This window comes from Flavobacterium sp. R1_16 (genome assembly GCF_057652095.1).
In genome coordinates, this window is sequence record NZ_JBYFCG010000006.1 from 57,672 (window position 1) to 115,342 (window position 57,671).

Genomic DNA, 57,671 nt, shown 5'->3' on the forward strand with positions numbered 1-57,671 from the left:
CACTTGAGAATTTCCTGTTAAAGCATGATTTACTAAAACAATTGGAGCAGTATTTAAGGCTAAACCAAAAACTTGATAACTCAGATTGATATGCGCATAAAAAGCACCGTTATCGGTAGTAAAATTATGTACTAAAATAGAGTTTAATTTATTTTCCAATTTCAAATCTGTTATTATTTTTTTGATTTGTATTTGAAAATGGTATAAAGGAAAGCTAGAAATACTAGGAGAACTTGGTGTTATCTTTTCCGCAGTGGCGGATAGAATGTAGCACCTTTTCCGCATGGCGAAGAGGTTGCTAAGCTTTCACAGGGTCTATTCCCTCGGGCTTTCTTTATAACATTTCAATACGTTTCTGAACTTTGAAGGCACAAATTAACTACTATTTTTTTTAACAAACAAATTTTTGCCTTATTTGATTTTTACTATTTCATTCAAAAAAACACAAGCATGTCGCAAATTAAACTTTTATCATACAGTTCACTATCTTAAAAATCAAAAAAAAGTAAAGATTAATTTGCAATTCAAATTCGTTTCATACATTTGCAGTCGAATAATTTTAGAGGAAAAATTTGACCTGATTGCAACCTCGTTAAAAAAATGCTAAAGCAGCAATTCTACTTTAGTTATTTTTAGCAATTACATTTTTTACTCACTTAATTTTAAAACTATATTATTACTATGGCTTATTTATTTACGTCAGAATCTGTAAGTGAAGGACATCCAGACAAAGTTGCAGATCAGATTTCGGATGCTCTAATTGATAACTTTTTAGCATTTGATTCAGAATCTAAAGTAGCTTGTGAAACATTGGTAACAACGGGTCAAGTTATTTTGGCTGGTGAAGTAAAATCAGACACCTATTTAGATGTTCAACAAATTGCAAGAGATGTTATAAAAAAAATAGGATATACCAAAAGCGAATACATGTTTGAAGCTCATTCCTGTGGTGTGCTTTCAGCTATTCATGAGCAATCAGCAGATATCAATCAAGGGGTAGATAGAGCTAGTAAAGAGGAACAAGGTGCAGGCGACCAAGGGATGATGTTTGGTTATGCTACAAATGAAACCGAAAATTATATGCCTCTTGCCTTAGATTTGTCACATAAATTACTTCAAGAGTTGGCTGCTTTGCGACGTGAGAACAAAGAAATTACCTATCTACGTCCTGATGCAAAATCGCAAGTAACATTAGAATATAGCGATGACAATAAACCTGTTCGCATTGATGCCATAGTAATTTCTACTCAACACGATGATTTTGACGAAGAATCAGTAATGTTAGCAAAAATAAAATCAGATTTAATTGGTATTTTAATTCCAAGAATTATCAAACAAAATCCACAATACGCTCACTTATTTAACGACAAAATCACATACCATATCAATCCAACAGGAAAATTCGTAATTGGAGGACCTCATGGCGATACAGGATTAACAGGAAGAAAAATTATTGTTGACACTTATGGTGGAAAAGGAGCGCACGGTGGTGGAGCATTTTCAGGAAAAGATCCAAGTAAAGTAGATCGAAGTGCTGCTTATGCTACACGCCATATTGCAAAAAATCTCGTGGCTGCTGGAGTAGCAGACGAAATTTTAGTTCAAGTTTCCTACGCAATTGGAGTAGCAAAACCTATGGGGATTTTCATTGAAACCTATGGAACTTCAAAAGTAAATCTAACCAATGGTGAAATTGCTAAAAAAGTAGAAGCTCTTTTTGATATGCGACCTTATTTTATTGAGCAGCGTTTAAAATTAAGAAATCCTATTTATAGTGAGACAGCGGCATACGGTCACATGGGGCGTAAACCTGAAACTGTAACCAAAACTTTTTATGGTCCTGGAGGAAATAACAAAACCGTTACTGTTGAATTGTTTACTTGGGAAAAATTAGATTATGTGGATGCTATTAAAAAAGCATTCGGATTGTAATCTGTAAATACTATTTTTTTAAAAGCCTGATTAAATAATTTAGTCAGGCTTTTTTGTTAATTTGCATTACTAGAAAATTAAAATGAGTCTACTATTCAATTGTACAGTAAAAAGGATTGGAAATTTTACAATTCGTAATGAAGCTGCTTTATTGCTTTTAACGCTATTCAACTGTGCTCTTTTGATGAATTTTCATGATATGTTTTGGAATAGACCAATCATGGTTGGGTTGTTACTTGTATCAGTTATTGTAAATTTAATATCTTTTAGAATTTGGATTGCTGCAGTTGGAAGTATATGTATTAGTCTTATTTTTTTTGCAATACGATTTCCAAGATTAGCTAACCATGCTACTATTGAATTCTCTGTTGAAATAGCTATTCTTTTACTTTTGCTTTTCAGATTTTTTAATTCGAAAGTAAAAATCCCACCTCAGTTTATTGGATATTTGTTTAGGGTAGCCGTTGTAACAATTTATTTCTATACTGGCTTTCATAAATTAAACACCGATTTTTTTAATCCTTGTGTGAGTTGTGTTAATGAAATCAACGACTATATATTGGGAAACTTTATTGGAACTAAAATAACTATTTCTGATAACTTATCATTGCTATTTCAATATGCCACTATAGTAATTGAGATGATACTGCCCTTTGGTTTATTTTTTCATCAAACGAGAAAGATAACTGCCATTTTACTCCTGATTTTTCATTTATACTTGAATTTCGCTGTTTATGCCGATTTTAGTGCTCTTGCTTTGTTTTTAATCCTTGGAAGCATTTTGGATTATGAATCAAAAACAATGAATCAAAAAATTATCCAATCACTTACCTATTATATACTTTTTACTTTGTTGGCTTTTGCAAGTAGACAGTTAATGATAAAATATAATTTTAACCCTTATTACTTCGGATTTATTGAAGGTAGTATTTTCAATATTGGTTGGATTATTTTTCTGTACTTGTTCTTCAAGAATTATGAAAATACAATTTATTCGTATCAAAAGAATTTTACTTTACCCCTATCAGTTTGCTTTATTCTGATTAGTTTTTGGACGTTGCGCTCTTACATTGGTCTAGGGAATTCAGGAAATCTTACCATGTTTAGCAACTTGAGTACTGAAAAAGGGAGTAGTAATCATTTACTAATTAACACCAAGTATACTAAAATAGTTGATTTTGAAGAAGATAATGTTCTCATATTACAACTTCATGATACTTTGAACAGACACAAGTTGGAAAACTTTAGAATCCCAATTTCAGAATTCCGATTTCTAAGTAATGATTGGAGTAAGAGATATAAGATAAAATTAAATTGTGTCTTGGTGTATAAAAAAGACACATTGCATATTGATGACTTAAAAAATTCTTCGTTTTCCGAGACCAAATGGTGGTATAAATATCTTTATTTCAGGAAAATTCAAACTGAAGGTCCAATCAAATGCCAATGGTAAAATTAACTTGTTGGAAACTCAATAAATGAACTAGATAATGTAATTTAGTGTTTATGAAAAAAGCCCTCTTACTCATAGTATTTTTCCAATCAATAATAATGTTTAGTCAAGAAACTAAATTAAAAATCTTCCTTATTGATTCTGTAAAAATTGATGCTGATTCTTATATCGGCAATGATTCATTTGGAGCGTATTATTTTATAAAAAATAACATTCTCATAAAAAAAACCAAATCCAAAATTTATCAATATAAAAACCTTTCCTTAAGCACTATTTCAAAAGTTGATATTCAGAATCCTCTGAACTTAGTTTTATTTTACGAAGCTTTCAACACGGTCATTCTTCTTGACAACCAACTCAATGAAATCCGAAAAATCAATTTTTCCGAGTACAGCTCGCCTATTCTGACTACTGCTAGTGGATTAGCCTTTGGAAACAGACTGTGGATGTATAACAGCCTATCACAGCAAATAGGTTTATTTGACTTTACAAAGTCAGAATTCGCACCCATAACAACTTCTTTTGAAGGAAACATTGCCTTTTACACTACTAATTATAACTATTTTCATTGGATTGATGGGAAACAAAACTGGAATACCTGCAATATTTATGGTAAAATAACTAATCGAGGTAAAATTCCAGATTTTGATCAACTTCAACTTATCTCTGACACAGAAGTAATTGCAAAAAAAGGGGAAACACTATATTATTTCTCATTGAATGAAAACAAAATGAATGTAATCACAACAGTTAAAAAAACCTTTAAAAATTTCTATTATAAAGACCATATTTTGTCTATTTTTACAAACGAAGGAATTACAAACTATAAAATTACCATACCATAATGCACATAGCTATAGCTGGGAATATTGGCGCAGGAAAAACAACATTGACTCGTTTGTTGGCAAAACATTTCAAATGGGAACCTCATTTTGAGGATGTAGTTGACAATCCTTATTTGGATGATTTTTATCACCAAATGGAGCGTTGGTCATTTAATTTACAGATTTATTTTCTCAACAGCCGATTCAGACAGATTCTACAAATTAGAGAAAGTGGAAAAAAGATTATTCAAGACAGAACCATTTATGAAGATGCACATATTTTTGCTCCTAATCTTCATGCGATGGGATTAATGACCAATCGTGATTTTCAAAACTATTCCTTATTATTTGAACTAATGGAAGGTTTAGTTGGTGCCCCAGATTTATTGATTTATTTAAGAAGTTCTATTCCAAATCTTGTTGGACAAATTCATAAACGCGGTCGCGAATATGAAAATACCATATCTATTGATTACTTAAGTCGGTTAAACGAACGTTATGAAGCATGGATTCATACTTATAATAAAGGTAAGTTACTAATTATAGATGTTGACCAATTGAATTTTGTAGATAACCCTGAAGATTTAGGAATCATCATCAACAAAATCAATGCAGAGATAAACGGTTTGTTCTAAAATCATTTTACAATATAAAAAAAATGCCTCACTAGTGTGAGGCATTTTATATTAAATATAAATCATCTTATTTCAACGCATCCACTTTAGCTTTTACTTCAGCCTCAGTGCCCTCAAAAGTTTGAGTAGTTGACTTATCATCAACAGTAGTTGTTATAGTAGCTTTAGATTTTCCGTTCGTGTTGGTTATTTCAACTCTAACATCTTTACTGGAACTAGTAGCAGCAACTTCTTTTTTTGCACAACATGATTTTCCTTTAGAAGGAGCAATAAATTTTCCATCAGCATCATAATGAGACATACAAGCTTCTTTTTGAGCAGCGTTACATCCTAAAGAATCGCACATGGCTGCACATTCTTCTTTAGTCATGGTAGCACATTTACTCATGTCGCATTTACCCATCATTTCACCTTCTTTACACTCCATTTTCATTTCCATAGTGCATTCCATTTCTTTAGTTCCGCCTTCGTGACCTGCACCTAAAATTGGAGCAATTACTAATCCAATTAAACATGTTAATTTGATTAAAATATTCATAGATGGTCCAGAAGTATCTTTAAATGGATCTCCAACAGTATCTCCAGTTACAGCCGCTTTGTGCGCATCAGAACCTTTGTATGTCATTTCACCATTAATCATTACTCCAGCTTCAAAAGATTTTTTAGCATTGTCCCAAGCACCACCAGCGTTGTTTTGGAATACCGCCCAAAGTACACCAGAAACAGTAACACCTGCCATATAACCACCTAACATTTCAGCAATTAACTGGTTGTTATCTCCATAAACTAATTTACCTAACAATACAATTGCTATTGGGAAACCAATAGTTAAGATTCCTGGTAACATCATTTCGCGTAAAGCTGCTTTAGTAGAAATTTCAACACATTTACCGTATTCTGGTTTACCAGTTCCTTCCATGATACCTGAAATTTCTTTGAACTGACGACGCACTTCATATACCATATCCATAGCAGCTTTTCCAACAGAATTCATGGCTAAAGCAGAGAAAACGACAGGAATCATACCTCCAACAAACAACATCGCTAACACTGGAGCTTTAAAAATATTGATACCATCAATTCCAGTAAAGGTTACATAAGCAGCAAATAATGCTAATGACGTTAATGCCGCTGAAGCAATAGCAAATCCTTTTCCTGTTGCAGCAGTTGTGTTACCTACCGAATCTAAAATGTCAGTACGCGTACGAACTTCTTTTGGTAATTCGCTCATTTCAGCGATACCACCAGCGTTATCAGAAATTGGTCCAAAAGCGTCGATTGCCAACTGCATTGCTGTAGTTGCCATCATCGCAGAAGCTGCCAAAGCTACTCCATAGAAACCAGCTAATGCATAAGTAGCCCAAATAGCACCTCCAAATAACAATACTGTTGGGAATGTAGAAATCATACCTGTTGCCAAACCTGCAATAACGTTAGTTCCTGCACCAGTAGAAGATTTTTGTACGATGGCCAATACTGGTTTTGTACCTAAACCTGTGTAATATTCTGTTACAGATGAAATAGCTCCTCCAACAAACAATCCAATTAATGTTGCATAGAAAACACGCATTGAAGAAATGTCTTGTAAACCTTCACCAAAGTATTCCATTTTCATGGTTGCAGGCAACATATACTGAACTAAGAAAAAACAAGCAATTGCAGTTAATACGATAGAAACCCAGTTTCCAATATTTAATGCTTTTTGAACTTGTGCTTCTTTAGCATCGTCACTTGAAATTTTCACCAACATTGTTCCTATAATAGAAAACAAAATTCCAAAACCAGCAATTGCCATTGGTAGTAAAATTGGACCAATACCGTTGAAAGCATCTTCTATTTTACCTCCCATATCTTTGATAACATAGTTTCCTAAAACCATAGCAGCTAGAACCGTTGCAACATACGAACCAAATAAGTCCGCTCCCATACCAGCAACGTCACCCACGTTATCTCCAACATTATCTGCAATAGTAGCAGGATTTCTTGGGTCATCTTCTGGAATTCCAGCTTCTACTTTACCCACTAAGTCGGCACCAACATCAGCAGCTTTGGTGTAGATACCACCACCCACACGTGCAAACAAAGCGATAGATTCAGCCCCTAGAGAGAAACCTGCTAATGTTTCCAAAACAACGGTCATGTCTTCAGTGTTTGTCCAAACACCGCCCATGAATTTTTGGAATAATATAATAAAGAACCCTGTCAAACCTAGAACTGCTAAACCAGCAACTCCTAATCCCATTACTGTTCCTCCACCGAAAGAAACCTTCAGTGCTTGCGGCAAACTACTACGAGCGGCTTGTGTAGTTCTTACGTTAGTTTTGGTAGCGATTTTCATTCCCATATTTCCAGCTAGAGCAGAGAAGAATGCACCAAAAACAAATGCAATTACAATTAACAAATGTGTTTTAACTCCTGGTAAAAAAGTAATTCCAGCCAAAGCCAAACTCGCAACTACTACGAAGATTGCTAATAATCTGTATTCTGCTTTGAGGAAAGCCAAAGCGCCTTCATAGATATAATCTGAAATTTCTTTCATCTTTCCATCTCCAGCGTCTTGTTTTAAAACCCAAGATCTTTTGATTGCCATAAAAGCCAATCCTAATAATGCCATAACGATAGGCACATAAATCATCATTGATTCCATATTGAATTTATTGGTTGTTAAATTAGTTGGTTGCAAATGTAACGAAACAGAAATAAATAAAAAAGCAATATTCTAATCTGAATATTGCTTTATATATAATAATTTATATTAAAAATTTATTTTATGCTAAATAAGCCCTCTGATTTATTCTCAATTTGATTGAATCGTTCAGTACATTCTTTGATAATTGCGTAGGCTTCATTCACATCACCCCAACCTTCTACATCAACTTGCTTGTGCTCCAAATCCTTATATACCTGAAAAAAATGTTCTATCTCCTTCAACAAGTGTGGATTGATATCTGATAAATTCTCTAATTTATTCCAAATTGGGTCTGAAACAGGTACACAGATTACTTTTTCATCAGGTCCTTTATCATCGGCCATGTGAAAAACACCTATTGGTTTTACTTCCATTACGCAACCTGGGAACGTAGGCTCGTTTATTAAAACAAGTACATCTAGTGGATCTCCATCTAGTGCTAATGTTTCTGGGATAAAGCCATAATCTGCAGGGTACATCATAGATGAGAATAGCATCCTGTCGAAACGCATTCTCTTAATTTCAAAATCATACTCGTATTTGTTTCTGCTACCCCTTGGTATTTCAATTAATACGTCAAAAGTTTTTAATTTGTCTGCCGTCATTTTCTAATATACTTTTCTGTGTTTTTTTAAAGTCGCAAAAATAAGCAAACTATAGCTTTTCACCATAAAAAAGTAACTTTATCGTCTATTACGATTTCGATGAAAGCATAAAAAGCAGTTTTTCCTTTTTAAACTGACTAAAAATAAAACCCAAAAGAGCCTTTTACAGTAAATTGATTGGTTTCAGGAATGTTTAGGTAGCTTCCTCTCCATGCAAAGTCAATTCGAAACACTTTAAAAATATTTCCAATCCCGGCGCTGTACTCCCAGTAAATATCTTCTGGTGCTTTATATTGTAGTCCTGATGCATTAATTCCTCGATTTGCATCTGATAAAGTACCATAAACACCTCGAGCTCCAATAATTTCTCTCCAATTGAGTTTTCTCATAAATGGAATTCTTGAAAACAACCTACCATTAAAATTGTGTTCCCATTGCAAAGTGGCATATTGATCGGAGACGAACTCGTAGAAATTTAAATTGCTAAACGTGTTTTCGATATTAAAGTATGTCTGATTTCCCGGAATTACACTTAACAAACCTAATGGAACTGTTCCAAAAGTTTTTCCTAACTCTACAATAATATTAGTACGACCTAAAGGACCTATAATAATAGGTTGCTTATAATACAATTGAAGCTTTTCATATTTAAAATCACTATTTAAAACTCCTTTGAAACCGTGACTGTAATTGACAAATAATCGACTGTACGGACTATCGACAACGTTGCGTTCTACACCAAAACCAATTGTTTTTCTGTTAGGTGTATATTCAATTTGAATATTCGCCTCCGACTGTTTCACATCGCTTTTTACTGTTCCAAGTGGATTTGTACTATTTGGCATAGTAGTGTAGTAATCCAAACTAAAAGTTGGCGAAGCAGATTCTAATGTTCTGTACGAAAGCCCTGCGAGGAAAGTTAAATTTTTTACTGGCTCAATTTCGACAGCTACATTGCTTAAGTTGATATTGGTTAATTTCCCATTACTTCCCGTTGTAAACAGTGCTGAAGAAGCAAAACTTCTACCTAAAACATCATTTGTTGTTGTAAGGCTTGCGCCAATTTGTTCAATATCTCGTCTATTTCCTCCCGAGACAATGATACGGTTTCTTTTATTCAACATCCATTTACCTGAAATCCCGTATTTGAATTTATTATCATCAAACCCATAGGCCGTAAACCCTTGTAAACGCCAAGTATCATTTGGACCAAAATAGGTTCTTCCTCCTACTCGCATTCGAATTCCTTCCACTTCATTGAATCCAAAAGTGGAGAAAATAGGACCATAATCAAAATGTCCAAATTGGATGTAGCCGCTTCCAAGAATAGAGACTAGGTTGTAAATTTGCTTGAATTTCTTGACTGTCTGCAAAGTATCGAGCATTTTGTATACTCCTAATTCATCTTTACTCAATTCCTCAAATCGATTGGTTTTCCAATATTCATCAGATTTGTTGTATACCTCATTATCGATAAAGTTCACTTCATCTTTATAAAAAGCAACAGGCTTTTCTTCATTAAATTGATGATTCCGATATAGAGTAGTTCGTTTTCCGTAAACACCTTTAGATTCTTCTTTTTTGTTCAAGGCAAAATCAGACATCATGTAATCTCTGGTTAGTAAAAAAACCGAATCGTTCATGACATCAAATTCTTGCTCAATGTAAATGTCCTTAACCCAGTTAATATTGGCACTCTTGGATACTGCCATATTTATTTTCTTGATAGCAAATGTAGTATCGTTAACCCAAAAATCTCCCTTGAATGTTAACTCATTTTTTCTTCTAGGGTAAAACACAATATTGTAACACCATTTCTCATTGATATATGCACTATCTTTTAAAACATAGTTATAGGTATCAATTCCTGTTCTTGATAATGGGCTTGTAAAACTCTTGTCAAAAAAAGTAAGGTGATTGTTGTAAATATCAAAATCTGAATATAAGTCTTTGACAAAAGCTAAAATTTGCTGGTTGCCATTGAAACCTGAAGTTTTATTAGCTTTTAGTTTTTCTTTTACTCTATCGAGTTTATTGTCTCCATTAACATCATAAATGGATTCATTGATAAAAATTGGTAAATACGTCTTTCCTGTAACTTTGGAAGTATCCATTTGATTGAAAATAAACTCCATTCCTTTGAAAAGTTTATTCTTCATAAAAGCACTATCGATAGAGTTCATATCAAACTCGACCTTTTCATACTTCTCCATTTGGTATTGATTAAAGATACGCAAACCATTTCTGCGCTTTCTTTCCCAGATTTTCCTCAAAATATCCAATGCAGGATTATTCTTTTTTGATGTTTTTCCGGTATAAATCACCACTTCATTTAGTTGTTGTCCATCACTCAATTGAATTTTAAAATTATAATTAACTGATTTTGTTAGAGGAACAACTTTAGTTTCAAATCCAACAAATGAAACTACAAGAGCCGCATAGGTATTTGATGATTCGATGTAAAAACGACCGTCTTCATTAGTTACTGTACCTATTGTTGAATTTTTGAAAACCACATTAGCATAAGGCACAGGCTGATTGGTATTGTCTACCACTACCCCACTAACTTTAGTTTGTGAGACAACTAAATTTACTACTGCTAAAAATGCTATAAGGAATATATTTTTTTTCATAAGCAAAAAACTTCATCCAATCGACTCAGATGAAGTTTCAAATATAGTTATTTTGCATTTGAGATTGCGAGTCTTTTTAATTTCTAAAGCATGAATTTTAGTTATCAATTCAACTCGCAAGTGCATCATTTATTTGTATAATACTTTTTTTACTGCTTTTACCACATCTTTTGCATTTGGCAACCATTCTTTCAACAAGGTTGGAGAATAAGGTGCTGGAGTATCAGCAGTTGTAATTCGTTGAATTGGAGCATCTAAAAAATCAAAAGCGCGTTCTTGAACGATATATGTAATTTCAGAGGAAACACTAGCAAATGGCCAAGCTTCTTCTAGAATAACCAATCGGTTTGTCTTTTTTACAGAAGTCAAAATTGTTTCATGATCCATTGGACGTACCGTTCTCAAGTCAATTATTTCACAAGAGATTCCCTCTTTAGCCAATTCATCTGCGGCTATGAAAGCTTCTTTGATAATTTTACCAAAAGAAACTATGGTTACATCAATACCTTCTCTTTTCACATCGGCTACACCAATTGGAATAGTATATTCCCCTTCTGGAACTTCACCTTTATCTCCATACATTTGCTCTGACTCCATAAAAATTACAGGATCATTGTCACGAATTGCAGATTTCAATAATCCTTTGGCATCATAAACTGTAGATGGAACAATTACTTTTAATCCTGGAGTATTGGCATACCAATTTTCAAATGCCTGAGAGTGTGTCGCTCCCAATTGTCCCGCAGAGGCAGTAGGGCCACGAAAAACCATTGGCATAGGAAACTGTCCAGCTGTCATCTGACGCATTTTTGCAGCATTATTTATAATTTGATCGATACCTACTAATGCGAAATTAAAAGTCATGTATTCTACAATTGGTCGACAACCGTTCATTGCAGAACCTACAGCAATACCAGCAAAACCTAATTCAGCGATTGGTGTATCAATAACTCTTTTTGGACCAAACTCTGCCAACATCCCTTTTGATGCCTTGTAAGCTCCATTGTATTCCGCTACTTCTTCACCCATCAAATAAACCGTTTCATCACGGCGCATTTCTTCACTCATCGCTTCACAAATGGCTTCTCTAAATTGTATCGTTCTCATATATTTATTGTATGTCTTTACTTTTTCGAAAAGCAAAAATAAATATTTTAAATTACTTAAAAGCATAAATTGTTTTAAAATAATATCCTAAATCCACAACTGAATTTTGAAGACTATTTTAATAGCAATGCTAATGGTTTTATATTAAATCAGTTCTTAGGAAAAATCTTTAGATGAGAAATTTGAATAAATTAAAATGTTTGCAAAATATTATGCGCGCATAGTATGTTATTCCAAATTATTATTCTAATTTTGTAGTTCATTTAGTAAAAACGAATCTAAAAAAACATGAAAATATTAGTTTGCATCAGTCATGTTCCTGATACTACTTCAAAAATTAATTTTACGGCAAATGACTCTGAATTTGACACTAACGGTGTACAATTTGTCATCAATCCTAATGATGAATTTGGCTTAACAAGAGCTATTTGGTTTCAAGAACAGCAGGGAGCTTCTGTGACAGTAATTAACGTAGGTGGCCCTGAAACAGAACCCACTTTGAGAAAGGCACTAGCAATTGGCGCTAACGAGGCTATTAGAATTAATGCAATTCCAACAGATGGTTTTTATGTAGCACAACAACTAGCAGAAGTGATTAAAACGGGAGAATACGATTTAATCATAGCTGGTAAGGAATCTTTAGATTACAATGGAGGTATGGTTCCCGGAATGATTGCAAGTCTTTTAGGTTACAATTTTTTAAACTCTTGTGTAGAATTGTCTGTTGATGGTAATTCTGTAAAAGCAGCACGAGAGATTGATGGAGGAAAAGAAATTGTTTCTACTTCGTTACCTCTAATCATTGGTGGACAAAAAGGATTGGTTGAGGAAAAAGACTTACGCATTCCTAACATGAGAGGTATCATGACAGCAAGAACTAAGGCTTTGACGGTACTTGAACCTATTTCATCTATTACTGAGACTAAGACAGTACAATTTGAAAAACCTGCACCAAAATCGGCAGTGAAATTAGTAAGTGCTGATAATTTAGACGAATTAATTAGTCTTTTACATAATGAAGCAAAAGTGATTTAAGATTTTAGATTGCAGTGTATAATCTAAAAATCATCTTACGTTAAAATCAAAGCACATAAATTTGAAATACAATCAATATAAATCAAGTTTTTAGTTTCCAGATTCTGAAATCTGAAATCTAAAATCTAAAATCTAAAATAATCATGTCTATACTTATATATGCAGAATCTGCTGAAGGAAAATTTAAAAAAGTAGCCTTAGAACTGGCTTCTTATGCAAAAAAAGTAGCAGATACCTTAGGTACTTCAGTAACAGCCTTAACTGTGAATACCACTGAGGTTTCCGAATTATCAAAATATGGAGTTACCAAAGTCATTAAAGTAAATGATGCTCAACTGTCTGGATTTTCTGCAAAGGCGTATTCGAAAGTACTTCAACAAGTCGCTCAAAAAGAAGGTGCAAAATTGGTAGTGTTATCTTCATCTACCGATAGCTTGTATCTTGCTCCTTTGTTAGCCGTATCGCTTCAAGCTGGCTTTGCATCGAATGTAATTGGGTTGCCTGTGAGCATGACTCCATTTCAAGTAAAAAGAACTGCTTTTTCAAACAAAGCCTTCAACATTACTGAAATTAGCACTGATATAAAGGTAATAAGCCTATCTAAAAATTCTTATGGTGTTTTTGAAAATGCTTCTACTTTAACAGAAGAAAATTTCAGTCCGTCCTTGGACAATTCCGATTTTGGAATAAAAATAGAATCAGTAGAAAAATCATCTGGAAAAGTTACTATTGCCGATGCTGATATTGTTGTTTCTGCGGGTCGTGGACTAAAAGGCCCTGAAAACTGGGGTATGATTGAAGAGTTGGCCTCTGTACTTGGAGCGGCAACTGCATGCTCTAAACCTGTATCTGATTTGGGCTGGAGACCTCACGGAGAACACGTTGGACAAACTGGAAAGCCAGTAGCTACAAATTTGTATATTGCTATTGGAATTTCGGGAGCTATTCAACATATTGCTGGAATTAATTCTTCAAAAGTAAAGTTGGTGATTAACACCGATGCTGAAGCTCCTTTCTTTAAAGTAGCCGATTATGGGGTTGTAGGTGATGCTTTTGAGGTGGTTCCTAAACTAATTGAAAAATTAAAGGCTTTCAAAGCACAAGGTTAATTTAGGACGATTAAAATAATTTCTACAAAATAAGGCTTTCTAAAGGTATAAATTTAGAAAGCCTTTCTAATTATTATTATGTTAGAAAATATTTTGTAATTTTATTTATTAGATTGTATTTTTGCAATTATGAGCTTAGTAAAATTAACTATAAAAGGAATTTCATACAGTCAGACTCAAAACGGTGCTTATGCCTTGATTCTGAATGAAGTGGATGGAGAGCGAAAATTACCAATTGTTATAGGAGCTTTCGAAGCTCAATCTATTGCTATAGCTTTAGAAAAAGAAATTAAACCTCCTCGTCCATTAACGCATGATTTGTTTAAGAATTTTGCCGATCGATTTGATATTTTAGTCAAACAAGTCATTATTCACAAATTGGTAGACGGTGTTTTTTATTCAAGTATCATTTGCGAAAGGGATAAAATTGAAGAAATTATTGATGCACGAACTTCAGATGCAATTGCCTTGGCTCTGCGTTTCAATGCTCCTATTTTTACTTATAAAAACATACTTGAGAAAGCCGGTATTTATTTGAAAACCAACCCTCTTGAAGCCAATACAACCTCACAGGATGCAGACAATGTTTTAAGCTCGCCAGAAGTGTTTGGGTCAGAGGAAAGTAATCAATCTGGTGACACTTATGCTAAACAAAGTCTTTCAGAACTTATTGAACTTTTGGAAGGAGCTGTTCAGGATGAAGACTATGAAAAGGCGGCTAAGATTAGAGATGAAATTTCTAGGAGAGAATCGTAAACTCGTGTTCGTTATTTAATTATTTTGTAAACAACTCGTTATAAATTTATCATCTAAAAACGAAGAAATTGCTTCGTTGCAGTTAGTACCATGAAACAATACCACGATTTAGTACGTCACGTTTTAGAAAACGGAACCCAAAAAGGCGATAGAACAGGAACTGGAACCAAAAGTGTTTTTGGGTATCAAATGCGTTTTGATTTGAGTGAAGGTTTCCCAATGGTTACTACCAAGAAATTGCATTTGAAATCCATCATTTATGAATTGCTTTGGTTTTTGAAGGGAGAAACTAACATCGCTTATTTAAAAGAAAACGGAGTTAAAATTTGGGATGAATGGGCCAATGAAGATGGCGAATTAGGACCTGTTTATGGTCATCAATGGCGCAATTGGAACAGTGAAGAAATCGATCAAATTACAGAGTTAATTGAAACACTGAAAAGCAATCCCAACAGCAGACGTATGTTAGTTTCTGCTTGGAACCCTTCCGTTTTACCAGACACTACAAAATCATTTGCTGAAAATGTAGCTAACGGGAAAGTGGCTTTACCTCCTTGTCATGCTTTTTTCCAATTTTATGTTGCCGATGGAAAACTGTCTTGTCAATTGTATCAACGCAGTGCCGATATCTTTTTGGGCGTACCATTTAATATTGCCTCTTATGCTTTACTCACAATGATGATTGCTCAGGTTTGCGATTTAGAAGCTGGAGAGTTCATCCATACCTTTGGCGATGCGCATATTTACAACAATCATTTTGAGCAATTGGAATTGCAATTGTCTCGCGAGCCCAAACCCTTACCAAAAATGATTTTAAACCCTGCTGTGAAAAACATTCTGGATTTTACTTTTGAAGATTTCACCCTTGAGGGTTATGAACCCCATCCTCATATTAAAGGTGCCGTAGCGGTGTAAGTTTTTTGACTATTTTTTTTGGTTTTGACTTTAGATTGTCTGAAATTGAAGTAGTCTTTTTTGGAGATAGTAATCTTTTGGTTTACGTACGCTCTATGTACATTATATTTTTTCATTTACTTCTTTTAAGTAACAACAAAAACAGGTAAACTAATATCCTTTTCTGGGTCTTTATTACATTAAATTACTGTCTCAGTATTATTTTAAATTTATTTTACAACAATCTCACATTAAACAAAATATTATTATTACTTTTGTTTAACAAATTTGAAATAAAGATGAACAATGTAAAAAATATATTTAGTATCAAGGATTTAGAAAACCTATCTGGCATCAAAGCGCACACGATTCGCATTTGGGAAAAAAGGTACAACATACTAGAGCCCATGCGAACAGATACTAACATTCGTTATTACGACCTCGCTAGTTTGCAAAAACTACTTAATATTACTTTGCTTCACAACCACGGTTATAAAATTTCTAAAATTTCTAAATATCCTGAACATTCTATTCCCTCTCTTGTAAAGGAAATTATTTCTGAAAAAAGTGCCAAACATCATGCTATCAATGCTTTTAAAATGGCAATGATGAATTTTGATCAGGCTTTATTTTTTAATACCTACAATAACCTATTATCGGAGAAATCATTTCGGGAAATTTTTTACGACGTTTTCCTTCCGTTAATGAATGAAATTGGACTTTTATGGCAGACGGATACACTCACACCCGCTCACGAACACTTTATCAGTTACCTCATAAAACAAAAAATTCTAATCAATACCGAAAAACTTCAAACTACGACACCTGTAAAAACAGACAAAGTGTTTGTATTGTATCTTCCTTACGGAGAAATTCATGAGCTGGGCTTGATGTATTTGAATTATGAGATTACCTACCATGGTTACAAATCGATTTACCTTGGCGAAAGTGTTCCAATTGATAGTTTGAGAGACATGAAAAAATACTTTGATTCTATTGTTTATGTATCCTACATGACAGTAGAACCAACCAAAGATGTTATTAATGATTACATTATGCAATTGCATCAAGAGGTACTTACAGAAGACTCTGAATTATGGCTTTTGGGAAGAATGGTTGAACACATTAAACCTGAAACACTATCGCCCAAAACAGTGACGTATCAATCTATTTCAGAATTAGTTAACAACCTCTAAAAATTAATTCAAGTATTGCATTTGCAGTCAAAACGAACCATGAAGAAAAATATAAAAATAATAGGATCTGGATTTTCTGCCCTATCAGCGTCTTGTTATTTGGCAAAAAAAGGTCATAAAGTGACCGTATACGAAAAAAACGCCACAATTGGAGGAAGAGCCCGACAATTAAAAAAAGAAGGATTTACCTTTGATATGGGTCCCAGTTGGTATTGGATGCCAGACGTTTTCGAACGATTTTTTGCTGATTTTGGTAAAAAACCATCCGATTATTATGAGCTGATCAAACTTTCACCTGCCTACAGAGTGTATTATGGCATCAATGATTTTATTACTATAGCTGATAATTTACCTGAAATAGTAGAAACCTTTGAAAAAATTGAAAAAGGAAGTGGTGCTATTCTTCAGGAATTTATGGATGAAGCCAAAAGTAACTATGATATCGCCATCAAAAATTTAGTATACCGACCAGGAGTTTCTCCATTAGAAATAATAACTCCCCAAACTGCATTGAAAGTAGGGCAATTTTTTAGTACCATTAGCAAAGACATTCGTAAAAAATTTAAAAATGAGCGTCTCATTCAAATCTTAGAATTTCCTGTACTGTTTCTTGGAGCAAAAGCGTCAGCAACACCTTCTTTTTACAGTTTCATGAATTTTGCCGATTTTGGTTTGGGTACTTGGCACCCAAAAACGGGAATGCATGATGTTGTAGCAGCGATGGAAAAACTGTCCTTAGAATTGGGTGTGAATTATCAGTTCAATGCTAACGTTGAAAAAATTATTGTAGAAAATAAAAAAACGACTGGCCTGGTCGTGAATGGAAAAACCATTAAGGCTGATATTATTGTGAGTGGTGCTGATTATCACTATACTGAAAGTTTACTCGATGAAAAATATCGTATGTATTCAGATAAATATTGGGAAGGCAGGGTTTTCGCTCCTTCTTCTCTATTATTTTACGTTGGATTCAATAAAAAAATTGAAAACATCTCTCATCATGCATTGTTTTTTGATGTGGATTTCGAACAGCATGCGGCGGCTATTTATGATAGACCTCGATGGCCAAGAGAACCTCTTTTTTATGCTAATTTCCCATCAATAACTGATGAAACAGCAGCCCCAAAAGGTATGGAATCAGGTTTCTTTTTAATTCCTCTTGCTCCTGGAATTATAGATACCGAAGAATTGCGTTCTGTATATTTTGATAAAATAATTGATCGATTTGAAAAACTTACCCAACAAAAAGTAAAAAATAATATTATCTTTAAAGAATCTTTTTGTAAAAATGATTTTGTTAAAGAATACAATTCCTATAAGGGTAATGCCTATGGAATGGCAAACACCTTGCTTCAAACCGCATTTTTAAGACCTAAATTAAAAAGCAAAAAGGTAACTAATTTATATTTTACAGGTCAATTAACGGTTCCAGGTCCTGGAGTACCGCCAGCTTTGATTTCTGGTAAGTTAGTATCCGAATTAATTGAAAAAAATAGTTAAGTTTATGAAATCCATTTTTGACAAAATTTCATTTGAATGTAGTAAGAATGTTACTCAAAACTACAGTACTTCTTTTTCTTCGGCTGTCAAGATGCTGGCTCCTAGCATCCGCCAAGATATCTATAATATATATGGATTTGTTCGCTTTGCTGATGAAATTGTTGATACCTTTCACGAGTACAACAAAGAAGAATTATTTCATCTCTTTGAGAATGATTTAAAATTAGCGTTGCAAAATAAAATTAGCTTGAATCCAATACTTAATTCTTTTCAAGATACCGTTACAAAATATTCTATCCCTAATGAATTGATAGATGCTTTTATGAAAAGTATGAAACTTGATTTAATTAAAACCGAATACAATAGCGTTGAAGAATACAATGACTATATCTATGGTTCGGCTGATGTAGTGGGACTTATGTGTCTAAAAGTCTTTGTAAAAGGCGATACTGTTCTCTATGAAAAATTAAAACATTCAGCTATGCGCTTGGGTTCTGCTTTTCAAAAAGTAAATTTTCTTCGGGATTTAAAAGCTGATTTTGAAGGCTTAAACCGTACATATTTCCCCAACACAGATTTAAACCAATTGGACGAAATCTCAAAAATGAAAATTATTGAAGAGATTGAAACTGATTTTAAAGCAAGCTATGAAGGTATCATACATTTACCCTTTGAAGCTAAGTTTGGTGTTTATACCGCTTATGTTTACTATAAAAAATTACTATCAAAATTAAAGAAAACTCCTTCATCCGAAATAAAAAATACTCGAATTCGAGTACCCGATTATGAAAAGTACGGACTTTTTGCGAAATGCTATTTTTCTTATAAACTAAATATAATTTAAATCTAAAGAATATGTGGTTGCATATCATTGTTTTTATTGTCACTTTCTTTTTTATGGAATTCATGGCTTGGTTCAGCCATAAATACATCATGCACGGTTTTTTATGGTATTTGCATGCAGATCATCACAAGAAAGACCATGACTCTTGGTTTGAACGAAATGATGCTTTTTTTATTTTTTATGCTGTAGTAAGTATTGGATGTTTTCTGTTGTGGCAGAATAATATTTTAGAAATTGGATTAGCGCTGGGATTAGGAATTTTTGCCTATGGACTGGCTTATTTTATGGTTCACGATATTTTTATCCACCAACGTTTTAAGTTATTTAGAAATGCAAATAACGTATACGCTAGAGCAGTACGAAGAGCGCACAAAATGCATCACAAACACGTTGGTAAAGAAGACGGAGAATGTTTTGGGATGCTCTTTGTTCCCTTTAAATATTTTAAGAAGTAATTTTAGCAAAACGGTTCTCGATACATCCTGATGAAAAATCGGGACACTCCAACTGACGGTTGTCAAAATTACTTCATAAAAAAAGCGTCCTAATTGTTAAATTGGGACGCTTTTTTATTTAATTAACCTTATATCTCTATTGTTTCAGTATTTCTTGTAAAGGCTTTAACTGCTCCAGGTCGATGTTAGATTTCTGTAAAATTCCCACCATATTCATGATATTTGTCGGATTCATATCCTTTCCTAAAACGCGAACTACCGCAAAACCGTTTTCTTTTCTGTTGGCAAAAAAAACAAATTCATCAATATGTTCATCTGAACCAATATAACTCACTGAAGCACCTTCTTTACCCGAACCGAACTTTATCAACTGTTGGTACTTTTGGTCTTGTAAAATCGTATTCACTTTTGCACGCTCGATTTCAAATTGAGACTTGTTCGTATCGTTCAATTTGAAGGCTAGAATATTCATTTTGTCAAAAGACTGTAAGGCTTGTTGCTGTTCTACTGACAATTTGGTTTTATCGATATTTAAAATACTCGAAGAAACGTCCAACGCTATGAAGTTCTTATCCTCCATGTGTTCTACAAAATATTTTTGCAAACTAGGCTCTGAATTACAGCTTATAATAAGCAAACTCAACACTAGAAAACCATATACTCGTTTCATCTTATTTTTTGCCTTTGGTTGCCTTCTTCAAATCGTCTCCACCAGGAATTCTCATTTTATCGGTAAGCACTGAAATCTCATTCAAATCGAAATCTCCTGTCAAAGACATTAAAACGGTGTCACCGTTCTTGTCTCCTTCAATAAACATGAGCAATTCTCTCACTTGAGAGTCGCTTGCTCCCGATTTTACTAGAATTTTTATGTTTCTTCCATTTTCATTTACACGCATTAATTCCTCTAAACCTGCCGTTTTACTGTATTTTTCAGTGGTAGCCTTCATTTCGTTTTCTACTCTGGTACTCTTAGTCGTGAACACTTTTAGGTTATCTAATTTTTTTATCAAATTAAGATATTGCTGTGCTTGCTTGTCCGTAGCGTCCATTTTTACCTTGCTCATCAACTCAAACATCTTTTTGTTGACAATAATTGAGGTTACATCATCCTGACCATCAAATTTATCGAAAGCGGACTGTCCAAAAAAAGTATTAGATACTAATACAACTACCCATGTTATGATTATTTTTTTCATTTTGATTGATTTATTATGGTTTAAAAATTAAATTTTTTGAATTTTGATATTCCTCAATATAGTGAACACTTTCTATACCCGTATTGACGTGATTTGATAATAAAGCTAGTGCTTTTTGTGTTTCTCTAAAAGCGATTTCAGGATCGTCATAGGTTCCTAAATCCTTATTTTGATGTGACTCGTTTAAAAACAGATACGACCCAACCCCAAGTACAAGTACAACTGAGGCTGCAATTGATATCCATCTAAACTTAGGATTTTTATGTTGCTTTGGAAATTCTTTTAGGTATTCTTGTTTTTTAGCCTGAGAAAAATAATTGAATAACGGTTTGTACTGCTCTAAATGTGGTGCAACATTAGATGATGAAAAATAATATTGCAACTCTTTTTCTTCGGCACTAGTGGTTTCTCCTTCTAAATATAGCTCTAAAAGTTGTTCTATTTTATTTGATTCCATAACTGTGTGTTTTTACCATTTGTTCTCGTATCGTTTTTCTTGCTCTTGAGAGTGCTACTCGTATCGCTGTTTCATTTATTTCTAATATTTGAGCCATTTCATCAAATTCATATTGCTCTATGTCTCGCATTTGAATAATTAATCGTTGTTGTTCTGGCAATTGATTCATTATTTTCTCTACCCAATTTAAACTGTCTGTATGCTCTACTTTTTTATCTAGACCCGCTTCTCTGTCTGTAAAATTGGTATGCGCTATTTTCAGATTTCCTGCTCGCTTTGATTTTAATTGGTCCAAACAATAATTTTTAGTTATTGTCATTGCCAATGCTTCAATGCTAGTGTAATGGTCTAAATTTTCTTTTTTATTCCACAATTTAACCAAAACTTCTTGTGTGGCATCTTCTGCCTCTTCAGTGCTGATGAGCAATCGTTTTGATAGACGAAAGACTTTATCCTTAAAAGGAGAAATTAACAACACAAAATCATTTTGATTCATAAAAGCAGTTATTAAATTGAGCTTTACGTCTAGACGAGTCAGATTTATATTTGTTACAAAGAATAAAAAATAAAACTAAAGTTAGTATTTTTACGTTAATTATCTATCGAAAAAAAAGTATATGAAAGCTCCTTGTCGATTACTACTCTCATTGTTACTTCTTGTTTTTGGTTTTCAAAGTTGTGAAGATTATGATGATACTGCGGTACCAAGTAACTTAGAAGTCAATGATTTTATTTGGAAAGGACTAAATCTTTATTATTTATGGCAAGGAGATGTTCCAAACTTGTCTGATAAACGATTTGATACTCAAAAAGACTTAAACTCCTTTCTATATGGTTATCCAAGTCCAGAAAAACTATTTCAGGATTTATTAAACAAACCCGTAAGTAAATTTCCAAATGAAGAAGAAGCCATAGACCGTTTTAGTTTTATGTATTCTGATTACACCCAATTAGAAGGGGTTCTTTCTGGAACCACAAAAAACAATGGTGTAGAGTACAAATTGTATTATAAAAATAAGACAGATAATGACGTTATTGGGGTTGTAAAGTATATTTTGCCCAATTCAGATGCTTCAGAAAAAGATATTCAGCGTGGTGCTATTTTTTATGCTATTGATGGTGTCAAATTGTATAGAGATAGGTCAACCGGAAACAACAATTTGAATTCACTATTAAACAGTTCCGATTCGTACACTCTAAATTTTGCCGATTATGACAACGGTAACTTTACTCCCAACGGTCGTTCAGTCAATTTAACGAAAACAGTAGTCTCAGAAAATCCCGTTTATATTAGTAAAGTCATTGAAAGCGGTAGTCATAAAATTGGTTATTTGATGTACAATGGTTTTTATACCTCATACGAAACGCAACTCAATAATGCCTTTAGAGCTTTGAAAGCTGAGGGAATAACTGATTTTGTATTGGATTTGCGCTATAATTCAGGCGGTTCAATTGCAACAGCTACACGTTTAGCAAGCATGATTACGGGTCAATTTACAGGTCAGGTATTTGCAAAACAACAATGGAATAATAAAGTTGAATCCTATTATGCATCCAATAATCCGTCTAGTTTATTGAATCTTTACACTGATAAAATTAATACCAATGCCAGCATTAATAGTTTGAATCTCTCTAAAATTTATATTCTCACTTCAAAAAGTACAGCTTCGGCTAGTGAGTTAGTTATCAATGGGCTCAAGCCTTACATTAGTGTAGTACAAATTGGAGAGACTACCATAGGGAAAAATGTTGGTTCCATTACCTTATATGATTCTCCAAACTTCACAAAGAAAAATGTGAATCCTAATCATCGGTATGCTATGCAACCTTTGGTATTAAAAATTGTCAATAAAACTGGTTTTGGAGACTACATTAATGGTTTGGTTCCTGATTTTAAACTTGAAGAAGATATTTCTAATTTTGGAATATTAGGAGATTCTAATGAACCATTGCTCAATATGGCGATTAACAAAATAACCGGTGGCGGTAGAAGACTACCTAGAACACCAACAATTATACTAGAAAATGTCGCAGAAGTGAACTATATTAATAACCTAAAGAAGGAAATGTATATTGACAAATTTCCTGACGGTTTATAAAATTTAAAAATGAAAGCCACACCCTAAAGTGTGGCTTTCATTTTTTTTAAAGATTAATATTCAATCCCAATTTGAAATTTCGTCCTCGAGTGTTGTAACCAATATTTTCAACAAAATTTTCATTGAAAATATTAGTAGCTGAGGCAAAAATGGTTAATCGGTTTTTTATCAATTCATATTTAGAATTTAGGTGGAATAATTGATATGAATCTAAAACACTAACCACCGGTGGATAGCCAACAAAACTGTCTCTTTTCTCTAAATACTGGTAATTCAATCCTATATATAGAGCTTTTAAAAACTGAAAATCGATTCCTAAATTAACCTTATGTTTAGGATTATTTAAATTAGCCTTGATATCAGGAAAAGTATTATTCACCATTTTATCTTCGGTTTGAGTGAAGGTATAATTTGAATTGATTTTGACCTTATCATTAATGGTATAAAATATACTTGTTTCAATTCCTTTGGCATTATATTTCCCATCAGCATTAAAATAAGAAGCCTCAAAAGTTATCGGATTTGAATAATATTCGATGGCATTATTTTCTTCTCTATAAAAAGCTACTATATTAAAATCTATCTTGTTTTTAAGTAATTTCATTTCAAATCCAGCTTCGAAGGTTGAATTTTCTTCAGCTTTTAATTCTAAATTTCCTGCATAGCCATCGTACAACTGGTACAAACTAGGGGTAATAAAAGCAGTACTGTATGAAGACAAAATCTTCAATGGAATACTTTTAAAATTGTATGATGGATTTAAACTATAAACCAAATTACTCCCATAAGTGCTATGAATATCTAATCGAGTTCCTGCATTTATATTGAGTCCAAAATCGGAATTATAAATAGCATTTAGATAGGTATCTATTGTATTCATCTTTGCTAATGAACTACTTATCGCACCATATAGTGACTCTGTATTGGCATCGAAAAACTGAAATTGACTTCCCAACACAAAAAATAATTTTGAAGAAATAGTATACCTGTTAAAAGCATCAATATTTGTGTTTCTGTACTTATATTTCGTTAAACTTGAATAATTGAAATAATCTCTTTGTATCAGACTACCAGAAGATGTAATAACAAATTCACCATTTTGATATTTATAATTAGAATTAACTCCAGCTCTATATTGCTTTGTTAAACCATAATTCTCAAGATTATCTGAATTAGAACCCGAATCGAAATCATTTTTCATTCTGTCAAAACTTGTAAAAGCCCCAAATGATAATTTAGTATTTACTTCATACCCAAACTTTGCCAGTGCATTGACTCTAGAAAATTTATCTTCTTCAAAATTGTCTCCTTTTGCTTCAGAAATACCTTTTGTTTCTGTACTGTTTAATGAAGTATAATAACTAAACCGTTTTTGTTTGCCTTTGACATCAAAACCTTGATTAAAATCTTGCGGATTGTATTTTACTCTATCGGCAGTGGTTTGAGTTCCTAAACTCATATAAGCATTTCCTATCAAAGCATCTTTTACTGCCTTTTTTAGTGTAATATTTATTACCCCTGTGGCCGCTCCAGTTCCGTATAAAGTACTTGAAGCTCCTTTCATAATCTCAATACTCTCTACTTGCTCAACAGGAATTAAACGTAAATCATAATCCAAATTAATCCCTGATGCATCAGTTACTGGAACACCGTCAATCATAATTAATGCCTGACGATTTCTTCCTCCTCGAATATAATAACCGAGATTTTTACCTGCACTACTTTGATTTCCGTTGATTTCAAGTCCAACTACAGAACTTAAAATTGTGGCAATAGACTGACCTGATCTTTTGGTTAAATCCTCTGCTGTGATTTTTGTGATTATTTTTCCAGACTTTTCTTTTGGCAATGCAAATTTGGAGTCCAAAACTACTACCTCATCCAATTCATTTTTGGACAATTCGGTTTCCTTTTGTTGTGCCAAAGCACAGGTTGTCATAAGCACGCATAACGCACTAATACGAACGATTTTTTTGTTCATCTTAATAAAACATTTTTACTACTAAAAATGGGAGAAAAGCATGAAATTTACCCATACCCAAACCTTTTTTCCCGAAAGTTTGTTACTCAGTTGAAAAAAGGCAGGTCTCCTGGCTTGCGTCTTGTTGTTGACCTTCCCATTCAAAGTTAGAGGTTAGAGGTTTGAATTCGGAAATTTTAAAACTTCTTCGTTCTAATTTCTAACTTCCCACTTTCAAACAGTGGTTTTGTAGATAACAAAAAGCTTTGTAGCTTACAGTTGCGGGTACAGCTTAGGTTTTAAACCTAATTCCCTTTTAATGTGATTTTCAAATTCAAGAAAAACACAACCTTAATTCAAGTGCAAATATAGGTTTATCCTTTGAATAAAAAATAATATTTGATTTTTAAATAGGATTACACATACCTTTGCGTTTTGAAACCAATCCAATGAAACGTTATTTTATTACATTTTCACTTTTGCTGTTTGTGTTTTCATTTTTTGGTTGCAAAAAAAATAATGAAAATCTTTCCTCAGGAAAAAGGGTAACTACTAAAAATGTAATTCACTTTGCCAAAGGATTTTCAATACACAAGTATCAAGGTTATTCTGTTGTAAAAGTCTATAATCCCTGGCCCAAAGCCAATAAAGAGTACACCTATATTCTGAAAGAAAAAAACGGAAGTATTCCTGATAGTTTGAAGCAATTTACCATAATTCAAGTTCCTTTACAATCTATCGTGGTAACGTCGACCACGCATATTCCTTCTCTAGAAATGTTGGGCGTAGAAAATTCACTAATTGGTTTTCCTAACTTGAACTATATCTCTTCCGAAAAAGTAAGAAACAGAATTGGACAAGGAAAAATCAAAGAACTCGGAAATAACCAATCGTTAAATACTGAAATTTTAATTGATCTTCAACCCGATATCATTGTAGGATATGGTTTAGATAATAACAATCCAACATTAGACAATCTTGAAAAAAGCGGTTTGAAAGTAGTACTAAATGGAGATTGGAATGAACCCACTCCTTTGGGCAAAGCAGAATGGATTAAATTATTTGGAGCTCTCTACGACAAGCAACAAGAAGCCGATGCTATCTTTTCTAAAATCGAAAAAGAATATCTAAAAACGGTAGAAATTGCTAAAATGGCTACATCAAAGCCAACTATTTTAGCAGGAGATATTTTTGAAGGAAAATGGTATTTACCAAGTGGAACAAGCTGGGGTAGCTTACTTTTAAAAGAAGCACAATCAAACTATTTATGGAAAGAAACTACTGGAACTGGGAGTTTATCCCTGTCATTTGAAACCGTTTTTGAAAAGGCCAAAGAGGCTGATTTTTGGATTACTTCAGGTCAATTTTCTACTTTACAATCGATGGTTGACTCCAATCCGCATTACAATCAATTTAAGGCATTTCAAAATAAAAAAGTATATTCGTTTAGTGGGAAAAAAGGAAAAACGGGTGGCATTTTGTACTATGAACTAGGTCCCAATCGACCTGATATTGTTTTAAAAGATTTGGTTAAAATTTTGCATCCTGAATTATTAATAGGCTACGAGCCCTTCTTTTTTAAAAAATTAAACTGATTTGAACTCCAAAAACAGAAATACATTTCTATTCTCTGCCTTGCTATTGCTATTGCTATTGACATTGGTATTGAATATTTCTCTCGGGCAAGTGCGCATTCCTTTGAAAGAAGTTTTTAAAAGTCTTACAGGAGAAACAGCAAGCAAAGATACCTGGGAATATATCATTGTCAATTTTAGATTACCTAAAGCCATTACTGCCATTTTGGTTGGAATTGGTTTATCTGTAAGCGGCTTGTTAATGCAAACTTTATTCAGAAATCCGTTAGCGGGACCTTATGTTTTAGGATTAAGCTCGGGTTCTAGTATGGGTGTTGCCCTTATTATTTTGGGAGCAGCATTTTTACCTTCATTTTTCGCAACACTTTTACTTTCAACCTATGGAATTATTTTGGCTTCATGCTTGGGAAGTTTTTTGGTTTTGCTTTTGGTTTTAATAGTTTCTAGCCGATTAAGAGATACCGCAACTATATTAATTGTTGGTTTAATGTTTAGTAGTTTTACAAGTGCTGTTGTTTCGGTTTTAACCTACTTCAGCTCTGCAGAACAGTTGCAGAAATTCACTTTTTGGAGTATGGGAAATTTAGGGAATTTATCTTGGCAAAATATTCTCATATTGTCAATAGTAATAACCATCGGATTGGTATTAAGTTTACTTTCAATAAAACCACTAGATGCATTGTTACTGGGTGAAAACTATGCCCGAAGTATGGGATTAAACATCAGAAAATCAAGATACAGTATCATTATTGCGACTAGTTTATTAGCAGGAAGTATTACCGCTTTTGCAGGACCTATCGCCTTTATTGGTTTAGCAGTGCCGCATTTAGCCAAATTGCTATTTCAAACTAGCAATCACAAAATTTTATTTGGAAGTACCATTTTAATTGGAGCCATCTTGATGCTTTTTTGCGATATGGTTTCTCAAATGCCGGGCATGGAATTTACTTTGCCGATTAATGCTATTACGTCCATAATTGGAGCACCGATTGTGATTTGGTTATTGGTGCGAAAAAGAAGTTTGATTTAATTATTAAGAGAATAGTATGAATACAACGAATATACTTTCTACTTCAAATCTCAGCATTGGATACCCTTCCAAAAGTGGAACTATAGCTATAGCTGAAAACGTTAGCCTTTCTTTACAAAAAGCAAAATTGATTACACTCGTTGGAGCTAATGGTATTGGAAAATCGACTTTATTGCGCACCCTTTGTGGAATACAAAAACCGCTGAAAGGTCAGGTTTTTTTGAATGAAAAAGAAATCAACACCTACACCCCTTCTGAATTAGCCCAAGAATTAAGCCTCGTTCTAACAGAAAAATTACCGCCAAGCAATCTTACTGTTTTTGAACTCATAGCACTAGGACGGCAACCCTACACCAACTGGATTGGGAAACAAAATGAAAAAGACTTATCTAAAATTGACGAAGCAATAGAACTGACACAAACCGTGCATTTAGCCCAAAAAAAGCATTATGAAATAAGCGACGGACAATTGCAAAAAGTATTAATTGCAAGAGCTTTAGCACAAGATACGCCTTTAATTATTTTGGATGAGCCCACAACTCATTTGGATTTATTGCACAAAGTCGCTGTATTTAAACTTTTGAAAAAACTGGCTCACGAAACGGGGAAATGTATTTTATTTTCTACCCACGATATTGACATGGCAATACAACTGAGTGACGAAATGATTATTATGACTGCAGAACATGTCTTGCAAGACCAGCCTTGTAATTTTATTGCTAAAGGAAGCTTTACTACTTTATTTAAGGACGACCATATCACTTTTGATGGTGAAAAAGGAAAGTTTGTGATTTCGTAAAAACTGCTAACTGCGACTGCTAACTGCCAACTGTCTCCTAGCTTCTCCAACTACAAAAGCCACTGAATTGGCGATATTAAAACTTCGAATCAAATTGGACATCGGTATTTTTAAATGATGCTCAAATTGCGCTAAAACTTCTTGGCTCAAACCTACACTTTCCTTTCCAAAAACCAACCAATCACCGTCTTGATACTCGACATCATAAATCGATTGTGTAGCATGAGAACTCATTAGGAAAACTCTTGAAGTATCCTGAATTTGAGCAGTCCATTCGGCTACATTTTGATATTCAGTCACATCGAGATGTACCCAATAATCCAAACCAGAACGCTTCAGATTTTTATCATTAATAACAAAACCAAACGGATGTATTAAATGCAAACGACTTTCAGTTCCTACACACAATCGACCAATATTACCAGTATTATTGGGAATTTCAGGTTCTACTAAAACGACATTTAACATATTTATTTGGGGTTTAATTCTTATTCTATACCAAAATTTTCGACTTCGATAACTTTACCTGCTTGCAACTGATTCAAATGTACATTGCCAACTCGGATACGAACCAATCGCAAAGTAGGAAAACCAACTGCCGATGTCATTTTTCTAACTTGACGAAATTTGCCTTCATTGACTGTAATCGAAATCCATGAAGTAGGACCATGTCGTTCGTCTCTAATTTTTTTTCCTCTTTCGCCAAAGTTAGGAATTTCATTTACAATAAAAGCTGTACAGGGTTTTGTAACATATTTGGTGCCTTTGAAACCTATTTCTACTCCGTTTTTCAACTGATCAACAGCCTCTTGTGTAATGAGTCCGTCAACCTGAACATAATATTCTTTGTCCACCTTTTTACTACATATCCTTTCGCTCACTTTACCATCAGTTGTCAATAACAATAACCCTTCCGAATCCTCGTCTAGCCTACCAATTGCCATGGTTCCTTTTGGGAAATCATACAATTCTCCCAAGAGTTTCTTTTTCCGTTTTAATTCGTAAATAAACTGGCTCAAATAACCGTAAGGCTTGTGAAGAATAAAATGACGATGCATATTCCGTTTAAAATTTGCACAAAAATACATCTTTAAATTATCCTATTTTAAATTCTTGAATTGATATTATTCCTTACTTTTACTTTTTAAACAAATCTAGTTTATGGCAAATATGTTTCCCCTTTTATTGCTTTTTAGTATAGCCCTCGGAATTGGTGTTTTTATTGGAAAACTGATTTTTTCTGCTCGATTTCAAGCGGAGAAAATTAGCTTAGAAGAAAAATTAGTAGCACTTAATTCCCAATTCGATACTACCAAAGAGCAATTTCAAAATGATAAAGCTTCTTTTGAAAAACAATTGGAACTCGAAAAATCTGAGAAAGAGGTGATTCGAAACGAAAAAGACAGTCTCGCCATTCAACTTTCGAAAAAAGAAGTCGATTTTGAAAATCTTTGGGAACGCAACAAAGAAAAAAAAGAAGAAGTCGAAAAATTACAAGAAAAATTTACTAAAGAATTTGAAAATTTAGCCAATAAAATCCTCGAAGAAAAATCGAATAAATTCACCGAACAGAATAAGGAAAACCTAAAAAACATCTTAACTCCGCTACAAGATAAAATTCAGTTATTTGAGAAAAAAGTTGAAGATACTCATAAAGAAAGCATCGACTATCATGCGGCTTTGCGTCAGCAAATTCTAGGCTTGAAAGAAATGAATGAGCAAATGAGTAAGGAGACTATCAATCTTACTAAGGCACTCAAAGGTGACAGCAAGATGCAAGGAAATTGGGGAGAATTGGTTTTGGAACGCGTTTTAGAAAAATCAGGATTGGAAAAAGGACGAGAATATGAAGTGCAACAATCGCATACTAATACTGATGGACAAAGAGTATTTCCTGATGTGGTAATTAATTTGCCCGATGGCAAAAAGATGATTGTCGACTCCAAAGTTTCCTTGACCGCTTATGAAAAATATGTAAATGAAGAAGACGATACTACAAAAAATAGCTATTTAAAAGAACATGTCAAATCCATAAAACATCATGTAGAAGAATTGGGTGAAAAAAATTACCAAGATTTATATCAAATCGAAAGTCCTGATTTTGTATTGCTTTTTATTCCTATCGAACCCGCATTTGCCACCGCTCTAAACGAGGATGCAAGTTTGTACAACAAGGCCTTTGAAAAGAATATTGTTATCGTAACACCTTCTACGCTATTGGCTACTTTACGAACTATTGACAGTATGTGGACCAACCAAAAACAACAGGAAAACGCTTATGAAATTGCTCGACAAGCAGGTGCTTTATATGATAAGTTTGAGGGTTTTGTTGCTGATTTAATTAAAATTGGTAAAAAAATAGACGAAAGTAAATTAGAATACAGCGGAGCCATGAACAAGTTGGTCGAAGGCAAAGGAAACCTCATCACAAGTGTCGAAAAATTGAAAAAAATGGGAGCCAAAGCTAAAAAATCATTACCTGAAAATATCCTGAAACGCTCTGAAACAGAAGAACATGAACTTTTAAATTAAGAAAAATGAGAAAAATTCTTATTTATTTTTTACTGACCACCATTCTAGGAATTAGTGTCTATTTCACATTTGTTTATTATGCCTCATACAGTGAAGGTGTTCGCGCAGGAGAATTAATAAAATTGAGCCACAAAGGAATTCTCTTTAAAACTTGGGAAGGAGAAATAAGTCGTGGAATTACAGGCTCGCACATCTTTACTTTTTCCGTATTGGATAGCGATGAAAAAGTCATTCACGATTTAAACGAGTTACAAGGACAATATGTAAAAGTTACTTATAAAGAACGATACAAAACCTTTCCATGGTGGGGAGAAAGCCACTATTTTGTGGTAAAAGTAGAAAAAGAAAAATCACCTTTTAATTTTAAATAATGAGTTTGGATTTCAAAACTGTAAACGAATCAAAAATTACGATTTCGCAACTGATGTTGCCCTCCCACTCCAACTTTAACGGCAAAATTCACGGTGGTTATATTTTATCACTAATGGATCAAATAGCATTTGCCTGCGCTTCAAAATATTCTGGTTCCTATTGTGTTACTGCCTCTGTAGATACGGTAGACTTCTTGAATCCTATTGAAATTGGGGAATTGGTTACCTTGAAAGCCTCTGTAAATTATGTAGGAAAAACATCTATGGTGGTTGGCATTCGCGTAGATTCTGAAAACATTCAAAATGGTAAAGTAAAGCATTGCAATTCGTCCTACTTCACAATGGTTGCTAAGGATAAATTTGGAAATTCAGTAGCTGTTCCTGGTTTAATTATCTCTGGAGAAGATGAAACCCGACGATTTTATAAAAGCTTAAAAAGAATTGCGGTGAGAAAAGAAAGAGATAAACACGAGGAAACCCTAGATTATTCTTCTGTTGAACTACTGGAAGAAATTAAAAAATACAACGTCAAAATCACTTTTTAACGGTCATTCAACTAAAAAATTATTTCTTTATCGATATTCTTAATCGTAATGAATATCCGTGTTGTTTTTTGACTAACTTTAATGTAAATCTAAGGCAAATTGTAATGTAAATCTAAGGCAAATTGTGATGAAAAGGTATGTTCTATTTGGTCTTTTGCTTATGACAACATTTGTGTTGGCTCAGAACAAAATGAATACTCGAAAGGGCAAAATTGTTTTCGAGGCATCGGTTCCGTCATTTGAAGAAATTCGAGCCACAAACGAAAATGTTTCCTGCGTAGTACTCACTCAAACTGGGGTGATAAATTGTGTCGCCCTCATAAAAAATTTTCAATTCAAACTTCCGCTAATGGAAGAGCATTTCAATACCAATTACATAGAAAGCAATGACTATCCAAAAGCAAACTTTAGAGGATACATTCAAGGATTCAACATCAATATTATAGGAAGTGCTCCAAAAAAATTTGAACTCAATGGCGAATTAACAATTCGTGGAAAAACCAAGGCAATTCATACGGAGGCTTTTTTAAGAAAAATTGAAGACCGTCTAGAAATCATCGCTGAGTTTACTATCAACACAGACGATTTTGATATTACAATTCCTGAAATTATTACTTCAAAAATATCCAAAACAGTAACAATTAAAACAGAGTTTTTGGTTAAATAGATTGATCTAAATCTACCAATTGAAATGAATTTAATTTATCTAAATGCAAAATTGTTTTAGTCTTATCTTCATTTTCAGAATACATTAAATCAAATTTAGCTCCATAAATAAGTTCCTTAAAAGTATAGGATGTAGAGGTCGCAACTATGGTACTAAACATATCATCAAACGTTTTGACAAACACTAAAATTTCACCTTCAGTATTCTCAAAATCCTCTTTTGTAAAATTAAACAACGGACTTTTTTCTGTAATAGGATGAACCAATGTCCAGCTTAGAGAAAGTAAATTTATTTTATGAAACTCTAAATCCAAGTTGTAAAATTTATTGACTTCTTTTCCATTCTCTTCAATACTCATTCCTAGGGTAATTTTAGCCTCGGCATCTGTAAAATTAGTGTTCTTATAGGGTGTCATTCTCAACATTAGAGCAGTACCTTCCTTGTAAGGTGCAATAAGAGCATTGTGAGAAAATTTTAAAAAAGCTGTGGGCTTACTGAATCTTCCAAAAAACAACCCTGTTGCAATAGCAAAACTCAGCAAACCAATCAAAGCTTCGGCAGCCGACAGAGCACTAGTTAAAAAACCGTTAGGACTGATATGTCCGTATCCTACCGTTGTGAAGGTTTGAGCGCTGAAAAAATAAGCTTTTCCAAACTTCGCCCATTCAGAGCCATTTTGGTCAATTCCGTTAAGGTATTCAATTCCTATTCCGTAATAAATAGTGGCAAAAACAAAATTAATGACAATATAAAACAGTAGCAAAACAACCATGAATTTCCATCGAGGCAAACCAATCATGGTATGATACCAACTAATTCTATTGATTAATCCTATTCCTCGTTTTTCAATATTTGCTGTGCCGTCTTTATTGATAAAACGTCCACCATAATTACTGGCACTGGTTCCGAAACCAGTGTTAATCTCTGCTTTGGCTTTAGCATTTATTTTTTTTAGCAAGGACATAATAGATTATTGCTTTATAAACTTTTTGGTTGTAGCGCCCAAAGCATCATCAACTGAAATCATATAAACTCCACTAGTATACGATTCTATGTCAACGGTAACTTTATTCGATTTTGGCTGAGACTTATAAATCACAGCTCCCAAAACATTCAAAATTTTAATCGATTTAATCATGGTATCGGAGTCAATAGTTATACTATTGCTCGCTGGATTTGGATAAATAGACAATCTTGTAGCATTAGAAAAAGAAGTAGTTGACAAGGACTCACCTGATGAAGCAATCCAACTTGAAGCTACGTTATTATCTAATGCCGTACTGATTAACTGCAAATAATTGCCGCTTCCATCAGCATCTGGCCATGGTGATTTATCAAAATATTCCACAGTATCAATAACATTTCCAAAACCATCAGCCAAAACTAATTTCTCTGAACTATTAGATAAATTTCGTGTGAACTGCCCGAAAGGTGCAAACCCATACTTGGAGGTAAAAACGGTTGAATTACTCGCCAAATAGATACTTTTGTTAGCCATCAAAGTAGAATTTGCAGGAAAATTGTAGGTGACACCTAGCTCTCTAAAATAGATTCCTGTTAAATTTACAGTAGTGGTTCCAGTATTTTTAATTTCAATAAATTCTAAATCATTACTTTCAGGAAAATTAGATGAAGTCGCTGGATTGTAATTAATTTTTGTAATAACAAGTGAAGGAACAGCAACCGAATTACAAGCTGAAAATGAACCTAAATTACTCGTTATCCATGAAATTCTGGTAGATAAAAATGATTTCAATTTGGTTAATTCCATCGAAAATTCTGATAGTGTGCCCCATTTTTGATTCTCTCTGTTGGCAGCTTCACTGATTGTATTCACAGTTTGGTCTATAAATGTAGCTATTCTGGAGTAATTCAAAGGTTGTCCATTTTGTATAAGTGCATTCCATCTTTTAGACATATAACATTTGTACGTTGTATTATTGAACAAATCTGTCCAAAATTTTGCTCCATCATTTTCTCCATCCGAAAACTGCCAGATATCTGGTTTACTTCTAACATTCCATCCTGGCAAGTCATTATTATAGGTTAAATTAAAATCCCAAATTGGGCCTGCTCTTAATTTCCCATTCCTATCTTTGTGAAAAAAAGTGCTAAACTGATATCCATCTGCGTTTGAAGCCAACTCATTTGAAATCATAAAATCAATAAAAGTTGGCACATCTATAACTGAAGGGAAACCATTAATATAGCTGATATTACCACTGTTTGCGGTTGTAGCCAAACTAAAAAACTGCCCCTTTATATACGTATTTTGCTGAGAAGTAACCTCCTCAGGTTTGGGCAAATCATGAATAAATTCTGGTGACCAAGCATAAGAAGGCATTGTCCAAGCCACGGGATCTCCACCAGTAGTTTTATCTGCCTTGGTGATATAACCACCCGTAACATTAGGAAGAGTGTTGTCGGAGGTTTCCATTTTGACGATATCGACCCTGTTAGAATCTGCCTTTATCTTTTCTTGCAACAAATACAATCCTCTATACTCGTTGTTTACTACAACTTCACAGAAAACCGTTCTAGGTGCATAATTACCCATTTGTCTCGATAAATTATAGGATAAATAATCACGAAGAAGTGATGGGTCAAAAGCCAATGAATTCAGAATCCAATCATTCTCCTTGGGCATTCCCAGCAAGCTTACATTATTGTTACTCGCATTATCTGATTCTAAAGTAGTTAATCCATAAGGCTTCTTAGACAAACCTTGTGAAGAAGAGCCACGAATCTCGATACTAATTCTCCCATCATAATTTAGAAATTCTGCAGTAGTACGGTCATTGTAAAAATTCCTGCTTCCATCGGGTCGCTTAATAATTTTCATCGAAGCCAAAACTCGAGAATTATCTACTATTTCAAAAGGTTGATTCGTATTCGGATTTTTATCGGTAGAAATAATCACGATAGGTAAATTACTACTTGTGAGCGTTTGCGCCTCAATGGAAAAAACGGAAATCAAAAGTGCTACTAAAGCAATTTTAGAATTTATTATCCACTTACTAGCAGAGGCTCTACCCATTACAGATTTATTTTTTTCAAATATAAGTATAAGAGACTGATAAAAAAATGGCTTTTACTATAACTTTGTTATATTGTATCTTTGAGGCAAAATAATTTCTTCACAGTCAAGAAATAGCTCATCCGAATGTCAGAACTAGTATTGAAGAAAAATTACACGTACTAAAAAAACACCAATGCAAACACCCAAAAAGAAAAGTGTATTAGACCGCAGCATAACCACTCGTGAACTCATCTTCCTTTTGGCTTTTGTATTGTGTCTATCTCCTTTTATTACACCTCCTATTGGCTTGTTAATGGGGTTAGTCATTGCGCAATTCATTGGGCATCCTTATTTGCATCTCAACCACAAAGCCACGCATCTTTTACTTCAAATTTCTGTTGTTGGATTAGGATTTGGAATGAATGTTAGCAGTGCCATGAAAGCAGGGAAAGAAGGCGTTTTTTTCACCATTGCCTCCATCATAGGCACACTCATCATAGGATATTTCATGGGCAAGTTGATAAAAATTGATAAACGCACCTCCTACCTCATCTCAATAGGAACAGCCATTTGTGGAGGAAGTGCCATTGCTGCTATTTCTCCCGTAATCAAGGCTGAAGAAAAACAAATTTCGGTAGCACTTGGCACCATTTTTATACTCAATTCCATAGCACTTTTTCTTTTTCCGATTATTGGTCATGCTTTGAAGTTGTCACAAACTCAATTTGGACTCTGGTCGGCTATAGCCATTCATGATACTAGTTCAGTTGTTGGGGCTGCCAATAAATTTGGCACACAAGCTTTGGAGGTTGCTACAACTGTCAAACTTGCAAGAGCTCTTTGGATTATCCCAGTAGCATTATTCTCAACTGTACTTTTTAAGAACAAAAGCAGTAAAATCAAAATTCCCTATTTTATTGGACTTTTCATAATAGCTATGATAGCCAATACCTACAGCCCTTTGGTACAACAGTACAGTCATTACCTTACAGCAATGGCAAAATCTGGTTTAACCCTAACTCTTTTTCTCATTGGTTGCGGTTTATCACAAAAAGTATTACGCTCTGTGGGTTACAAACCTCTTTTGCAAGGCATTGCGCTATGGGTGATTATTTCACTCGCTTCGCTGTGGGCTGTGACTACATTTTCGACCTAGATTAAGATTCTATACAAGAAATCTAAAATCAATTACATGCATTTAATACGAAATCTTTAGAATTTAAAGGGAATCATTATCAAACTTAAAAGAAAATTACATAATAATTGGCAATTATAAATTGTTTGAATACTTTTGGTCTATTAAGACAAATACCTCAATCCGTTAACTATGTCTTTTTAGAAATTGTATCATTCGTAGAGCGGAAAAAAAACACATTAAAATGAAGAAAATTAGTATTGCATTATTGTTATCCGTTTATTTTACAGGATTCACACAAAACGGAGCACCCGCAACATATTATAATGGCTTTAATTGGACATTAAATGGAAATGCTCTAAAAACTGCTTTAGCCACAAAAATTACAACCACACACACCAAATTATTAGAATATTTTCAAACCGAAAATGCCATTCAAGTTGTTGATAGAGACCCTACCGATGCAATCAATGTTTTCTTGATTTATGGATTTAGCAGTGGCATTTGCACATACACCAGCGAGACAGATTATGGTGTTTTCCCAAATTGGAGCGAACACAGAAAGAGACACAGAGAAGCAGACCAACCTGCCTCTCCACCACTAACAGAATGTGTTTGGAACAGAGAACACATATACGCTTTAAGTTTAGGTACACCCGATTTAGTAACCACAACACCGGGTCCTGGTACTGATGCCCATCATGTAAGAGCCGCCGATGTAGACCGAAACGCAATGCGTGGCAGTAGAAAATATGCATCTGGTTCAGGCAACTCTGCCACTGTTGGTGCAAATTGGTATCCCGGCGATGAATGGAAAGGAGATATAGCTAGAATGATAATGTACATGTATCTACGCTACCCTACACAGTGTTTACCTATAAACGTTGGAACAGGTCCAGTAGTGGCTACCGATACCAATATGATACAGTTATTCTTGCAATGGAATGCAGACGATCCTGTTTCGCAGTATGAAGACAACAGAAATACCTATTTAGGCAATGCCTCCAACTTTTACGGACAAGGCAACAGAAACCCATTTATTGACAACCCTTATTTAGCCACACGCATTTGGGGTGGACCTGCAGCACAAAATAGATGGCCTGCGGTCTTAGGCAACAAGGGTTTTGAATATGAAAGTTCCATCTCTATTTTCCCAAATCCTACCATTGACAATGTTGTAACAATTAATTCAAGCATACCTTGGAATGAAATCGTTATTACCAATCTCAACGGGCAAGTAACCAACAGAATTCACAAACCCCAGTTTATAAATGACCAATTGCAAGTTAATGGTTTGAGTAAAGGATTTTATTTTATTACCCTAAACAATGATAAGGCAACAGTTACTAAAAAGCTAATTGTAAACTAAAAATCAACTGACTAATCCCTAAAGAGAATTTGTAATCTGACGCCACAAACAAAAAGTCCCGATACCTCGGGACTTTTTATATAACATAATGCCAATATTATTTACTCAAATACATTTTACGTCTCGAATACAACTCATAAAACTGGTCGTCTTTTAAATCATCAATAAACAAAATACTTTCGCCCGTCGATTTCATTTCAGGCCCAAGAGCCTTGTTCACATTATGAAATTTACTAAAAGAAAAAACAGGTTGTTTGATGGCAAACCCTTTCAATTGGGGATTAAACTTAAAATCGGTAACCTTATTATGACCTAACATCACTTTTGTTGCATAATTTACATACGGCTCTCCATAAGCTTTCGCAATGAAGGGTACCGTTCTTGAAGCTCTTGGATTAGCTTCAATAATGTACACAATATCGTCTTTTATTGCAAACTGAATGTTGATTAAACCAACCGTTCTCAATGCCAAAGCAATTTTCTTAGTATGGTCTTTAATTTGTTGCATTACAAAAGGCCCCAAATTAAATGGTGGTAAGGTCGCATTACTATCCCCAGAATGAATTCCGCATGGTTCAATGTGTTCCATGATACCTATGATGTAGACATTTTCGCCATCGCAAATCGCATCGGCTTCTGCCTCAATAGCACCATCCAAATAATGGTCTAAAAGCAACTTATTACCAGGAATCGATTTTAGCAAGCTAATAACATGCTCCTCTAATTCTTGTTTGTTAATTACAATTTTCATTCCTTGTCCTCCCAATACATACGAAGGGCGAATCAACAAAGGGAAATCTAAAGTATCTGCCAAGATGGACGCCTCATCAGCTGTTTCGGCAATTCCAAATTTTGGAAAAGGAATTTTCAGTTCAGTCAACAACTCTGAGAATCGGCCTCTATCTTCTGCCAAATCCAAAGCTTCAAAACTAGTTCCTATGATTTTTATGCCATATTTAGACAATTTTTCTGCAATTTTCAATGCCGTTTGACCACCTAGTTGTACAATAACTCCTATTGGTTTTTCGTGGCGAATAATATCATAAATATGTTCCCAGAAAACAGGTTCAAAATACAATTTGTCGGCTGTATCAAAATCAGTGGAAACAGTTTCAGGATTACAGTTAATCATAATGGTTTCGTAACCACACTCTTTGGCAGCTAATACCCCATGAACACAAGAATAATCGAACTCAATTCCCTGCCCTATACGGTTGGGTCCTGAGCCTAAAACAATTACTTTTTCTTTGTTGGTCACAACACTTTCATTATGTACATAACGCTCTCCCGTTGCGGTTTCAATTTCAGCTTCAAAAGTAGAATAGTAATAAGGTGTTAGCGCCTTAAATTCTGCCGCACAGGTATCTACTAATTTATATACTCTATTGATGTTTTTGTCTTCACGAAGCTTGTGTACCTGACTTTCAAGACAATTCATCATATGAGCTATTTGTCTGTCGGCAAAACCTTTCTGCTTGGCTTCTAATAACAAATCTTTAGGCAAAGTCTCCACTGTATAATTGGAAATTTCACGTTCTAAAGTATACAATTCTTCATATTGTTTCAAGAACCACATGTCGATTTTAGTAATTTCGTGAATGCTGCTTAAGGGAATTCCCATTGCAATTGCATCATAAATCACAAAAACACGATCCCAACTGGCATGAGTGAGTTTGTCAATAATCTGTTCGTAATTTCTGTAACCCTTACCGTCTGCCCCTAGCCCATTTCGTTTGATTTCTAGCGATTGAGTGGCTTTGTGTAAGGCTTCTTGAAACGAGCGTCCAATTCCCATTACTTCGCCTACCGATTTCATTTGAAGTCCTAATGTTCTGTCGGCTCCTTCAAACTTATCGAAGTTCCAACGTGGTATTTTTACAATCACATAATCTAAAGTCGGTTCGAATAGTGCCGAAGTTGATTTGGTAATTTGATTCTGTAACTCATCTAGATTATACCCTAATGCCAATTTTGAAGCAATCTTTGCAATAGGATAACCAGTAGCTTTTGAAGCTAGTGCCGAAGAACGAGACACACGAGGATTGATTTCTATCGCAACGATATCTTCTTTTTCATCAGGCGAAACGGCAAACTGTACGTTACATCCACCAGCAAAATTCCCAATAGAACGCATCATCAAGATAGCCATATCACGCATTTTTTGGAATGTAGTATCGGATAAAGTCATTGCTGGAGCCACTGTTATAGAATCACCAGTATGTATTCCCATTGGGTCCATATTTTCGATAGAGCAGATAATGACCACATTGTCATTTTTATCTCTCAACAATTCTAATTCGTACTCTTTCCAACCCAATAGTGCTTTATCAATTAGCACCTCATGAATAGGCGAAGCCTCTAAACCTCTGGTGAGTAAATCGTCGAAATCTTCTTTTTTGTGTACAAAAGCAGCACCTGTACCGCCGAGAGTAAACGAAGGACGAATAACTAAGGGAAAACCAAACTCTTGGGCAATCTCCTTTCCTTTTAAAAATGAAGTAGCCGTTTTAGCGGGAGCTGTAGGCACCTGAATTTTTTCAAGTAGTTGTTTGAATTGTTCTCTATCTTCGGTGATGTTTATTGCATTAATATCTACACCTATTAATTTCACTCCAAAATCAGCCCAAATTCCTTTTTCATCGGCTTCCAAACACAAGTTCAATGCGGTTTGCCCTCCCATTGTGGGTAAAACAGCATCAATTTGTGGATGCGCTTTTAGAATTTCAATAATCGATTTTGTAGTGAGCGGTTTTAAATAGACATGATCCGCCATAGATGGGTCGGTCATGATGGTTGCAGGATTAGAGTTGATTAAAATCACTTCAATTCCTTCCTCACGAATGGAGCGTGCAGCTTGTGAACCAGCATAATCAAATTCGCAAGCCTGTCCTATGACGATTGGCCCAGATCCTATTATTAAAACCGATTTAATGGAGTTGTCTTTTGGCATTGTAGTGTAGTTATTGTGTTGAGTAGTTGTTGTATTTTAGTTTGTGTGTTAGATTTAAAGTTAGTTCTGTAACATAACCTTATGAACCTAGATTTTTTTTAACAATCGAGAATAAAAAAAGGCGATACTAGTAAAAGTAACGCCTTTATGTATATACTAGATAGACATTATTTTTTGTGTCTAGGTTCGCTAGAAACAGTTAATTTATGTCTCCCTTTAGCTCTTCTACGAGCAAGCACTTTTCTTCCATTTGCAGAAGCCATTCTGTCCATAAATCCGTGCTTATTTCTTCTTTTTCTTTTCGATGGTTGAAACGTTCTTTTGCTCATTGCTTTGTATCTTTAAAATCTGTGTTTAATTCCCATAAATAGTTTCAGAGGATGAGTTTCTAAAACCGAGTGCAAATATACAAAGTCTTTTTTTTCTAGCAAGTAGTTTTATAAAAATATTTTAAATTCCTTTTACTATCTTTGCGCTCTCATTAAAACACATACTATGTTTCCTAAAATTATTAAACTACTATTGGCCGGACTTATTATAGTTACTGGCATTTGGCAGATAACAGAAAGCAATATTGGCAATGGAATTTTCCTAATTTTATTGTCTGCTATTCCTATTTTTCTGTACTATAAAAACGAATTTATACTATTAGCTTTCCTTAAACTAAGAAAACAAGATTTTGCTGGTGCTCAAAAATGGTTGGCTTACATCAAAAATCCAGAGAGTGCTTTGGTAAGAAAACAACAAGGTTACTTGAACTATTTACACGGAATCATGCTTTCACAAACTAATTTGATTCAGGCTGAAAAATATTTTAAGAAAGCTGTTGAATTGGGTTTATCAATGGACATGGACATGGCTGTTTGCAAACTGAATTTGGCTGGAGTTGCTTTAACAAGAAGACGAAAACTAGAGGCTACTAACCTGCTAAACGAAGCTAAAAAGCTTGACAAACAAGGTATGTTGAAGGAACAAATCGCAATGATGAAAGAGCAGATGAAGAAAATGTAGTATTCAGATACAGTTCCCATACAATTAAAAAAAGTGCTTTTTGTTTTGAGTTAAAGTCTTGAATAAATTATCTGAACCAACCTAGTTGCTACTTTAATATCCGCTTAACGGTATTTCAATTTGATATTTTTTTCTAGAAAGGTTTACTAACTTTTTATCTCTCAACCAAGGATTGTGAATTTTTAGAATCTTATAATTAATTCCTTGTGATTTTGCAAAAGAAGCTAAATCATTTATAGAACTATCAATTTCTATTTTTTTGCTAGGCAAATTAACGTACAATTCGTCTGTATTTACTGAAAATCCATATTTATCAGGGCTTTTCATGATTTCTTTTAACGCCAATATTCTGAAAACATAGCGTGAGGTTTCATCGTTGAGCAACAAATCATAATAATTAGTTACTTTTTGCATTTCAATTTGTTTGTTAACACCAGTCATTCCTCCATTGTAGGAAGCCGCGGCTAAAGTCCAAGAACCAAACTTAGCTTTGGCGTCTAATAAATACTTACAAGCAGCTTCGGTCGATTTTTCTAAATGGTAGCGCTCGTCAACTATCTCATTGACCTCCATACCATTTTCTTTGGCCGTTTGCGGCATAAATTGCCAAACACCTCTCGCCCCTGCAGGAGAAACTGCATTTACCAGTCCACTTTCTATTACGGCAAGATATTTAAAATCATCTGGAACGTTATATTTGGCTAAAATTGGCTCAATAATAGGAAAAGCACGATTGGCTCTTTTAATAATTAACAAAGTAGTAGCATCAAGATTGGCATTAATCAATAATTCTCTGTCTAGACGTTCTCTAACATCTGTGATTTGTAATGGGGCTTTCTCGCCAGCAAAATCAATACTCGTTGGAAAATATCGCGCAGTACCCTCTCGGGTGATTTTATTTTTTGACTCTGTTGAAGTAGCGTAAATTAGTAATCCGCTGACTAAAACTATCGAAACTATTAGTGCTGTTTTTTTTATCCAGTTCATTTTCTTTTTCTTTTTAGTTGTACTGTAAACCTACAAAAATCAAACCATTTTAATGGTACTCATTAAGAATTATTTTGGGTAAATTTTCATTCAACCATCTAAATTTATTTAAAATCATAATGTGTGTTCCTCCTTTTAGAACAATACACTTTTTGATGTATTTTATTGGGAAAACCTCATCTGCGTCGCCATGTATATGAATTACTTTTTCATATACAACGGTTCTATCCCATAAAATCACTTGCTCAATTGCCCAATCCAAATAGCGTTTGTCTCTAACTGACAAAAACTTTTCATACAATTTAAGTCTTTGAGTAATCTTGTCTCCAAACGAAAACTTAGCTAAGCTTTCAATATTTATTAGTAAATCCATTGGAATCAACTTATAAGCTTTTGTGGTTTTTGCAATTTTCATTCTTCTAGGAAATTCTATATTGCTTTTCACACTCGAAATGATAATTACTTTTCTCGTCTCGATCCATTGTGCCATTTCTTGAACCAAAATACCACCAAAAGAAACCCCTATTAAAACTGGATTTTTATGTTTTATTTTTGCTGAAATTCGCTTGGCATATTCAGGTAAAGATTCATTACCTATGGGGATTTCCCATTCTAAGAGCACCATTTCAAATTCAGTTGAAGAAAGTGAAATTCTTTCGAATATAGCAGGGCTTGCCGCTAAACCTGGCATAAAATAAACTGGAATTTTAGACATTTTATGACTCTAAACTCGTTAAATAATAGTAACTTTGCGTAAAAATAATCCTTTTTATTTTACTTGATTATGGAAGAGACCGTATTTTTAGAGAAAATTGAAATAAAAGACAACACCTTTGCTCGACAATTTGAAACTTTGGTAGATGGTAAACTAATTTCTGTGGAATATTCCTTTCAGGAAAAGAAAATATTTTTGACTCGAATTACTGCTTTTGAAGGTTTTGATGATGATGTTTTTATTACCAATTTATTGAAGAATATCATGGAGATTGCCTACGAACGCAAACTAAAAGTAGTACCAATTTTACCTAGAATTGCTTTATTTTTTAGAAAAAATCCAATCTATAAAGATTTGTTACCTCCAGGAATTAAAATTTAATCCTCCAAAAAAACTAACACTAATTCCACAAATTTAATTTGAACAAATTTGTGGAATTTTTGTTTTTATTCTACGCCCACATTCAAGAACTCCATTCGAACACTGCCGTCTTCATCAATTTTTGTTAACTGAATTTCGTGTAATGTATTGACTAGTTCAGGATTCCAAGGTGTTTTTACTTTAACATAATTTTCGGTAAACCCGTGAATGTAGCCTTCTTTATTTTCGCTTTCAAACAAGACCGTTCTCTTGGTTCCTATTTGAGATTCGTAGAAAGCTCGGCGTTTCTTTACAGATAAACCGCGAAGCATTTTACTTCTTTTATTTCTAACATTCATAGGAACAACACCCTCCATTTGGGCTGCCTCAGTATTATCGCGTTCAGAATAGGTAAAAACGTGTAGGTAAGAAATATCCATTTCGTTCAAAAAATGGTAGGTTTCTAAAAAATGCTCATCCGTTTCCCCAGGAAATCCTACGATAACATCAACTCCAATACAGGCATGAGGCATCACTTCGCGAATTTTATTCACTCGATCGGTATACACTTCACGCTGATAGCGGCGCTTCATTTTTCCTAAAATTTCATTACTTCCAGACTGCAAAGGAATATGGAAATGCGGTACAAAAGTTCGGCTTTTAGAAACAAATTCTATAGTTTCATTTTTCAGTAAGTTGGGTTCAATGGAAGAAATTCTCAATCTTTCAATTCCTTCTACTTCATCCAATGCCTGAACTAATTCTAAGAAAGTATGTTCATGTTTTTTGTTGCCAAACTCTCCTTTTCCGTAATCTCCAATATTGACACCTGTGAGCACAATTTCTTTTATATTTTGCTTCGAAATTTCATAAGCATTTTTTAAAACGTTTTCTAAAGCATCACTTCGAGAAATTCCACGCGCCAGAGGAATGGTACAATAGGTACATTTGTAATCGCAACCGTCTTGCACTTTTAAAAAAGCACGAGTTCTATCGCCAATAGAATAGCTCCCTACATAAAAATCGGCTTCAGCAATCTCGCAGGAATGCACTTCGCCCATATCATTTTTGGACAAATCATTGATGTAATCGGTAATCTTGAATTTCTCGGTAGCTCCAAGAACTAAATCAACACCGTCTACAGCCGCTAATTCTTCGGGTTTCAATTGTGCATAACAGCCTACAGCAGCAACAAAAGCCTTGTCATTGAGTTTCATGGCTTTTTTTACAATTTGCTTGAATTGTTTGTCGGCATTTTCAGTTACCGAACAAGTATTAATAACATACATGTCGGCAACTTCTTCAAAATCGACTCTTTCAAAACCTTCATCTTGAAAATTTCGAGCAATAGTAGAGGTCTCTGAAAAATTCAGTTTACAACCTAAGGTATAAAAAGCTACTTTCTTCACTTCGCGGGTTTGCATTTGCTCTAAACTATTAAATAGGAGTTTGCAAATTTACATACAATTATCCGAAGGAAAAAATTACCTCAGTATACTTGAAATTAAGAAGGACAATCTCAATTTGATTGTCCTTGCTTACTTATTTTCTTTTTTCTCTTGCCAGAAGTGTATTTTTCAATAACATTGCTATAGTCATTGGTCCAACTCCACCTGGAACGGGAGTAATGTAGGAGGCTTTTTTACTAACATTTTCGAAATCTACATCACCAGTGATAACATATCCTTTGGGATTTGTATCGTCAGCCATCCTTGTTATTCCTACATCTATTACCACTACACCTTCTTTAACCATATCGGCTTTCAAGTAATTAGGAACTCCAAGGGCTGTAATAATTATATCTGCCTCCTTGGTGTAGCTTTCTATGTTTTTCGTGTGACTGTGTGTCAAGGTAACTGTAGCATTTCCTGGATACCCTTTTCTCCCCATTAGTATACTCATAGGTCGACCAACGATATGACTTCTACCTATTATTACAGTATGTTTTCCTTGGGTTTCAATTTTGTAACGTTCTAATAGTTGCAGGATTCCAAAAGGTGTTGCTGGAATAAAGCTTTCCATATCCAAAGCCATTTTTCCGAAATTAGTCGGATGAAAGCCGTCTACATCCTTATCCGAATTAATAGCTAATAAAATCTTTTGCTCATCTATGTGTTTAGGCAAAGGCAATTGAACGATAAATCCATCGATGTCTTCATTTTCATTCAATTCTTTAATCTTATCCAATAATTCTATCTCTGTAGTATCTTCAGGCAAAACGACCAAGGTAGATTCAAACCCTATTTGTTGGCACGATCTTACTTTACTACCAACATAGGTTAGGCTAGCTCCATCATTCCCAACGATTACAGCTGCCAAATGAGGTACTTTCTCCCCATTGTTTTTCATTTTTTGTACTTCAGCTGCTATTTCACTTTTGATGTCTTCCGCTGTTTTTTTTCCGTCTAGTAGTTGCATGGTTTTATTTAAAAAAGTTGTTGTTGTCGTAAAATAAAAGGTTCAGAATTTCATTTACTTTTGAAACTTTGAACCTTTTCCGATTTATCTCATTCCTGGCAATCCACCTTTCATTCCTGCCATCATTTTCATCATATTCTTACCACCAGGGCCTTGCATCATTTTCATCATTTTGCTCATTTGGTCAAATTGCTTCATCAATTGATTGACTTCTTCAATCTTTCTGCCCGAGCCTTTGGCAATTCTGGTTTTTCTTTTTACATCGATTATTGAAGGTTTGCTTCTTTCCTTGGGTGTCATCGAATATATTATGGCTTCGATATGTTTGAAAGCATCATCTTCTATCTCGACATCTTTCATTGCTTTGGAAGCGCCGGGAATCATTCCTACCAAATCTTTCATATTACCCATTTTCTTTACTTGTTGAATTTGGGTTAGGAAATCATCAAAACCAAATTCGTTTTTGGCAATTTTCTTCTGAATTTTTCTAGCTTCTTCTTCGTTAAATTGCTCTTGAGCTCTTTCTACTAATGAGATAACATCACCCATGCCCAAGATACGCTCTGCCATACGAGAAGGATAGAACACATCTATAGCTTCCATTTTTTCTCCCGTTCCAACAAACTTAATTGGCTTGTCAACAACAGATTTAATGGATAGTGCTGCACCACCACGAGTATCACCGTCTAATTTTGTTAGGATAACACCATCAAAATTTAATCGGTCATTAAACGCTTTAGCAGTATTTACAGCATCTTGTCCCGTCATGGAATCTACCACAAATAAAGTCTCTTGAGGTTGAATCGCTTTATGAACATTGGCTATTTCCGTCATCATTTCCTCGTCAACTGCCAAACGACCTGCTGTATCGACTATAACTACATTGTATCCCTTATCTTTAGCATATTTTACAGCATTAATAGCGATTTCGACAGGATTGTTGTTGCCTAATTCAGAATAGACCTCGACTCCTATTTGATCTCCAACAACATGCAATTGATTGATTGCTGCAGGACGATACACATCACAAGCTACTAATAGCGGTTTTTTATTTTTCTTGGTTTTAAGAAAATTAGCTAATTTTCCTGAAAAGGTAGTTTTACCAGAACCTTGTAATCCTGACATCAGTATTACTGTTGGATTCCCCGAAAGATTGATGCCCGAAACATCTCCTCCCATCAATTCGGTTAATTCATCTTTAACAATTTTTACTAAAAGTTGTCCAGGTTGGAGTGTTGTTAACACATTTTCCCCAATCGCTTTCTCTTTTACTTTGGTTGTAAATTCTTTAGCAATTTTAAAATTAACATCGGCATCTAGTAAAGCACGGCGCACTTCTTTTAAAGTATCTGCTACGTTCACCTCAGTAATTTTCCCATGACCTTTCAGGATATGAAAAGCTTTATCTAATTTATCGCTTAAATTATTGAACATACTTTTTTAATTTATTGAAGTGCAAATTTAGGCATTTGATTTTGAAGTTTAAACAGTATTATCAATAAAAACAAAATTAATCAAGCCCGTTGAACCGTTTGCTTTCCAAATGTATTTCGTCTAGAATTATATCTTCTCAAAGCCTTTAAAATAAAGAAATGTTTGTCCCATAAACTTTGATACAACTTGTGCATTTTAAAATTTCTACAATTATTTAAAAAAGAGGTAGGGTAATTAATTATTTAAAATGTTTTAACTGCAAATAGCGATATACAACCTTTTAAGTTCATCACAACTTTAGTTTAAATATCCTTTTTGTCCAAACATATTACTTAACCTAACTAATGAGGTAATGAGATTTTATATTCTAATAATACTGTTTTTTTTAAATATTGGACATAGCTTTTCTCAAAGCATGACTGTTTTTGACATAGCACGAAAAGGAACTTTAGCTGAGATCGAGGCTCTTTACAAACAGAATCCTGACTTGATAAATACTGTAGATGATAGAAAATCAAGTCCATTATTACTAGCTTGTTACAGGGGTAACGTGGATGTTGCTCTATTTTTAGCTCACAAAGTAAAAAATGTTAATTACAATTCAGGTATGGGAACCGCTTTAATGGCTGCGGTAATGTCAGGGAATATTGAAATCATTAAAAATTTAATAGCTGTAAAAGCTGATTTAAATCAAACGGATTCTCAAGGAAAAACAGCGTTGATTTATGCTGTGTTTTTCAACAAAAATGATATCGCCAAGATTTTAATTGACTCTGGAGCAGACAAATCATTGAAAGATAGTGACGGTAAAACTGCAATTGACTTTGCTACTTTTAATAAAAACACCGAATTAATAATCCTTTTAAATAAATAACCCAAAATGAAAAAATCTTACCTACTTCTTGCTCTTATGACGGTGATGTATACATCATTTGCTCAAACAAAAACATCTGGTGTAGTGTCATTACATACAGGAACAAACGTTATGTCAATCAAAATTGATTTGAATCAAGCGACTTCTCAGGCGACCATCACAATGGTAGGACCTTCAACAAGATGGTTTTCTGTTGGTCTTAATGCAACTTCAATGTCAAGTAACACAGATTGTCTTACCTACTCCACTGCGCTTTTAGATCAGTCACTACCTGGTGGACATAATGCTGCAACAACAGATACTACCAATAATTTGACGCTAGTTTCTAATACCGTTAGTGGCACAACAAGAACTGTTGTTTTTACAAGACCTTTTAATACTGGTGATACAAAAGACTACACTTTTAACTATGCTTCAAATTCTTTAAATATTATATGGGCATACGGACAGTCTAACGTTACAAATCCAACGAGTGAACATTCAACATTTGGAACAAAAGCAGTCTCATTTACTACACTTGGAACAGAAGATTTTAAATCTATTAATGATATCGAAGTGTATCTTAATCCTTCTAGCGGCATTTTTACTATTTCAAAAAACAGGGTACTTCAAATCTCTAAAATCAAAATCTTTGATACTAATGCAAAGATGTTAAAAGAGATAGATGCTGAACGTTTTGATACAGACAACACAATAGATGTATCGGAACTATCGAAAGGAATTTACTTTATGGAAATTTCTAGTAAAGAAGACAAAGTAGTTAAAAAGATAATTGTAGAATAGTTAACATGAAAAAAAAGGCTATAGTTATTGTCACTTCGTTAGTACTAATTTTACTAATTGGATTTGCTGGTTATAATTATGTTATGCACGGCGGTGGAAGAGACTTGAGAAGCGAAGAGGCTAGTTTTACTCTTTCTTCAAAAGAGATAACAAATGAGTTTATTCAGAATATTGACGCATCAAACAAAAAATATATAGAAAAAGCTGTAGCTATTACTGGAACCATTTCAGATATGAACGGTACTCAGATAATAATAGATAATTCAATTGTTTGCAATTTAAAGACTGCCGATACTACTGTTAAAAAAGGTCAAAAAATCACCATAAAAGGTAGAGTAGTTGGTTATGACGATTTGATGCAAGAATTAAAATTAGATCAATGTTTAGTAATTAAAAATTAAAATAAATGAAAGTCAACAAAATCTTATCCTGCCTATTTATCTTTTTCATAGTAGCTCAAGTCTCGGCTCAAGATGATTTGTTAAACCAATTAGACAGCATAAAACCCAAAGACAAAGAGATTGAAATGGCGGCCTTTAAAGGATTGCAAATTTGTAATATGCAATCTACAAAACTACCTGTGAAGGGGGAATTCTATTTTCTTGTTTCACATCGATTTGGGGATTTAACTGAAGGAATAAACAACTTTTTCGGACTAGATAATGCCTTAACCAAAATAGGCGGAATCTATGGTGTTACTAACTGGTTGTCATTGGGCGCTTCTAGACATACTTACAACAAAACCTATGAAATGGCGGTTAAGTATAAACTAGCCAATCAAGAAGTAGATGGATTTCCATTGACTATAGTTGGCTACAATACTGCAGACATTAATACTGCGTTAAAAAAAGACGAAACCTTGCCGGGATTAGAATTTAAAAACCGACTAGCCTATACAACTCAATTATTAGTTTCAAGAAAATTTTCAGAATCTTTTTCTTTTCAATTGGCGCCAATATGGGTTCACAAAAATTTATATGATGGTATTTATGATCAAAAAGATTTACTTCTGCTAGGTGCTGGAGGAAGATATAAACTTACCAAACGATTAAGTTTAAATTTAGAATATGCCGGACAATTAAATTTACCAGAAGAATTCAACTCGCCCTACACTAATCCACTTACAGTTGGTCTAGATATTGAAACAGGAGGTCACGTCTTTCAATTAGTGTTCTCTAATAGCCAACAAATGAATGATGCTTCTTTATTTAGTAATACTACTGGAGATTGGAATGGTGGAGGAATCTATTTTGGATTTAACATGTACAGAGTTTTTTAACATAAAAAAATGAAAATGAAAAAAATAAAAATTGTATCGATAGCTATACCTTTTATAGCAATTATCTGTTTTGTTGGTGCTACTGTTGTAACCTCTTGTGACTCGACTACCTATCAAGACATTGAAGCGGTGGTTACTAACCCAACCTATTCAAAAAACATACAACCTGTGATGTCTGCTAGATGCACCACATGTCATTATGATGGCAAGGAGTTTCCAAACTTGACTACATACGAAGAAGTAGTAGATGCTACAGCAGATGGTGAGCTTCTATGCCGAATCAATGGCTCTTGTGGAGCAGTTATGCCAGAGGGTGGAAAATTACCTCAAGCTACCATCAATATGATTCAATTGTGGGCTGATAATGAATTCCCAAACTAATATCTTTTTAAAAATGAAAAAAATAACAGTCCTGCTAATATGTTTCTTCATTGGAACTACTGCTTTTGCTCAAAAAGCGATGACACGAAGCGGAGAAATAAAGTTTGATGGTACGGTACCTAGCGAAGTTGAAATCATTGGAACAAACAAAACAGTGTCGTGTATTTTTGACCAATCAACAGGCGATTTTGTGGCTTTGGCATTAGTTAAAGCTTTCAAATTCAAAGCGCCACTCATGGAAGAACATTTTAATGAAAATTATATGGAATCTTCTCAATATCCCAAAGCAACTTTTAAAGGGAAAGTGCTCAATTTTGATGCTTCTAAATTATCATCTACAAAATCGACTTACGATCTAGAAGGCGATTTAACTATTCATGGCGTTACTAAAAAAATTAAAACTAAAATTAGTCTATCACAAAGCTCTGGAAACATAATAGCAACAAGCAATTTTACTGTAAAAGCTGCTGATTATAAAATAGAAATTCCAAGTCTGGTGGAAGAAAAATTTGCAGAAAACATCAAGGTTATAATTAATTTTAATCTTGAAGGGGGAAAATAAATTTAGTTGTTTTTGTTTATTTAAAACCGTCTGTTTTACCAATTTACAGGCGGTTTTTGCTTTTCAGTCTACACCATCTAGTGTGCTTGAACTACTCAAATCAGTATAACAATCTGTATCAGATTATTACTCTAAACTGATTTAAAAAGATTATATTATTATAAAACTTTACATGTTCTTACTGAATCTTAATGCCTACAAAGTCCAAAAAAATTGCAATAGTAGGGTTATTCATAGATTAATGGAAATCAACTGTTCAAGTCGTTAAAATTTAATTGAATACAATACATTAATACATTTTGAAAGCCTCATTAGAACTACTCTGCTTTGAGCTCTTAAAAGATATTTGTGGTTATTCAATAAATTGGAGGGTAATTAAAAAAGGATTCAACTTTAATTAAAAAGTCAAACCCTTTATTATAACTTACACACTTTTTAGGATAGCGTCTTAAAAACTAAACTCGAGTATTATAGATGTCTTTTATTTTTTAGCCAAATACAAATAATCTATTTTGCTTCCATCACCGTGTTTGAGCTTTACACTAGAATAATTGAATTCTGATATTTTCCAATCTTCTCCCAATTCTTCCAACTTAGTTCCGTCAAAATCAATATCTAGTTTTTCTATCCCATCATCGGTATACGAACTCCAGGAACCATATATTGTTGAGTCGCCTTTTGTGGCTTTTAAAGTTCCATTCGACTGAAATAAAAGATTGTATCCATCAAATTCTTGTGTTTCATCTTTATTATCATCAACAAAATACGACACATACCAAACACCATTTACAATTATTTTAGATAATTCGCCTTCAGAATGTTCACCAGAAGAATCGTCACATAAGTGAATCACACTCTCTATTGCTGTATTTAATTCTTGGTTATTATGAATTGTAGTCGTCTCACCATCAACACCTGACATTGAAATAGGATATGCTATTTCGTACACATCTGTGCTTTTTAAATTTTCGATAAAATTGATTAGCTGTACGTTACTCTGGATTGAAATTGACTTTGCAATCTGACTGTTGGTGTCGTATGTTTTAATAACAAATGGATAATTAAAATCAATACATTCTATTTCATGAAAATCTTCATATTCCCCATAACTTTCTTTGAGTGCAATTAACTCACTCTCGTTATTGATAACTATTGTATTATAGTCTCTGTAGAGCATGGTAATAGGATACATAAAATTAATTTTATCATCATCATTTTCATATTCATCAATTATGCTTGAAACCAAACTATAATCTTCTTTTGTGGAAACTACCACCTTATTATAATTCACAACTACAGTAACAGGCAATTCAACGCTACAAAAACTTGTACCGTCAAGGACATTGTCTCTAAAAGTAGGATTTTGAGAAACTCTTGATAATAATGAAGTGAGCGGATTCGATTTAGTTAAACTTCCTGTAGGAATAGAAATTTGAGTTTCATCGTCAGACTGACATGAAAAAACAAATAACCCAAGGAAAATTATTACTATACTCTGAAAAATTTTCATATTAATACGTTTGTTGACATATATGAAACAAATTTCAACAAAAAAACCCTAACTTAATTTTTTTTTTTAACTTCACAGTCAAAGAAATGTACCTTTAATAATGAGTAAACCCGATATAGCTGGCATTTGTAATGAAATTATTTTTTCAAACTTTTTTAAAAATAATATCAAGTTAATACGAAATTACCTGTATTTCAAGTTTGGTAATGAAGAGCAAGCTAACGATATGGCACAAGAAGCCTTTATAAAATTATGGGAAAATTGTTCGGATGTGCCAGCAGAAAAAGCCAAATCATTTCTGTATACCGTTGCCAATAATGCTACTCTCAATCAGATTGCTCATAAAAAAGTAGTTTTAAATTATGCTAAAAATCACAACGCTACTGACAAAACTGGTATTAATCCCGAATATATTCTGGAAGAAGAAGAATTTAAAATTAAATTAGAAAATGCCATCTCGAATCTTACTGAAGCACAAAGAACCGCCTTTCTGTTGCATCGGATAGAAGGAAAAAAATATGCAGAAATAGCCGAAATCATTGGAATTAGTGTTAAAGCTGTTGAGAAAAGAATACATGGAGCATTAGTTTCATTACGACTTGAAATAGAACAAATAAAGTAGGGTATTTGGAAAGCAATATGTTACTATACAAATTAAAACAGAATGGAAGAAAATTACGAATTGGCTAAATGGTTGGCAGGAGAAATGACTGAAAGTGAATTGGCTGCTTTTCAGAAAACCCCTGAATATAAAACCTATTCCAAAATAGCAACCTACTCAAAATTGCTTGAAACGCCCCATTTTGAAGAGGAATCTATCTTAAATACCGTTGTACGTTCAAAAAAGACAACTGCAAAAGTTATCCCTTTACATAAAAGTTGGTTTTTTAAAGTTGCTGCTGTACTCGTGGTGGCTTTGAGTACTACACTTGTATTTCAATTTTTTTCCTCTGCAACCGAGACAGCAACTAATGGGGAAAGAACAACATTTTTACTTCCTGACACCTCCGAGGTTGTTCTGAACGCTGATTCTGAAATTAGCTATAAAAAATGGAATTGGGATAACAATAGAAAATTAGAATTAAATGGCGAGGCTTATTTTAAAGTAGCTAAAGGCAAACGTTTTGAGGTAGCAACGACTCTTGGAAAAGTAACGGTTCTTGGTACACGGTTTAATGTAAAAACTAGAAATAATAAATTTAGTGTAACTTGTTTTCATGGCAGAGTAAAAGTAAACTACAAGACTAAAGAAATTATTTTATTGCCTGGAGAATCTGTTACATTTGAAAACAACTCTCAACTAAACTACAAAACTGAAACACCTCAACCTGAATGGTTGGAAAACAAAATCGTGTTCGATAAAGAAAAATTAGTCCCAATTATTGAGGAAATCGAAAGACAATATAATGTTTCTATTGAAATAAAAGCCCCTCATTCTAATGATTTATTTACAGGAAAAATTCCTGCTGATAATCTAGATTTGAGCCTTGAAATTATTGCATCAACTTTTCATCTTAAAGTTCAAAAAACAACATCAAATAAAATAATTATTGAAGAAAAATAGATGCCTCTTTTAAAACGCATTATACCTTTATTGCTGTGCTTTGTTTTTACTTTGAGTGCTAAAGCTCAGATTAAAAACAAAGCAATTGCTTTAAAGGAAATTCTGCAATCCATAGAGAAACAACATCATGTTATATTCAATTATATTGACAATGAAATAATTATTTTTGAAATAATTCCACCAAAAAACAATCTTTCTTTAACTGAAAAATTAAAATACCTTCATACCAAAACGAACCTTAGTTTTGAAAACTTAAACAATCAGTACATTAATGTTTTCAATAAGGCTCCTGTAAAAAAACGTAAAATTTGTGGTTATGTATTTTCTAAAGATACTCATGTAGTATTAGAAAATGCTAACGTCAAATCAACAGATTATAGTAGTAAAACTACTACCAACAATAAAGGCTATTTTCAATTAGAACTCGATAATTCTAACGAAATTAGCATTAGTTATATTGGTTATAAAACCCAAAAAATTACTATTGCTTCATCAACCGAAGATTGTGTAACGCTCTACCTAGAGCAGGAAATCGCTGAATTAGGCGATGTAACAACACATCATTATTTAACCTCTGGTATCACCAAAACTGCAAGCGGAAGCTATGAAATGAAACCCAAAAAACTGGGAATTTTACCTGGACTAATTGAAGCCGATGTTTTGCAAGTGATGCAACAAATTCCGGGAATAAACAGTGTTAATGAAAGTATTTCAAGCATTAATACCAGAGGAGGAACACACGATCAAAATCTTTTTTTATGGAATGGGATTAAAATGTATCAAACAGGACATTTTTTTGGGCTAATTTCAGTTTTCAATCCTAATCTAGCACACACCATTTCTATAATAAAAAATGGGAGTTCGGCATTTTATGGAGAAAGCGTTTCGAGTGTTGTTGACATATCGTCAAACTCAACTACTTTTGAGAAGGACAGTTTCAGTGCAGGCATTAATATGATTAATGTTGATGGCTTTTCTAAATTCAATGTCAATAAAAAAGGCTACATAGAAATTTCAGCCAGAAGATCAACTACAGATATTATAAAAACTCCAACCTACAAAGACTATTATGATGTTGCCTTTCAAAACACTAGCATCAATAGTAGCATAAATACCAAAAGTATTAATTTCTCTAACGAAGAAACTTTTTATTTTTTTGATATCACGGCAAAATACCTCCAAAAAATAGGTCAAAAAAACAAACTCATTCTTGATTTTATTACCATTAATGATCATATTAGGGTCAATCAATCTGCAACTATTGGCAACAGCTTTGAATCTGAAAAGAATTTACTGTACCAACAAAATATTGGTGCAAATCTCTCCTTTAACAGAGAATGGAATGATTCAAACAAAAGTAGCTTGAACATTTACACTTCATCCTATGAACTTGAAGCTCAAAAAAAAAAGATTGAAGAAAATCAAAATGTAAAACAAGAAAACGAAGTATTGGATAGTGGTATCAAACTTCAAAATAGTCATATCATAAATTCCAAATTCACGATAAATAACGGATATCAATTTAATGAAGTCGCTACCGTAAACCTTGATGCGGTGACTAATCCTAAATTTTACAGAAAAATTAAAAACTCATTACGAAATCATGCTCTGATAATTGAGGGAAAATTTAACGACTCTGTTTCAAAAATACACCTTACTACTGGCATGAGACTCAACTATACAGAACAGTTTAAAAAGTATCTTTTTGAACCACGTCTTGAGTTTAATTATGGATTTTTACCTCATTTCAACTTAGAAATTTTAGGCGAATTTAAAAGTCAAAATTGTTTTCAAATCATTGATTTACAAAAAGACTATTTTGGAATTGACAAAAGACGTTGGATTATTGCAAACAATTCAACAATTCCTGTTCAAAGAAGTAAACAATGCTCTGTAGGATTATCATTTGCAAAAAACAATTGGTTACTTAGCCTAGAAAATTTTTATAAAAAAGTAATCGGAATAAACAGTCTTGGCCAAGAATTTCAAAATCAATTAGAATTTGTAAAAATTAATGGGGAATATGAAGTTCTAGGTTCCGAACTATTGCTTCAAAAAAAAATAAATCATTTTATCACTTGGATGAGTTACTCTTTTAACAACAACAACTATTTTTTTAAAGAAAATTCACCTACTATTTTTCCCAATAATTTCGAACTCGAACACATTGTATCGTGGGCTGGAATTTACGAAAAAAACAATTTTAAAATTGCTTTAGGTTCTAAATGGCATTCAGGAAAACCCACGACCAATCCTTCATCAAACGAGGTTATCAATAAAAACACTTTAAATCCTTCAATTCAATACAATACGCCAAACAACAGCAATTTAGACTCTTTTTTCCAAGTTAATTTTTCGACTACTTATAAATGGAAAAACAGTAAAGGTGCTAACTGTAA

The 57,671-nt window shown here is 33.7% G+C and carries 55 protein-coding genes and 2 riboswitches (2 of these 57 cut by a window edge); of the genes, 33 read left to right on the top strand and 22 right to left on the bottom strand.

Annotation, left to right across the window (positions count from 1 at the left end; translation table 11 throughout):
* Window positions 1–159, bottom strand: the start of a protein-coding gene (thrA, locus tag AC23L6_RS10715) for a bifunctional aspartate kinase/homoserine dehydrogenase I (protein WP_487562434.1). It extends 3,231 nt beyond the left edge of the window; 159 of the gene's 3,390 nt are visible here — the first part of the coding sequence; it begins with the start codon at window positions 157–159; its stop codon lies beyond the left edge, outside the window.
* Window positions 160–236: 77 nt separating this feature from the next.
* Window positions 237–343: riboswitch (SAM riboswitch) on the bottom strand.
* Window positions 344–681: 338 nt separating this feature from the next.
* Between thrA and metK the strand changes: the two genes are divergently transcribed.
* From metK to AC23L6_RS10735, 4 genes are all read left to right on the top strand, one after another.
* Window positions 682–1,932, top strand: a complete 1,251-nt coding sequence (metK, locus tag AC23L6_RS10720; RefSeq protein WP_487562433.1) for a methionine adenosyltransferase — start codon at window positions 682–684, stop codon at window positions 1,930–1,932.
* An 82-nt stretch (window positions 1,933–2,014) separates the two neighbouring features.
* The gene (locus AC23L6_RS10725; RefSeq protein ID WP_487562432.1) at window positions 2,015–3,385 is read left to right on the top strand and encodes an HTTM domain-containing protein; all 1,371 of its coding nucleotides are present in this window, start codon (window positions 2,015–2,017) and stop codon (window positions 3,383–3,385) included.
* 98 nt (window positions 3,386–3,483) lie between these two features.
* A complete protein-coding gene (locus AC23L6_RS10730) occupies window positions 3,484–4,230 on the top strand; it encodes a hypothetical protein (RefSeq protein WP_487562431.1) in 747 nt (248 codons plus the stop codon).
* Window positions 4,230–4,844, top strand: a complete 615-nt coding sequence (locus tag AC23L6_RS10735) for a deoxynucleoside kinase (RefSeq protein WP_487562430.1) — start codon at window positions 4,230–4,232, stop codon at window positions 4,842–4,844. Before AC23L6_RS10730 ends, AC23L6_RS10735 begins: the two co-directional genes overlap by 1 nt.
* 67 nt (window positions 4,845–4,911) lie before the next feature.
* Here the strand turns inward: AC23L6_RS10735 and AC23L6_RS10740 are convergent, their stop codons facing one another.
* From AC23L6_RS10740 to AC23L6_RS10755, 4 genes are all read right to left on the bottom strand, one after another.
* Entirely contained in the window at window positions 4,912–7,491 is a 2,580-nt protein-coding gene (locus AC23L6_RS10740) for a sodium-translocating pyrophosphatase (protein WP_487562429.1), read from the bottom strand.
* 116 nt (window positions 7,492–7,607) lie between these two features.
* Window positions 7,608–8,138, bottom strand: a complete 531-nt coding sequence (locus tag AC23L6_RS10745; RefSeq protein WP_487562428.1) for an inorganic diphosphatase — start codon at window positions 8,136–8,138, stop codon at window positions 7,608–7,610.
* Between the two features lie 137 nt (window positions 8,139–8,275).
* A complete protein-coding gene (locus AC23L6_RS10750; RefSeq protein ID WP_487562427.1) occupies window positions 8,276–10,771 on the bottom strand; it encodes a DUF5686 and carboxypeptidase-like regulatory domain-containing protein in 2,496 nt (831 codons plus the stop codon).
* A gap of 129 nt (window positions 10,772–10,900) precedes the next feature.
* Window positions 10,901–11,878, bottom strand: a complete 978-nt coding sequence (locus AC23L6_RS10755; protein WP_487562426.1) for a pyruvate dehydrogenase complex E1 component subunit beta — start codon at window positions 11,876–11,878, stop codon at window positions 10,901–10,903.
* 288 nt (window positions 11,879–12,166) lie between these two features.
* Here AC23L6_RS10755 and AC23L6_RS10760 point away from each other — a divergent pair, with 288 nt between their 5' ends.
* From AC23L6_RS10760 to AC23L6_RS10795, 8 genes are all read left to right on the top strand, one after another.
* Window positions 12,167–12,913, top strand: a complete 747-nt coding sequence (locus AC23L6_RS10760; protein WP_487562425.1) for an electron transfer flavoprotein subunit beta/FixA family protein — start codon at window positions 12,167–12,169, stop codon at window positions 12,911–12,913.
* A gap of 143 nt (window positions 12,914–13,056) precedes the next feature.
* On the top strand, window positions 13,057–14,022 hold the full coding sequence (locus AC23L6_RS10765; RefSeq protein ID WP_487562424.1) for an electron transfer flavoprotein subunit alpha/FixB family protein: 966 nt from the start codon (window positions 13,057–13,059) through the stop codon (window positions 14,020–14,022).
* 129 nt (window positions 14,023–14,151) lie between these two features.
* Window positions 14,152–14,778: a bifunctional nuclease family protein gene (locus tag AC23L6_RS10770; protein ID WP_487562423.1), complete on the top strand. Its 627-nt coding sequence runs from the start codon at window positions 14,152–14,154 to the stop codon at window positions 14,776–14,778.
* Between the two features lie 90 nt (window positions 14,779–14,868).
* The gene (locus AC23L6_RS10775) at window positions 14,869–15,693 is read left to right on the top strand and encodes a thymidylate synthase (RefSeq protein ID WP_487562422.1); all 825 of its coding nucleotides are present in this window, start codon (window positions 14,869–14,871) and stop codon (window positions 15,691–15,693) included.
* A gap of 278 nt (window positions 15,694–15,971) precedes the next feature.
* A complete protein-coding gene (locus tag AC23L6_RS10780) occupies window positions 15,972–16,868 on the top strand; it encodes a MerR family transcriptional regulator (protein ID WP_487562421.1) in 897 nt (298 codons plus the stop codon).
* A gap of 39 nt (window positions 16,869–16,907) precedes the next feature.
* Window positions 16,908–18,368: a phytoene desaturase family protein gene (locus tag AC23L6_RS10785; protein ID WP_487562420.1), complete on the top strand. Its 1,461-nt coding sequence runs from the start codon at window positions 16,908–16,910 to the stop codon at window positions 18,366–18,368.
* Between the two features lie 4 nt (window positions 18,369–18,372).
* A complete protein-coding gene (locus tag AC23L6_RS10790; RefSeq protein WP_487562419.1) occupies window positions 18,373–19,212 on the top strand; it encodes a phytoene/squalene synthase family protein in 840 nt (279 codons plus the stop codon).
* An 11-nt stretch (window positions 19,213–19,223) separates the two neighbouring features.
* Complete coding sequence (locus AC23L6_RS10795; protein WP_487562418.1) at window positions 19,224–19,667, top strand: sterol desaturase family protein; 444 nt, start codon at window positions 19,224–19,226, stop codon at window positions 19,665–19,667.
* Between the two features lie 136 nt (window positions 19,668–19,803).
* Here AC23L6_RS10795 and AC23L6_RS10800 read toward each other — a convergent pair whose 3' ends face one another.
* The 4 genes from AC23L6_RS10800 to AC23L6_RS10815 are packed head-to-tail and all read right to left on the bottom strand — an operon-like array spanning window position 19,804 to window position 21,819.
* Window positions 19,804–20,337, bottom strand: coding sequence for a DUF4252 domain-containing protein (locus AC23L6_RS10800; RefSeq protein ID WP_487562417.1), 534 nt, complete (start codon window positions 20,335–20,337; stop codon window positions 19,804–19,806).
* 1 nt (window position 20,338) lies between these two features.
* Window positions 20,339–20,866, bottom strand: coding sequence for a DUF4252 domain-containing protein (locus AC23L6_RS10805; protein WP_487562416.1), 528 nt, complete (start codon window positions 20,864–20,866; stop codon window positions 20,339–20,341).
* 13 nt (window positions 20,867–20,879) lie between these two features.
* Window positions 20,880–21,323, bottom strand: coding sequence for a hypothetical protein (locus tag AC23L6_RS10810; protein WP_487562415.1), 444 nt, complete (start codon window positions 21,321–21,323; stop codon window positions 20,880–20,882).
* Window positions 21,310–21,819: an RNA polymerase sigma factor gene (locus AC23L6_RS10815; protein WP_487562414.1), complete on the bottom strand. Its 510-nt coding sequence runs from the start codon at window positions 21,817–21,819 to the stop codon at window positions 21,310–21,312. Before AC23L6_RS10815 ends, AC23L6_RS10810 begins: the two co-directional genes overlap by 14 nt.
* Window positions 21,820–21,940: 121 nt before the next feature.
* Here AC23L6_RS10815 and AC23L6_RS10820 point away from each other — a divergent pair, with 121 nt between their 5' ends.
* A complete protein-coding gene (locus AC23L6_RS10820; protein ID WP_487562413.1) occupies window positions 21,941–23,422 on the top strand; it encodes a S41 family peptidase in 1,482 nt (493 codons plus the stop codon).
* 46 nt (window positions 23,423–23,468) lie between these two features.
* Here AC23L6_RS10820 and AC23L6_RS10825 read toward each other — a convergent pair whose 3' ends face one another.
* Window positions 23,469–25,403, bottom strand: a complete 1,935-nt coding sequence (locus AC23L6_RS10825; protein ID WP_487562412.1) for a TonB-dependent receptor plug domain-containing protein — start codon at window positions 25,401–25,403, stop codon at window positions 23,469–23,471.
* Window positions 25,404–25,485: 82 nt separating this feature from the next.
* Window positions 25,486–25,751: riboswitch (cobalamin riboswitch) on the bottom strand.
* A gap of 80 nt (window positions 25,752–25,831) precedes the next feature.
* Between AC23L6_RS10825 and AC23L6_RS10830 the strand changes: the two genes are divergently transcribed.
* The 3 genes from AC23L6_RS10830 to AC23L6_RS10840 are packed head-to-tail and all read left to right on the top strand — an operon-like array spanning window position 25,832 to window position 28,806.
* On the top strand, window positions 25,832–26,977 hold the full coding sequence (locus tag AC23L6_RS10830; protein ID WP_487562410.1) for an ABC transporter substrate-binding protein: 1,146 nt from the start codon (window positions 25,832–25,834) through the stop codon (window positions 26,975–26,977).
* A 1-nt stretch (window position 26,978) separates the two neighbouring features.
* Window positions 26,979–28,007: an iron chelate uptake ABC transporter family permease subunit gene (locus AC23L6_RS10835; protein WP_487562408.1), complete on the top strand. Its 1,029-nt coding sequence runs from the start codon at window positions 26,979–26,981 to the stop codon at window positions 28,005–28,007.
* A gap of 16 nt (window positions 28,008–28,023) precedes the next feature.
* A complete protein-coding gene (locus AC23L6_RS10840; RefSeq protein WP_487562407.1) occupies window positions 28,024–28,806 on the top strand; it encodes an ABC transporter ATP-binding protein in 783 nt (260 codons plus the stop codon).
* A 6-nt stretch (window positions 28,807–28,812) separates the two neighbouring features.
* Here AC23L6_RS10840 and AC23L6_RS10845 read toward each other — a convergent pair whose 3' ends face one another.
* Complete coding sequence (locus AC23L6_RS10845) at window positions 28,813–29,274, bottom strand: tRNA (cytidine(34)-2'-O)-methyltransferase (RefSeq protein ID WP_487562406.1); 462 nt, start codon at window positions 29,272–29,274, stop codon at window positions 28,813–28,815.
* 20 nt (window positions 29,275–29,294) lie between these two features.
* Window positions 29,295–29,864, bottom strand: coding sequence for a pseudouridine synthase (locus tag AC23L6_RS10850; RefSeq protein WP_487562404.1), 570 nt, complete (start codon window positions 29,862–29,864; stop codon window positions 29,295–29,297).
* 103 nt (window positions 29,865–29,967) lie between these two features.
* On the opposite strand from AC23L6_RS10850, the gene AC23L6_RS10855 reads away from it, so the two are divergent.
* The 4 genes from AC23L6_RS10855 (at window position 29,968) to AC23L6_RS10870 (ending at window position 32,921) form a co-directional block, all read left to right on the top strand.
* A complete protein-coding gene (locus AC23L6_RS10855; RefSeq protein ID WP_487562402.1) occupies window positions 29,968–31,338 on the top strand; it encodes a DNA recombination protein RmuC in 1,371 nt (456 codons plus the stop codon).
* A 5-nt stretch (window positions 31,339–31,343) separates the two neighbouring features.
* Entirely contained in the window at window positions 31,344–31,709 is a 366-nt protein-coding gene (locus tag AC23L6_RS10860) for a 6-phosphogluconate dehydrogenase (protein WP_487562400.1), read from the top strand.
* On the top strand, window positions 31,709–32,254 hold the full coding sequence (locus AC23L6_RS10865) for an acyl-CoA thioesterase (RefSeq protein WP_487562399.1): 546 nt from the start codon (window positions 31,709–31,711) through the stop codon (window positions 32,252–32,254). Before AC23L6_RS10860 ends, AC23L6_RS10865 begins: the two co-directional genes overlap by 1 nt.
* A gap of 190 nt (window positions 32,255–32,444) precedes the next feature.
* Entirely contained in the window at window positions 32,445–32,921 is a 477-nt protein-coding gene (locus AC23L6_RS10870) for a YceI family protein (protein ID WP_487562397.1), read from the top strand.
* Here the strand turns inward: AC23L6_RS10870 and AC23L6_RS10875 are convergent.
* Together AC23L6_RS10875 and AC23L6_RS10880 are read right to left on the bottom strand one after the other, a co-directional pair.
* Window positions 32,914–33,885, bottom strand: a complete 972-nt coding sequence (locus AC23L6_RS10875; protein WP_487562396.1) for an ion channel — start codon at window positions 33,883–33,885, stop codon at window positions 32,914–32,916. The two genes, AC23L6_RS10870 and AC23L6_RS10875, sit on opposite strands and share 8 nt — an antisense overlap.
* 6 nt (window positions 33,886–33,891) lie before the next feature.
* Window positions 33,892–35,958, bottom strand: a complete 2,067-nt coding sequence (locus AC23L6_RS10880) for a CotH kinase family protein (RefSeq protein WP_487562394.1) — start codon at window positions 35,956–35,958, stop codon at window positions 33,892–33,894.
* 175 nt (window positions 35,959–36,133) lie between these two features.
* Between AC23L6_RS10880 and AC23L6_RS10885 the strand changes: the two genes are divergently transcribed.
* Window positions 36,134–37,096 (top strand): YeiH family protein, encoded by a 963-nt coding sequence (locus AC23L6_RS10885; protein WP_487562393.1) that lies wholly within the window; start codon window positions 36,134–36,136, stop codon window positions 37,094–37,096.
* A 223-nt stretch (window positions 37,097–37,319) separates the two neighbouring features.
* A complete protein-coding gene (locus AC23L6_RS10890; RefSeq protein ID WP_487562392.1) occupies window positions 37,320–38,444 on the top strand; it encodes an endonuclease in 1,125 nt (374 codons plus the stop codon).
* 97 nt (window positions 38,445–38,541) lie between these two features.
* Here the strand turns inward: AC23L6_RS10890 and carB are convergent, their stop codons facing one another.
* Together carB and rpmH are read right to left on the bottom strand one after the other, a co-directional pair.
* The gene (gene carB / locus AC23L6_RS10895; RefSeq protein ID WP_487562391.1) at window positions 38,542–41,394 is read right to left on the bottom strand and encodes a carbamoyl-phosphate synthase large subunit; all 2,853 of its coding nucleotides are present in this window, start codon (window positions 41,392–41,394) and stop codon (window positions 38,542–38,544) included.
* Window positions 41,395–41,561: 167 nt separating this feature from the next.
* Window positions 41,562–41,723 (bottom strand): 50S ribosomal protein L34, encoded by a 162-nt coding sequence (gene rpmH, locus AC23L6_RS10900; RefSeq protein WP_008464848.1) that lies wholly within the window; start codon window positions 41,721–41,723, stop codon window positions 41,562–41,564.
* A 166-nt stretch (window positions 41,724–41,889) separates the two neighbouring features.
* On the opposite strand from rpmH, the gene AC23L6_RS10905 reads away from it, so the two are divergent.
* Window positions 41,890–42,405 carry a DUF2892 domain-containing protein gene (locus AC23L6_RS10905; RefSeq protein WP_487562389.1) on the top strand — a complete coding sequence of 172 codons (516 nt, stop codon included), beginning with the start codon at window positions 41,890–41,892 and terminating at the stop codon, window positions 42,403–42,405.
* 93 nt (window positions 42,406–42,498) lie between these two features.
* Here the strand turns inward: AC23L6_RS10905 and AC23L6_RS10910 are convergent, their stop codons facing one another.
* Window positions 42,499–43,392, bottom strand: coding sequence for a lytic transglycosylase domain-containing protein (locus AC23L6_RS10910; protein WP_487562388.1), 894 nt, complete (start codon window positions 43,390–43,392; stop codon window positions 42,499–42,501).
* Window positions 43,393–43,441: 49 nt separating this feature from the next.
* Window positions 43,442–44,107 carry an alpha/beta hydrolase gene (locus AC23L6_RS10915; protein ID WP_487562387.1) on the bottom strand — a complete coding sequence of 222 codons (666 nt, stop codon included), beginning with the start codon at window positions 44,105–44,107 and terminating at the stop codon, window positions 43,442–43,444.
* 69 nt (window positions 44,108–44,176) lie between these two features.
* On the opposite strand from AC23L6_RS10915, the gene AC23L6_RS10920 reads away from it, so the two are divergent.
* Entirely contained in the window at window positions 44,177–44,488 is a 312-nt protein-coding gene (locus AC23L6_RS10920; protein ID WP_487562386.1) for a GNAT family N-acetyltransferase, read from the top strand.
* Window positions 44,489–44,553: 65 nt separating this feature from the next.
* On the opposite strand, the gene mtaB is transcribed toward AC23L6_RS10920, so the two are convergent.
* The 3 genes from mtaB to ffh all read right to left on the bottom strand — a co-directional run bounded on the left by mtaB (window position 44,554) and on the right by ffh (window position 48,319).
* Complete coding sequence (gene mtaB / locus AC23L6_RS10925) at window positions 44,554–45,891, bottom strand: tRNA (N(6)-L-threonylcarbamoyladenosine(37)-C(2))-methylthiotransferase MtaB (protein WP_487562384.1); 1,338 nt, start codon at window positions 45,889–45,891, stop codon at window positions 44,554–44,556.
* 118 nt (window positions 45,892–46,009) lie between these two features.
* Window positions 46,010–46,885 (bottom strand): bifunctional 5,10-methylenetetrahydrofolate dehydrogenase/5,10-methenyltetrahydrofolate cyclohydrolase, encoded by an 876-nt coding sequence (locus tag AC23L6_RS10930; protein WP_487562383.1) that lies wholly within the window; start codon window positions 46,883–46,885, stop codon window positions 46,010–46,012.
* A gap of 84 nt (window positions 46,886–46,969) precedes the next feature.
* On the bottom strand, window positions 46,970–48,319 hold the full coding sequence (ffh, locus tag AC23L6_RS10935; RefSeq protein ID WP_487562382.1) for a signal recognition particle protein: 1,350 nt from the start codon (window positions 48,317–48,319) through the stop codon (window positions 46,970–46,972).
* A gap of 415 nt (window positions 48,320–48,734) precedes the next feature.
* Here ffh and AC23L6_RS10940 point away from each other — a divergent pair, with 415 nt between their 5' ends.
* From AC23L6_RS10940 to AC23L6_RS10965, 6 genes are read left to right on the top strand one after another with little or no spacing between them, the layout of a single operon-like run.
* Window positions 48,735–49,193 (top strand): ankyrin repeat domain-containing protein, encoded by a 459-nt coding sequence (locus AC23L6_RS10940; protein WP_487562381.1) that lies wholly within the window; start codon window positions 48,735–48,737, stop codon window positions 49,191–49,193.
* Between the two features lie 6 nt (window positions 49,194–49,199).
* Window positions 49,200–49,976 (top strand): T9SS type A sorting domain-containing protein, encoded by a 777-nt coding sequence (locus tag AC23L6_RS10945; RefSeq protein WP_487562380.1) that lies wholly within the window; start codon window positions 49,200–49,202, stop codon window positions 49,974–49,976.
* 5 nt (window positions 49,977–49,981) lie between these two features.
* Window positions 49,982–50,377, top strand: coding sequence for an OB-fold protein (locus tag AC23L6_RS10950; protein WP_487562379.1), 396 nt, complete (start codon window positions 49,982–49,984; stop codon window positions 50,375–50,377).
* Between the two features lie 5 nt (window positions 50,378–50,382).
* A complete protein-coding gene (locus AC23L6_RS10955) occupies window positions 50,383–51,255 on the top strand; it encodes a DUF5777 family beta-barrel protein (RefSeq protein ID WP_487562378.1) in 873 nt (290 codons plus the stop codon).
* Between the two features lie 15 nt (window positions 51,256–51,270).
* The gene (locus AC23L6_RS10960) at window positions 51,271–51,636 is read left to right on the top strand and encodes a hypothetical protein (protein ID WP_487562377.1); all 366 of its coding nucleotides are present in this window, start codon (window positions 51,271–51,273) and stop codon (window positions 51,634–51,636) included.
* Between the two features lie 13 nt (window positions 51,637–51,649).
* Complete coding sequence (locus tag AC23L6_RS10965; RefSeq protein WP_487562375.1) at window positions 51,650–52,198, top strand: YceI family protein; 549 nt, start codon at window positions 51,650–51,652, stop codon at window positions 52,196–52,198.
* Between the two features lie 481 nt (window positions 52,199–52,679).
* Here the strand turns inward: AC23L6_RS10965 and AC23L6_RS10970 are convergent, their stop codons facing one another.
* Window positions 52,680–53,708: a hypothetical protein gene (locus tag AC23L6_RS10970; protein ID WP_487562374.1), complete on the bottom strand. Its 1,029-nt coding sequence runs from the start codon at window positions 53,706–53,708 to the stop codon at window positions 52,680–52,682.
* A gap of 100 nt (window positions 53,709–53,808) precedes the next feature.
* Between AC23L6_RS10970 and AC23L6_RS10975 the strand changes: the two genes are divergently transcribed.
* The 3 genes in view from AC23L6_RS10975 to AC23L6_RS10985 are tightly spaced (at most 42 nt apart) and all read left to right on the top strand, a layout consistent with a single transcriptional unit that may run on beyond the window.
* On the top strand, window positions 53,809–54,330 hold the full coding sequence (locus AC23L6_RS10975) for an RNA polymerase sigma factor (protein WP_487562373.1): 522 nt from the start codon (window positions 53,809–53,811) through the stop codon (window positions 54,328–54,330).
* 42 nt (window positions 54,331–54,372) lie between these two features.
* On the top strand, window positions 54,373–55,272 hold the full coding sequence (locus tag AC23L6_RS10980; RefSeq protein WP_487562372.1) for a FecR family protein: 900 nt from the start codon (window positions 54,373–54,375) through the stop codon (window positions 55,270–55,272).
* On the top strand, window positions 55,273–57,671 hold the 5' portion of the coding sequence (locus tag AC23L6_RS10985) for a TonB-dependent receptor (protein WP_487562371.1). It continues 148 nt past the right edge of the window; the window shows 2,399 of its 2,547 coding nt (coding positions 1–2,399); the start codon lies at window positions 55,273–55,275; its stop codon lies beyond the right edge, outside the window.

Coding starts and splice junctions, on each gene's coding strand:
- metK (WP_487562433.1), top strand. CDS start 682: ATGGCTTATTTATTTACGTCAGAATCTGTAAGTGAAGGACATCCAGAC.
- AC23L6_RS10725 (WP_487562432.1), top strand. CDS start 2,015: ATGAGTCTACTATTCAATTGTACAGTAAAAAGGATTGGAAATTTTACA.
- AC23L6_RS10730 (WP_487562431.1), top strand. CDS start 3,484: ATGTTTAGTCAAGAAACTAAATTAAAAATCTTCCTTATTGATTCTGTA.
- AC23L6_RS10735 (WP_487562430.1), top strand. CDS start 4,230: ATGCACATAGCTATAGCTGGGAATATTGGCGCAGGAAAAACAACATTG.
- AC23L6_RS10740 (WP_487562429.1), bottom strand. CDS start 7,491: ATGGAATCAATGATGATTTATGTGCCTATCGTTATGGCATTATTAGGA.
- AC23L6_RS10745 (WP_487562428.1), bottom strand. CDS start 8,138: ATGACGGCAGACAAATTAAAAACTTTTGACGTATTAATTGAAATACCA.
- AC23L6_RS10750 (WP_487562427.1), bottom strand. CDS start 10,771: ATGAAAAAAAATATATTCCTTATAGCATTTTTAGCAGTAGTAAATTTA.
- AC23L6_RS10755 (WP_487562426.1), bottom strand. CDS start 11,878: ATGAGAACGATACAATTTAGAGAAGCCATTTGTGAAGCGATGAGTGAA.
- AC23L6_RS10760 (WP_487562425.1), top strand. CDS start 12,167: ATGAAAATATTAGTTTGCATCAGTCATGTTCCTGATACTACTTCAAAA.
- AC23L6_RS10765 (WP_487562424.1), top strand. CDS start 13,057: ATGTCTATACTTATATATGCAGAATCTGCTGAAGGAAAATTTAAAAAA.
- AC23L6_RS10770 (WP_487562423.1), top strand. CDS start 14,152: ATGAGCTTAGTAAAATTAACTATAAAAGGAATTTCATACAGTCAGACT.
- AC23L6_RS10775 (WP_487562422.1), top strand. CDS start 14,869: ATGAAACAATACCACGATTTAGTACGTCACGTTTTAGAAAACGGAACC.
- AC23L6_RS10780 (WP_487562421.1), top strand. CDS start 15,972: ATGAACAATGTAAAAAATATATTTAGTATCAAGGATTTAGAAAACCTA.
- AC23L6_RS10785 (WP_487562420.1), top strand. CDS start 16,908: ATGAAGAAAAATATAAAAATAATAGGATCTGGATTTTCTGCCCTATCA.
- AC23L6_RS10790 (WP_487562419.1), top strand. CDS start 18,373: ATGAAATCCATTTTTGACAAAATTTCATTTGAATGTAGTAAGAATGTT.
- AC23L6_RS10795 (WP_487562418.1), top strand. CDS start 19,224: ATGTGGTTGCATATCATTGTTTTTATTGTCACTTTCTTTTTTATGGAA.
- AC23L6_RS10800 (WP_487562417.1), bottom strand. CDS start 20,337: ATGAAACGAGTATATGGTTTTCTAGTGTTGAGTTTGCTTATTATAAGC.
- AC23L6_RS10805 (WP_487562416.1), bottom strand. CDS start 20,866: ATGAAAAAAATAATCATAACATGGGTAGTTGTATTAGTATCTAATACT.
- AC23L6_RS10810 (WP_487562415.1), bottom strand. CDS start 21,323: ATGGAATCAAATAAAATAGAACAACTTTTAGAGCTATATTTAGAAGGA.
- AC23L6_RS10815 (WP_487562414.1), bottom strand. CDS start 21,819: ATGAATCAAAATGATTTTGTGTTGTTAATTTCTCCTTTTAAGGATAAA.
- AC23L6_RS10820 (WP_487562413.1), top strand. CDS start 21,941: ATGAAAGCTCCTTGTCGATTACTACTCTCATTGTTACTTCTTGTTTTT.
- AC23L6_RS10825 (WP_487562412.1), bottom strand. CDS start 25,403: ATGAACAAAAAAATCGTTCGTATTAGTGCGTTATGCGTGCTTATGACA.
- AC23L6_RS10830 (WP_487562410.1), top strand. CDS start 25,832: ATGAAACGTTATTTTATTACATTTTCACTTTTGCTGTTTGTGTTTTCA.
- AC23L6_RS10840 (WP_487562407.1), top strand. CDS start 28,024: ATGAATACAACGAATATACTTTCTACTTCAAATCTCAGCATTGGATAC.
- AC23L6_RS10845 (WP_487562406.1), bottom strand. CDS start 29,274: ATGTTAAATGTCGTTTTAGTAGAACCTGAAATTCCCAATAATACTGGT.
- AC23L6_RS10850 (WP_487562404.1), bottom strand. CDS start 29,864: ATGCATCGTCATTTTATTCTTCACAAGCCTTACGGTTATTTGAGCCAG.
- AC23L6_RS10855 (WP_487562402.1), top strand. CDS start 29,968: ATGGCAAATATGTTTCCCCTTTTATTGCTTTTTAGTATAGCCCTCGGA.
- AC23L6_RS10860 (WP_487562400.1), top strand. CDS start 31,344: ATGAGAAAAATTCTTATTTATTTTTTACTGACCACCATTCTAGGAATT.
- AC23L6_RS10865 (WP_487562399.1), top strand. CDS start 31,709: ATGAGTTTGGATTTCAAAACTGTAAACGAATCAAAAATTACGATTTCG.
- AC23L6_RS10870 (WP_487562397.1), top strand. CDS start 32,445: ATGAATACTCGAAAGGGCAAAATTGTTTTCGAGGCATCGGTTCCGTCA.
- AC23L6_RS10875 (WP_487562396.1), bottom strand. CDS start 33,885: ATGTCCTTGCTAAAAAAAATAAATGCTAAAGCCAAAGCAGAGATTAAC.
- AC23L6_RS10880 (WP_487562394.1), bottom strand. CDS start 35,958: ATGGGTAGAGCCTCTGCTAGTAAGTGGATAATAAATTCTAAAATTGCT.
- AC23L6_RS10885 (WP_487562393.1), top strand. CDS start 36,134: ATGCAAACACCCAAAAAGAAAAGTGTATTAGACCGCAGCATAACCACT.
- AC23L6_RS10890 (WP_487562392.1), top strand. CDS start 37,320: ATGAAGAAAATTAGTATTGCATTATTGTTATCCGTTTATTTTACAGGA.
- carB (WP_487562391.1), bottom strand. CDS start 41,394: ATGCCAAAAGACAACTCCATTAAATCGGTTTTAATAATAGGATCTGGG.
- rpmH (WP_008464848.1), bottom strand. CDS start 41,723: ATGAGCAAAAGAACGTTTCAACCATCGAAAAGAAAAAGAAGAAATAAG.
- AC23L6_RS10905 (WP_487562389.1), top strand. CDS start 41,890: ATGTTTCCTAAAATTATTAAACTACTATTGGCCGGACTTATTATAGTT.
- AC23L6_RS10910 (WP_487562388.1), bottom strand. CDS start 43,392: ATGAACTGGATAAAAAAAACAGCACTAATAGTTTCGATAGTTTTAGTC.
- AC23L6_RS10915 (WP_487562387.1), bottom strand. CDS start 44,107: ATGTCTAAAATTCCAGTTTATTTTATGCCAGGTTTAGCGGCAAGCCCT.
- AC23L6_RS10920 (WP_487562386.1), top strand. CDS start 44,177: ATGGAAGAGACCGTATTTTTAGAGAAAATTGAAATAAAAGACAACACC.
- mtaB (WP_487562384.1), bottom strand. CDS start 45,891: ATGCAAACCCGCGAAGTGAAGAAAGTAGCTTTTTATACCTTAGGTTGT.
- AC23L6_RS10930 (WP_487562383.1), bottom strand. CDS start 46,885: ATGCAACTACTAGACGGAAAAAAAACAGCGGAAGACATCAAAAGTGAA.
- ffh (WP_487562382.1), bottom strand. CDS start 48,319: ATGTTCAATAATTTAAGCGATAAATTAGATAAAGCTTTTCATATCCTG.
- AC23L6_RS10940 (WP_487562381.1), top strand. CDS start 48,735: ATGACTGTTTTTGACATAGCACGAAAAGGAACTTTAGCTGAGATCGAG.
- AC23L6_RS10945 (WP_487562380.1), top strand. CDS start 49,200: ATGAAAAAATCTTACCTACTTCTTGCTCTTATGACGGTGATGTATACA.
- AC23L6_RS10950 (WP_487562379.1), top strand. CDS start 49,982: ATGAAAAAAAAGGCTATAGTTATTGTCACTTCGTTAGTACTAATTTTA.
- AC23L6_RS10955 (WP_487562378.1), top strand. CDS start 50,383: ATGAAAGTCAACAAAATCTTATCCTGCCTATTTATCTTTTTCATAGTA.
- AC23L6_RS10960 (WP_487562377.1), top strand. CDS start 51,271: ATGAAAAAAATAAAAATTGTATCGATAGCTATACCTTTTATAGCAATT.
- AC23L6_RS10965 (WP_487562375.1), top strand. CDS start 51,650: ATGAAAAAAATAACAGTCCTGCTAATATGTTTCTTCATTGGAACTACT.
- AC23L6_RS10970 (WP_487562374.1), bottom strand. CDS start 53,708: ATGAAAATTTTTCAGAGTATAGTAATAATTTTCCTTGGGTTATTTGTT.
- AC23L6_RS10975 (WP_487562373.1), top strand. CDS start 53,809: ATGAGTAAACCCGATATAGCTGGCATTTGTAATGAAATTATTTTTTCA.
- AC23L6_RS10980 (WP_487562372.1), top strand. CDS start 54,373: ATGGAAGAAAATTACGAATTGGCTAAATGGTTGGCAGGAGAAATGACT.